General features: G+C 56.8%; 53 protein-coding genes, 1 tRNA gene, 1 pseudogene and 1 riboswitch (1 of these 56 only partly in view). Of the genes and pseudogenes, 32 read left to right on the top strand and 23 right to left on the bottom strand.

Annotation, left to right across the window (positions count from 1 at the left end; all coding sequences use genetic code 11):
* The 3 genes in view from cpdA to nudF are tightly spaced (at most 27 nt apart) and all read right to left on the bottom strand, a layout consistent with a single transcriptional unit that may run on beyond the window.
* Positions 1-679, bottom strand: partial view of a 3',5'-cyclic-AMP phosphodiesterase gene (cpdA, locus tag ACOTX2_RS11500; RefSeq protein ID WP_022649424.1) — the 5' portion only. It extends 149 nt beyond the left edge of the window; the window shows 679 of its 828 coding nt (coding positions 1-679); its start codon is at positions 677-679; its stop codon lies beyond the left edge, outside the window.
* A gap of 27 nt (positions 680-706) precedes the next feature.
* Positions 707-1,129 carry a DUF1249 family protein gene (locus ACOTX2_RS11495; RefSeq protein ID WP_003862516.1) on the bottom strand — a complete coding sequence of 141 codons (423 nt, stop codon included), beginning with the start codon at positions 1,127-1,129 and terminating at the stop codon, positions 707-709.
* Positions 1,126-1,758, bottom strand: coding sequence for an ADP-ribose diphosphatase (gene nudF, locus ACOTX2_RS11490; protein ID WP_063147891.1), 633 nt, complete (start codon positions 1,756-1,758; stop codon positions 1,126-1,128). The genes ACOTX2_RS11495 and nudF overlap by 4 nt, the downstream gene beginning before the upstream one ends.
* Before the next feature lie 203 nt (positions 1,759-1,961).
* Between nudF and tolC the strand changes: the two genes are divergently transcribed.
* The 3 genes from tolC (at position 1,962) to ACOTX2_RS11475 (ending at position 5,459) form a co-directional block, all read left to right on the top strand.
* Complete coding sequence (gene tolC / locus ACOTX2_RS11485; RefSeq protein ID WP_063147892.1) at positions 1,962-3,440, top strand: outer membrane channel protein TolC; 1,479 nt, start codon at positions 1,962-1,964, stop codon at positions 3,438-3,440.
* 190 nt (positions 3,441-3,630) lie between these two features.
* Positions 3,631-4,296 (top strand): DUF1190 family protein, encoded by a 666-nt coding sequence (locus ACOTX2_RS11480; protein WP_045307990.1) that lies wholly within the window; start codon positions 3,631-3,633, stop codon positions 4,294-4,296.
* Positions 4,297-4,298: 2 nt separating this feature from the next.
* Positions 4,299-5,459 carry a glutathionylspermidine synthase family protein gene (locus ACOTX2_RS11475; RefSeq protein ID WP_022649428.1) on the top strand — a complete coding sequence of 387 codons (1,161 nt, stop codon included), beginning with the start codon at positions 4,299-4,301 and terminating at the stop codon, positions 5,457-5,459.
* An 81-nt stretch (positions 5,460-5,540) separates the two neighbouring features.
* On the opposite strand, the gene ygiD is transcribed toward ACOTX2_RS11475, so the two are convergent.
* Positions 5,541-6,329: a 4,5-DOPA dioxygenase extradiol gene (gene ygiD, locus ACOTX2_RS11470; protein ID WP_045307992.1), complete on the bottom strand. Its 789-nt coding sequence runs from the start codon at positions 6,327-6,329 to the stop codon at positions 5,541-5,543.
* 130 nt (positions 6,330-6,459) lie between these two features.
* Between ygiD and zupT the strand changes: the two genes are divergently transcribed.
* The 5 genes from zupT (at position 6,460) to ACOTX2_RS11445 (ending at position 12,397) form a co-directional block, all read left to right on the top strand.
* Positions 6,460-7,233: a zinc transporter ZupT gene (zupT, locus tag ACOTX2_RS11465; protein WP_023306970.1), complete on the top strand. Its 774-nt coding sequence runs from the start codon at positions 6,460-6,462 to the stop codon at positions 7,231-7,233.
* Between the two features lie 266 nt (positions 7,234-7,499).
* Positions 7,500-8,060: a fimbrial protein gene (locus ACOTX2_RS11460; RefSeq protein ID WP_022649431.1), complete on the top strand. Its 561-nt coding sequence runs from the start codon at positions 7,500-7,502 to the stop codon at positions 8,058-8,060.
* 76 nt (positions 8,061-8,136) lie between these two features.
* A complete protein-coding gene (locus ACOTX2_RS11455; protein ID WP_063147893.1) occupies positions 8,137-10,581 on the top strand; it encodes a fimbria/pilus outer membrane usher protein in 2,445 nt (814 codons plus the stop codon).
* A 9-nt stretch (positions 10,582-10,590) separates the two neighbouring features.
* Entirely contained in the window at positions 10,591-11,352 is a 762-nt protein-coding gene (locus tag ACOTX2_RS11450) for a fimbrial biogenesis chaperone (RefSeq protein WP_063147894.1), read from the top strand.
* Positions 11,336-12,397 carry a type 1 fimbrial protein gene (locus ACOTX2_RS11445; RefSeq protein ID WP_063147895.1) on the top strand — a complete coding sequence of 354 codons (1,062 nt, stop codon included), beginning with the start codon at positions 11,336-11,338 and terminating at the stop codon, positions 12,395-12,397. The genes ACOTX2_RS11450 and ACOTX2_RS11445 overlap by 17 nt, the downstream gene beginning before the upstream one ends.
* 44 nt (positions 12,398-12,441) lie before the next feature.
* Here the strand turns inward: ACOTX2_RS11445 and ribB are convergent, their stop codons facing one another.
* Positions 12,442-13,095 carry a 3,4-dihydroxy-2-butanone-4-phosphate synthase gene (gene ribB, locus ACOTX2_RS11440; protein ID WP_003862538.1) on the bottom strand — a complete coding sequence of 218 codons (654 nt, stop codon included), beginning with the start codon at positions 13,093-13,095 and terminating at the stop codon, positions 12,442-12,444.
* A gap of 105 nt (positions 13,096-13,200) precedes the next feature.
* Positions 13,201-13,351, bottom strand: a riboswitch (FMN riboswitch).
* 120 nt (positions 13,352-13,471) lie between these two features.
* Between ribB and ubiK the strand changes: the two genes are divergently transcribed.
* On the top strand, positions 13,472-13,768 hold the full coding sequence (gene ubiK / locus ACOTX2_RS11435) for a ubiquinone biosynthesis accessory factor UbiK (RefSeq protein ID WP_000566823.1): 297 nt from the start codon (positions 13,472-13,474) through the stop codon (positions 13,766-13,768).
* Between the two features lie 114 nt (positions 13,769-13,882).
* On the opposite strand, the gene hldE is transcribed toward ubiK, so the two are convergent.
* Genes hldE through ACOTX2_RS11420 form a run of 3 tightly spaced genes read right to left on the bottom strand, consistent with a single transcriptional unit; the run spans position 13,883 to position 19,532 of the window.
* Positions 13,883-15,313: a bifunctional D-glycero-beta-D-manno-heptose-7-phosphate kinase/D-glycero-beta-D-manno-heptose 1-phosphate adenylyltransferase HldE gene (hldE, locus tag ACOTX2_RS11430; RefSeq protein ID WP_023298624.1), complete on the bottom strand. Its 1,431-nt coding sequence runs from the start codon at positions 15,311-15,313 to the stop codon at positions 13,883-13,885.
* A 40-nt stretch (positions 15,314-15,353) separates the two neighbouring features.
* Positions 15,354-18,209, bottom strand: a complete 2,856-nt coding sequence (glnE, locus tag ACOTX2_RS11425; protein ID WP_022649435.1) for a bifunctional [glutamate--ammonia ligase]-adenylyl-L-tyrosine phosphorylase/[glutamate--ammonia-ligase] adenylyltransferase — start codon at positions 18,207-18,209, stop codon at positions 15,354-15,356.
* Between the two features lie 21 nt (positions 18,210-18,230).
* Positions 18,231-19,532: an inorganic triphosphatase gene (locus ACOTX2_RS11420; RefSeq protein ID WP_063147896.1), complete on the bottom strand. Its 1,302-nt coding sequence runs from the start codon at positions 19,530-19,532 to the stop codon at positions 18,231-18,233.
* A 237-nt stretch (positions 19,533-19,769) separates the two neighbouring features.
* Between ACOTX2_RS11420 and ACOTX2_RS11415 the strand changes: the two genes are divergently transcribed.
* Both ACOTX2_RS11415 and ACOTX2_RS11410 read left to right on the top strand, forming a co-directional pair.
* Positions 19,770-20,390, top strand: a complete 621-nt coding sequence (locus ACOTX2_RS11415; protein WP_001303390.1) for a TIGR04211 family SH3 domain-containing protein — start codon at positions 19,770-19,772, stop codon at positions 20,388-20,390.
* Positions 20,391-20,450: 60 nt separating this feature from the next.
* On the top strand, positions 20,451-21,692 hold the full coding sequence (locus ACOTX2_RS11410) for a multifunctional CCA addition/repair protein (RefSeq protein ID WP_063147897.1): 1,242 nt from the start codon (positions 20,451-20,453) through the stop codon (positions 21,690-21,692).
* Positions 21,693-21,705: 13 nt separating this feature from the next.
* On the opposite strand, the gene bacA is transcribed toward ACOTX2_RS11410, so the two are convergent.
* Positions 21,706-22,527: an undecaprenyl-diphosphate phosphatase gene (gene bacA / locus ACOTX2_RS11405; RefSeq protein ID WP_003862545.1), complete on the bottom strand. Its 822-nt coding sequence runs from the start codon at positions 22,525-22,527 to the stop codon at positions 21,706-21,708.
* 106 nt (positions 22,528-22,633) lie between these two features.
* A complete protein-coding gene (gene folB, locus ACOTX2_RS11400) occupies positions 22,634-23,002 on the bottom strand; it encodes a bifunctional dihydroneopterin aldolase/7,8-dihydroneopterin epimerase (protein ID WP_046620800.1) in 369 nt (122 codons plus the stop codon).
* Between the two features lie 107 nt (positions 23,003-23,109).
* On the opposite strand from folB, the gene plsY reads away from it, so the two are divergent.
* The 10 genes from plsY to ureG all read left to right on the top strand — a co-directional run bounded on the left by plsY (position 23,110) and on the right by ureG (position 30,923).
* Positions 23,110-23,724 carry a glycerol-3-phosphate 1-O-acyltransferase PlsY gene (gene plsY, locus ACOTX2_RS11395; protein WP_022649440.1) on the top strand — a complete coding sequence of 205 codons (615 nt, stop codon included), beginning with the start codon at positions 23,110-23,112 and terminating at the stop codon, positions 23,722-23,724.
* A 91-nt stretch (positions 23,725-23,815) separates the two neighbouring features.
* A complete protein-coding gene (locus tag ACOTX2_RS11390; RefSeq protein ID WP_063841076.1) occupies positions 23,816-25,282 on the top strand; it encodes an MFS transporter in 1,467 nt (488 codons plus the stop codon).
* Positions 25,283-25,437: 155 nt separating this feature from the next.
* Positions 25,438-26,265: an urease accessory protein UreD gene (locus ACOTX2_RS11385; protein ID WP_063147899.1), complete on the top strand. Its 828-nt coding sequence runs from the start codon at positions 25,438-25,440 to the stop codon at positions 26,263-26,265.
* A 10-nt stretch (positions 26,266-26,275) separates the two neighbouring features.
* Entirely contained in the window at positions 26,276-26,578 is a 303-nt protein-coding gene (locus tag ACOTX2_RS11380) for an urease subunit gamma (protein ID WP_003862556.1), read from the top strand.
* A 10-nt stretch (positions 26,579-26,588) separates the two neighbouring features.
* On the top strand, positions 26,589-26,903 hold the full coding sequence (locus tag ACOTX2_RS11375) for an urease subunit beta (RefSeq protein WP_022649443.1): 315 nt from the start codon (positions 26,589-26,591) through the stop codon (positions 26,901-26,903).
* On the top strand, positions 26,896-28,599 hold the full coding sequence (gene ureC / locus ACOTX2_RS11370; RefSeq protein ID WP_023298631.1) for an urease subunit alpha: 1,704 nt from the start codon (positions 26,896-26,898) through the stop codon (positions 28,597-28,599). The genes ACOTX2_RS11375 and ureC overlap by 8 nt, the downstream gene beginning before the upstream one ends.
* Before the next feature lie 9 nt (positions 28,600-28,608).
* Positions 28,609-29,073: an urease accessory protein UreE gene (gene ureE / locus ACOTX2_RS11365; RefSeq protein WP_045308003.1), complete on the top strand. Its 465-nt coding sequence runs from the start codon at positions 28,609-28,611 to the stop codon at positions 29,071-29,073.
* A gap of 9 nt (positions 29,074-29,082) precedes the next feature.
* The gene (locus ACOTX2_RS11360) at positions 29,083-29,622 is read left to right on the top strand and encodes a HupE/UreJ family protein (RefSeq protein ID WP_003862561.1); all 540 of its coding nucleotides are present in this window, start codon (positions 29,083-29,085) and stop codon (positions 29,620-29,622) included.
* Positions 29,622-30,296, top strand: coding sequence for an urease accessory protein UreF (locus ACOTX2_RS11355; RefSeq protein WP_046620811.1), 675 nt, complete (start codon positions 29,622-29,624; stop codon positions 30,294-30,296). The genes ACOTX2_RS11360 and ACOTX2_RS11355 overlap by 1 nt, the downstream gene beginning before the upstream one ends.
* Before the next feature lie 9 nt (positions 30,297-30,305).
* On the top strand, positions 30,306-30,923 hold the full coding sequence (gene ureG / locus ACOTX2_RS11350; RefSeq protein WP_023298635.1) for an urease accessory protein UreG: 618 nt from the start codon (positions 30,306-30,308) through the stop codon (positions 30,921-30,923).
* 87 nt (positions 30,924-31,010) lie between these two features.
* Here ureG and tsaD read toward each other — a convergent pair whose 3' ends face one another.
* Entirely contained in the window at positions 31,011-32,024 is a 1,014-nt protein-coding gene (gene tsaD / locus ACOTX2_RS11345; protein WP_048966111.1) for a tRNA (adenosine(37)-N6)-threonylcarbamoyltransferase complex transferase subunit TsaD, read from the bottom strand.
* 236 nt (positions 32,025-32,260) lie between these two features.
* On the opposite strand from tsaD, the gene rpsU reads away from it, so the two are divergent.
* The 3 genes from rpsU to rpoD all read left to right on the top strand — a co-directional run bounded on the left by rpsU (position 32,261) and on the right by rpoD (position 36,335).
* Positions 32,261-32,476: a 30S ribosomal protein S21 gene (rpsU, locus tag ACOTX2_RS11340; RefSeq protein ID WP_001144069.1), complete on the top strand. Its 216-nt coding sequence runs from the start codon at positions 32,261-32,263 to the stop codon at positions 32,474-32,476.
* A gap of 115 nt (positions 32,477-32,591) precedes the next feature.
* Positions 32,592-34,337 carry a DNA primase gene (gene dnaG / locus ACOTX2_RS11335; RefSeq protein ID WP_003862574.1) on the top strand — a complete coding sequence of 582 codons (1,746 nt, stop codon included), beginning with the start codon at positions 32,592-32,594 and terminating at the stop codon, positions 34,335-34,337.
* A gap of 153 nt (positions 34,338-34,490) precedes the next feature.
* On the top strand, positions 34,491-36,335 hold the full coding sequence (gene rpoD, locus ACOTX2_RS11330; protein WP_006812010.1) for an RNA polymerase sigma factor RpoD: 1,845 nt from the start codon (positions 34,491-34,493) through the stop codon (positions 36,333-36,335).
* 102 nt (positions 36,336-36,437) lie between these two features.
* Here rpoD and mug read toward each other — a convergent pair whose 3' ends face one another.
* The gene (gene mug / locus ACOTX2_RS11325; RefSeq protein WP_023298636.1) at positions 36,438-36,944 is read right to left on the bottom strand and encodes a G/U mismatch-specific DNA glycosylase; all 507 of its coding nucleotides are present in this window, start codon (positions 36,942-36,944) and stop codon (positions 36,438-36,440) included.
* Positions 36,945-37,068: 124 nt separating this feature from the next.
* Here mug and ACOTX2_RS11320 point away from each other — a divergent pair.
* Positions 37,069-37,144: transfer RNA gene (locus tag ACOTX2_RS11320), tRNA-Ile, on the top strand.
* 192 nt (positions 37,145-37,336) lie between these two features.
* Here the strand turns inward: ACOTX2_RS11320 and ACOTX2_RS11315 are convergent.
* On the bottom strand, positions 37,337-37,591 hold the full coding sequence (locus tag ACOTX2_RS11315) for a hypothetical protein (RefSeq protein ID WP_022649451.1): 255 nt from the start codon (positions 37,589-37,591) through the stop codon (positions 37,337-37,339).
* Between the two features lie 71 nt (positions 37,592-37,662).
* Here ACOTX2_RS11315 and ACOTX2_RS11310 point away from each other — a divergent pair, with 71 nt between their 5' ends.
* The gene (locus ACOTX2_RS11310) at positions 37,663-38,373 is read left to right on the top strand and encodes a hypothetical protein (protein ID WP_045308005.1); all 711 of its coding nucleotides are present in this window, start codon (positions 37,663-37,665) and stop codon (positions 38,371-38,373) included.
* A gap of 275 nt (positions 38,374-38,648) precedes the next feature.
* Here the strand turns inward: ACOTX2_RS11310 and ACOTX2_RS11305 are convergent.
* Positions 38,649-38,777 (bottom strand): annotated as a pseudogene (locus ACOTX2_RS11305) (porin family protein); the annotation flags it as partial.
* Between the two features lie 478 nt (positions 38,778-39,255).
* Between ACOTX2_RS11305 and ACOTX2_RS11300 the strand changes: the two are divergent.
* Positions 39,256-40,425, top strand: a complete 1,170-nt coding sequence (locus tag ACOTX2_RS11300; protein ID WP_063147868.1) for a DNA repair protein — start codon at positions 39,256-39,258, stop codon at positions 40,423-40,425.
* Here ACOTX2_RS11300 and ACOTX2_RS11295 read toward each other — a convergent pair whose 3' ends face one another.
* The gene (locus ACOTX2_RS11295) at positions 40,426-41,190 is read right to left on the bottom strand and encodes a siderophore-interacting protein (protein ID WP_032626343.1); all 765 of its coding nucleotides are present in this window, start codon (positions 41,188-41,190) and stop codon (positions 40,426-40,428) included.
* Positions 41,191-41,335: 145 nt separating this feature from the next.
* On the opposite strand from ACOTX2_RS11295, the gene ACOTX2_RS11290 reads away from it, so the two are divergent.
* Complete coding sequence (locus ACOTX2_RS11290) at positions 41,336-41,830, top strand: PadR family transcriptional regulator (RefSeq protein ID WP_017382401.1); 495 nt, start codon at positions 41,336-41,338, stop codon at positions 41,828-41,830.
* Here ACOTX2_RS11290 and ACOTX2_RS11285 read toward each other — a convergent pair.
* A complete protein-coding gene (locus ACOTX2_RS11285; RefSeq protein ID WP_063147867.1) occupies positions 41,827-43,386 on the bottom strand; it encodes a methyl-accepting chemotaxis protein in 1,560 nt (519 codons plus the stop codon). The two genes, ACOTX2_RS11290 and ACOTX2_RS11285, sit on opposite strands and share 4 nt — an antisense overlap.
* A 239-nt stretch (positions 43,387-43,625) precedes the next feature.
* A complete protein-coding gene (locus ACOTX2_RS11280; RefSeq protein WP_063147866.1) occupies positions 43,626-45,146 on the bottom strand; it encodes a methyl-accepting chemotaxis protein in 1,521 nt (506 codons plus the stop codon).
* Between the two features lie 422 nt (positions 45,147-45,568).
* Here ACOTX2_RS11280 and ygjG point away from each other — a divergent pair, with 422 nt between their 5' ends.
* Positions 45,569-46,948, top strand: a complete 1,380-nt coding sequence (ygjG, locus tag ACOTX2_RS11275) for a putrescine aminotransferase (RefSeq protein WP_022649457.1) — start codon at positions 45,569-45,571, stop codon at positions 46,946-46,948.
* Positions 46,949-47,086: 138 nt separating this feature from the next.
* On the opposite strand, the gene lsrG is transcribed toward ygjG, so the two are convergent.
* Genes lsrG through lsrA form a run of 6 tightly spaced genes read right to left on the bottom strand, consistent with a single transcriptional unit; the run spans position 47,087 to position 52,772 of the window.
* Positions 47,087-47,380, bottom strand: a complete 294-nt coding sequence (gene lsrG / locus ACOTX2_RS11270; RefSeq protein ID WP_022649458.1) for a (4S)-4-hydroxy-5-phosphonooxypentane-2,3-dione isomerase — start codon at positions 47,378-47,380, stop codon at positions 47,087-47,089.
* Entirely contained in the window at positions 47,377-48,264 is an 888-nt protein-coding gene (gene lsrF, locus ACOTX2_RS11265; RefSeq protein ID WP_022649459.1) for a 3-hydroxy-5-phosphonooxypentane-2,4-dione thiolase, read from the bottom strand. The genes lsrG and lsrF overlap by 4 nt, the downstream gene beginning before the upstream one ends.
* Before the next feature lie 11 nt (positions 48,265-48,275).
* Complete coding sequence (gene lsrB, locus ACOTX2_RS11260; RefSeq protein WP_045308011.1) at positions 48,276-49,277, bottom strand: autoinducer 2 ABC transporter substrate-binding protein LsrB; 1,002 nt, start codon at positions 49,275-49,277, stop codon at positions 48,276-48,278.
* A gap of 1 nt (position 49,278) precedes the next feature.
* The gene (gene lsrD, locus ACOTX2_RS11255) at positions 49,279-50,256 is read right to left on the bottom strand and encodes an autoinducer 2 ABC transporter permease LsrD (RefSeq protein WP_063843660.1); all 978 of its coding nucleotides are present in this window, start codon (positions 50,254-50,256) and stop codon (positions 49,279-49,281) included.
* A complete protein-coding gene (gene lsrC / locus ACOTX2_RS11250; RefSeq protein WP_063147864.1) occupies positions 50,257-51,288 on the bottom strand; it encodes an autoinducer 2 ABC transporter permease LsrC in 1,032 nt (343 codons plus the stop codon).
* Positions 51,285-52,772: an autoinducer 2 ABC transporter ATP-binding protein LsrA gene (gene lsrA, locus ACOTX2_RS11245; RefSeq protein ID WP_063147863.1), complete on the bottom strand. Its 1,488-nt coding sequence runs from the start codon at positions 52,770-52,772 to the stop codon at positions 51,285-51,287. The genes lsrC and lsrA overlap by 4 nt, the downstream gene beginning before the upstream one ends.
* Positions 52,773-52,987: 215 nt before the next feature.
* Between lsrA and lsrR the strand changes: the two genes are divergently transcribed.
* The 3 genes from lsrR to ACOTX2_RS11230 all read left to right on the top strand — a co-directional run.
* A complete protein-coding gene (lsrR, locus tag ACOTX2_RS11240) occupies positions 52,988-53,959 on the top strand; it encodes a transcriptional regulator LsrR (RefSeq protein ID WP_022649464.1) in 972 nt (323 codons plus the stop codon).
* Positions 53,960-53,992: 33 nt separating this feature from the next.
* Entirely contained in the window at positions 53,993-55,579 is a 1,587-nt protein-coding gene (gene lsrK / locus ACOTX2_RS11235; protein ID WP_063137977.1) for an autoinducer-2 kinase, read from the top strand.
* A gap of 287 nt (positions 55,580-55,866) precedes the next feature.
* Positions 55,867-56,737, top strand: an 871-nt coding sequence (locus ACOTX2_RS11230; protein ID WP_421625918.1) for a 2,4-dienoyl-CoA reductase FMN-binding domain-containing protein, incomplete at its 3' end; no start/stop codon positions are given.

Below are 56,737 nucleotides of genomic sequence, written 5' to 3'. Positions count from 1 at the left end.
ACTGCACGCAGGTGGACGGCGTCGCGAGCAGGCGGCGACCGTTCCAGTCGAGATCCTGTTCCTGGTGAATGTGCCCACACAGCAAATTTTTCACGCGCGGGAATTTCGCCAGCACGCTATCCAGCGCCGCAGAGTTGCGTAAGCTGTGCTGATCAAGCCAGCTACAGCCCGCCGGCAACGGATGATGATGCAGTAACAGCAGCGTATTACGATTCGGTTCGGCGGCCAGTTTTGTCTCCAGCCAGTCAAGCTGATAGTCGCTCAACTCACCGTGCGGAACGCCAAACACCTGACTGTCGAGGAGCAGAATTTGCCACTGGTCCCCCGTAAAGACACATTTTGCCGGCGAAATCCCCGCCTCCTGAAGCGAACTGTACATGGCGGGCTGAAAATCGTGATTGCCCGGTAGCCAGACGCAAGGCACACTAAAGCTCGCAATTCCTTCGGCGAAATGCTGATAGGCTGCGGAGGATTGATCCTGCGCCAGATCGCCTGTCGCGACGATCAGATCGCATGGCCGCTTTTCAGCATGGATCGCGTCAAGAACCGCCTGATAACTCTCCCAGGTGTTCACGCCCAGAAGCGTCTCATGCTTTTCGGCAAAAAGGTGGGTGTCGGTGATTTGTAATATCCTGACTGGCGCCCCACCAGCAACAGTCAGGTTCAACAGGCTTTCCAAATGGTGTCCTTAGGTAGGTTTATGACGCTAACAAACCGGAATCGCCATTGCTCCATGTGCTAAACAATATCTTAGCCAGTCGGCTAAAAACTGGTTAATTTGATGCTTTTCGTCGCGTTGATGCAACTTTTTATTCGGATAATCATACCGCGCTTTGAAGCGAAAGATCTGCTGGCTTGAACACACTTCAGCGACCATCGCATCATGATAAAGACGTACCGTCATTGACGGCAGGCTCCAGTAGCTGATGCTCGGCGCCGTTTGCTCAATCTCCACCAGCGTAGTGTAGCGCGTTGATTCTGTTATCGTTAACCGATACTGCGCGTTGCTCACCTGATAGCTTACCGTTTCGCCGGGCGCGTCGTTTCGCGGCAGCAGGCGGCGCAGCTGGGCGAAATTGGTTTCGCACAGGCGCATCATTTCTGGAAAGTCAGGTGTATAGCGCTTCATTTTTTCCACTCGTTTCGTAAATTCTGATGATGCAGTTGCAGCCATTGCAAGGCGATGACAGACGCTGCGTTGTCGATTAAACCCTCTTCTACCCACTGGTAAGCCTGCTCCCGACTCACCACATGAACCCGAATATCTTCGTTTTCATCTGCCAGACCGTGGATCCCTTTCGCTGTCGTGGCGTCCACTTCGCCCACCATAATAGATGAGCGTTCCGTTGTTCCCCCCGGACTTGCCAGGTAGCTCAACACCGATTTCGTCCGACCGATCGCCAGGCCTGCCTCTTCCAGCGCCTCGCGGCGAGCGACGTCTTCGACCGACTCACCCTCCTCGATCATCCCGGCCACCATCTCCAGCAACCACGGCGTTTCGCTGGTATCATACGCCGCAATACGGACCTGCTCGACCAGCACGACTTCATCACGCACTGGGTCAAAGGGTAGCAAGACTGCCGCATGCCCGCGCTCAAAAATTTCGCGTTTGATTTCACCGCTCATTTCACCGTTAAACAGGCGATGCCTGAAACGGTAAAGTTCCATTGAAAAAAAACCGCTATAAAGCGTTTCTCGTGCAATAATTTCTACATCGTTTTTGGCGAAGGTGACAGGCACGTTTTCTGGTTTTTGCATCGGTCGAGTCCTGGTAGCAATGGTGATGAAATTGTGAATTTCAAGGCTGTTTGGCTGCCGTTTGTATGGCTATATGGTAGATTGGAGCAAATTACCGCCAGATGGCACGTTACGCCAACCTTTTGGTGTGGATGATTCTGTTAGAATCGGCAATTATTTTTAATTAGATCAGCGCTAATACTGCTTCACAACAAGGAATGCAAATGAAGAAATTGCTCCCCATCCTTATCGGCCTGAGCCTGACGGGCTTCAGTGCAATGAGCCAGGCAGAGAACCTGTTACAGGTCTACCAGCAGGCACGTCTGGGCAACCCTGATTTACGTAAATCAGCGGCCGATCGTGATGCTGCGTTTGAAAAGATTAACGAAGCACGTAGTCCACTGCTGCCGCAGTTAGGCTTAGGTGCAGATTATACCTACACTAACGGTTTTCGCGATAACAATGGCATCGACTCGAATGCCACCAGCGCCTCTTTACAGCTTACACAGACCCTGTTCGACATGTCCAAATGGCGTGAACTGAGTTTGCAGGAAAAGAGCGCAGGCATTCAGGATGTCACCTATCAGACCGATCAGCAAACGCTGATCCTGAATACCGCGACCGCCTATTTCCAGGTACTGAGCGCGATTGACGCGCTCTCCTATACCGAAGCGCAGAAACAGGCGATTTACCGCCAGTTAGATCAAACCACCCAGCGTTTTAACGTTGGCCTGGTCGCGATCACGGACGTGCAGAACGCCCGTTCACAGTACGATACCGTACTGGCTAACGAAGTGACCGCACGTAACAACCTCGACAACGCACTGGAAGCACTGCGTCAGGTCACCGGTAACTACTATCCTGAGCTGGCCTCTCTGAACGTGGACAGTTTCAAAACGGACAAACCGCAGGCGGTTAATGCTCTGCTGAAAGAAGCGGAAAACCGCAACCTGACCTTATTGCAGGCGCGCCTGAGCCAGGATCTGGCACGCGAGCAGATCCGCCTTGCACAGGATGGTCACCTGCCAACTCTGAGCCTGAGCGCCTCTACCGGCGTATCGGATACCAGCTACAGCGGGTCTAAAACGACGTCTCAGGCCTATGACGACAGCAACGTTGGCCAGAACAAAGTGGGCCTCAGCTTCTCTCTGCCGCTGTACCAGGGCGGGATGGTTAACTCTCAGGTGAAACAGGCGCAGTACAACTTTGTGGGTGCCAGCGAGCAGCTGGAAAGCGCGCACCGCAACGTGGTGCAGACCGTGCGTTCTTCCTTTAACAACGTCAATGCCTCTATCAGTAGCATCAACGCCTACAAACAGGCCGTTGTCTCTGCGCAAAGCTCTCTGGACGCGATGGAAGCAGGCTACTCCGTCGGTACGCGTACCATCGTTGACGTGTTAGACGCAACGACCACGCTGTATAACGCGAAACAGCAGCTCTCCAGCGCACGTTACCAGTACCTGATTAACCAGCTGAACATCAAGCAGGCGCTGGGTACGCTGAACGAGCAGGATCTGCAAATGCTGAACAGTACGCTGGGTAAACCGGTATCCACGTCGCCTGACAGCGTGGCGCCGGAAAATCCAGAGCAGGATGCCGCGGTTGATAACTTCAACGCTAACGGCAGCGTCCCGGTTGCACAGCCAGCGGCAGCGCGCAGCACCTCACCTGCGAGCAGCGGCACGAATCCGTTCCGTAACTAAGTGTGTCATCAGGCCCAATGCGGCCTGATGCCCTCACCCCAGCCCTCTCCCACAGGGAGAGGGAGCACATTAATCCCCTCCGAACGTAAGCCAACGTAAAGATCCCCCGGATTTCGCCCCTCTTCGCTTCATTTTCAACCACTCATCCTCTATCCTGAGCGTTAATACCCTTGGGTCCTGGAAGACAAATATGAAACGGACAAAAACGATGAATCACGCGTCGTTCCGCAAAAGCTGGAACGCACGCCACCTGACACCTGTCGCGCTGGCGGTCACCGCCGTCTTTATGCTGGCAGGCTGTGAGCAAAGCGACGAAACGGTGTCGCTATATCAAAACGCTGACGATTGTGCGAGCGCAACCGGTAAAGCCGCCGAGTGTACGACGGCCTATAACAACGCCCTGAAAGAGGCAGAACGTACCGCGCCGAAATATGCCTCACGCGAAGACTGTGTAGCCGAATTCGGCGAAGGCCAGTGCCAGCAGGCTCCTGCTCAGGCAGGTATGGCACCGGAAAACCAGGCGCAGGCACAGTCCAGCGGTAGCTTCTGGATGCCTCTGATGGCGGGTTATATGATGGGCCGTCTGATGAGCGGCGGCGCGGGCTACCAGCAGCAACCACTGTTTAGTTCTAAAAACCCAAACAGCCCGGCGTACGGTAAATACACCGATGCCACCGGCAAGGGTTACGGTGCTGCAACGCCTGGCCGTACGATGGCCGTACCGAAAACCGCGATGGCACCGAAACCAGCCACTACCAGCACCATTACCCGTGGCGGCTTCGGTGAGTCTGTGGCGAAACAAACCACCATGCAGCGTAGTGCGACCGGCTCTTCGACTCGCTCAATGGGCGGCTGATCATGGAACGAGTCAGTATTGTCGAGCGCCCGGACTGGCGCGAAAAAGCCACCGAATACGGTTTCAACTTTCACACCATGTACGGTGAGCCGTACTGGTGTGAAGACGCTTACTATAAACTCACGCTCGCGCAGGTCGAAAAGCTTGAAGAGGTGACCGCAGAACTGCACCAGATGTGCCTGAAGGTGGTAGAGAAAGTCATCGACAGCGATGAGCTGATGACCAAATTCCGCATTCCGAAGCACACCTGGAGCTTTGTTCGTCAGTCCTGGAAAACGAACCAGCCTTCGCTCTATTCTCGCCTCGATTTGGCATGGGATGGCGTGGGTGAACCGAAGCTTTTAGAAAACAACGCAGATACGCCAACCTCCCTGTACGAAGCCGCGTTCTTCCAGTGGATCTGGCTGGAAGATCAGGCGAATGCCGGAAACTTGCCGGAAGGCAGCGACCAGTTCAACAGCCTTCAGGAAAAACTAATTGAGCGTTTCGCCGAACTGCGAGAACAGCACGGTTTCAACCTGTTGCACCTCGCCTGCTGTCGCGATACCGAAGAAGATCGCGGTACGGTTCAGTATTTGCAGGACTGCGCAGCCGAAGCGGAAGTGGCGACGGAATTCCTCTATATCGAAGAGATCGGTTTAGGTGAAAAAGGTCAGTTTACGGACACGCAGGATCAGGTGATCAGCAACCTGTTCAAGCTCTACCCGTGGGAATACATGCTGCGCGAAATGTTTTCTACCAAGCTGGAAGACGCCGGTGTGCGCTGGCTGGAACCAGCCTGGAAGAGCATTATCTCCAATAAAGCCCTGCTGCCGATGCTGTGGGAGATGTTCCCGAACCACCCGAACCTGCTGCCTGCTTACTTTGCCGAAGATGATTTCCCGCCAATGGAGAAATACGTCGTTAAGCCAATCTTCTCTCGTGAAGGCGCGAACGTCTCGATTATCGAAAACGGTAAAACGCTGGAAGCGGTTGAAGGGCCGTACGGTGAGGAAGGGATGATCGTCCAGGCGTTTTATCAACTGCCGAAGTTTGGCGACAGCTATACGCTGATCGGCAGCTGGCTTATTAACGATCAGCCTGCCGGGATTGGTATTCGCGAAGATCGCGCGCTGATTACGCAGGATCTGTCGCGTTTCTACCCGCATATTTTTATTGAATAAGACTTGCCGGGTGGCGGCTTCGCCTTACCCGGCCTACATGTTGAGCGCAGGCCCGGTAAGCGCAGCGCCACCGGGCATGTTTTACCCCACCTGCACCGACAGCATACTCAAGCTCCCCATCTCAATACCGTCGACCGGTGTTGTAATAACCTCCTGACCGTCCCATGCGCCTAATACATACAGCAATGGCAAGAAGTGTTCCGGCGTCGGGTTAGAGAGCGAACCGCCGTCGTGATCCAGATAGTTCACCAAAGGGTGCCGTTCGACCGGCCCTTGCCAAGTCAGGTTGTCTTTTACATAGTCATTAAAGGCTGTTGCCCAAGGGTACGGCGTATTTTCACCGTGCCAGCGTACCGTACGCAGATTGTGTACCACGTTGCCACTGGCAATCAGCATGATGCCCTCATCACGAAGCGAAGCCAGCTTACGCCCTATCTCCATATGCCAGGCAGCCGGTTTGGTGCTGTCGATACTCAGTTGCACCATCGGGATATCCGCATCAGGATACATCTTAATCAGCACGCCCCACGAGCCATGGTCAAAGCCCCAGGCCTCTTTATCCAGGGTGACCGGGAAAGGTGCCAGCAAATCCACCAGCGTTTGCGCCAGCTCAGGCGAACCGGGGGCCGGATAATGCGTATCGTACAGCGCCTGCGGAAAACCGCCAAAATCATGGATCGTTTTTGGCGCTTCCATGGCCGTCACGCCGGTACCCCGGGTAAACCAGTGCGCAGAGACCACCACAATTGCCTTCGGACGCGGTAACGTCTTACCCAGTTGACACCAGGCGCGGGTATAGACGTTATCTTCCAGAACGTTCATGGGGCTGCCATGGCCTAAAAACAGTGCTGGCATACGAGAAGGAGACATGGTGATATCCTTAGAGGAAGTGACAAAGTGATGGGCCTACATTACGCGCATTCAGGTGAAGATGAACGTAGATAACCGTGAAGATCATCATCAGGAAATTTGAATGCCAGATATCGCTTAAGGAGAATGCATGTCAGTACCTTTGATTTTGACCTTACTTGCGGGCGCCGCGACCTTTATCGGTGCGTTCCTTGGGGTACTCGGTCAAAAACCCTCTAATCGCCTGCTGGCCTTCTCGCTGGGTTTCGCCGCCGGGATTATGCTGCTTATCTCGCTGATGGAGATGCTGCCCGCCGCGCTTCACGCCGAAGGGATGTCGCCTGTTCTGGGCTATGGCATGTTTATCATTGGCCTGCTGGGTTATTTTGCACTCGACCGTATCCTTCCTCACGCGCACCCGCAGGATCTAATGCAAAAAAGCGTTGCCCCCATCCCTGGCAATATCAAACGCACGGCCATTCTGCTGACGCTGGGTATCAGCCTGCATAACTTTCCGGAAGGTATCGCCACCTATGTCACGGCCAGCAGCAACCTGGAAATGGGTTTTGGTGTCGCGCTGGCCGTTGCTTTGCACAATGTTCCTGAAGGACTTGCCGTTGCCGGGCCCGTTTATGCCGCCACGGGTTCAAAACGTACAGCTGTCTTTTGGGCGGGTATCTCCGGGATGGCTGAAATTCTCGGCGGCGTGCTGGCGTGGCTGATCCTCGGTAGCCTCGTATCCCCGGTTGTAATGGCTGCAATTATGGCTGCCGTGGCCGGGATTATGGTCGCGCTATCTGTCGATGAGCTGATGCCGCTGGCAAAGGAGATCGATCCCAACAATAACCCAAGCTACGGCGTGCTGTGTGGAATGTCAGTGATGGGGATGAGTCTGGTTCTGCTACAAACGGCAGGTATTGGTTAAGAATTAATGCCTCCGTTTCATACGGAGGCATTATACTATTTAAAATAACAATCCTATATATTTATCCTATAATAACTCACCAAATATAAACCCATTAGAATTTCAAAAAAAGACGCCTCTTAAGATAGCCTGGAAATATTAATTAAAAGCACCTACAAATATATTTAAGTCACGTTAATCGCGTATTCCCACCCCAATCCGTATACTTTGCAAGTATTCTGAAATTAATATTCACATTATGAATCACTTTGAAAAAGGATATTTCCATGTATATGGGTAAGAAATTACTGTTAGCAGCGGCTATGGCTGGCATTGTGTCGGGTTCTGCTTTTGCTGAAGATCAAGGCTCTGGCAAAATCAAATTCAAAGGTGTTGTTATTGACGCACCGTGCAGCATCGCACCAGACAGCGTTGATAAAGAAGTCGATCTGGGTGAAGTGACTACGGCCGTTATCAACGCCAACAAAAAATCCACGCCGGTTCCGGTCGATATTAATCTGGAAAACTGCCAGCTTGACGATCCGGCAGACGAAACCGACACGCCAATTACCAAAGTGGATGTCACCTTCACCAGCGCAGCGACAGACGCGACAGACACCAGCCTGATGAGTAACACCTATGCAAGTGGTGCGCAGAACGTGGGTGTACGTCTGCTGGATAATGCGGAGGCTGCTATCACGCTGGGAGAATCCAACGAGGTTGAGTTGCTGGCAGGATCAACCACCCAGACGCTGCATTTCAAAGCGGTTATGGAAGTCCCCACGGGTAAAACTGCGACGGCAGGCCAGGTTGAAGCCACGGCTAACTACGTCCTGTTGTACAAATAATTCTGTTACGTAACAGTATTAGCCGACTGGTAATTCATGCCGGTCGGCATCCTTTATATATTCGAGTAACAGGATGATGACATACAAATTACAATGGATAATCATCATTGCATCCCTGTTAATGACGAGACTTACCTCTGCCACTGAATTTAATATAAATGCCATTGATAAAGATCAGCGCGGCAGCGTCGATTTATCACGTTTTAAAGATCAAATATCGGTTACGCCGGGAAGCTATTTCGTTACCGTTTCAGTTAATGATATTCCGCTGGCAAATGGCTGGCTCCTTCGCTGGAGAGAAATAAATAATGCAGTTCAAGTGTGTATTCCTCCCGAACTGGCCGATACATTTGCGTTACAGGATGAGGTTCGTCACGCTTTGCCAGAAAAAGAGGGATGCGTTGATTTCGCCGCCAGACCAGACATCAGATTTACGTTTGAGCAAGATAGCCAATCCCTGAATGTGACGATCCCCCAGGCGTGGCTGCAATACCGTGCGGTGGACTGGATGCCGCCATCCACCTGGGACAACGGCGTGCCGGGCGTACTGCTGGATTACAATCTTTTTGCCAGCCATTATCAGCCCAATAGCGGCAGCAGCAATAACAACGCCAATACCTATGGCACCGTCGGTGCGAACATGGGCGCGTGGCGCCTGCGAAGCGATTACCAGTACACGCGAAGCGATACTGAAGCAGGCTCAGAGCAGGATGGCCGTTTTTCACGCGTATATATGTTCCGCCCTCTGCCCTCAATCGGAGCGAAACTGACGCTGGGTGAAACGGATTTCCAGTCCGCAATTTTTGACGCCTTTACCTATACCGGCGCATCGCTAATCAGCGAAGAACGTATGCTGCCATGGTCGCTGCGCGGCTATGCCCCGCAGATTACCGGGATAGCGCAAACCAACGCCACGGTGACCGTAAGCCTTGCCGATCGCGTGATTTACCAAAGTAAAGTGCCACCAGGCCCGTTTGTTATTCAGGATCTTAACCAGTCGGTTCAGGGCACGCTGGACGTCAAAGTCACGGAAGAGGACGGCCGCGTCAGCACCTTCCAGGTCTCTGCCGAGTCCGTGCCGTTTTTAACGCGCAAGGGTCAGGTTCGCTACAAGTTCGCGGCGGGTAAAGCGCGCCAGGGTGCCTCCCATGACGTTGAAGATAACGCCTTCATGAGCGGCGAATTTTCCTGGGGCATGCTGTCACACACCTCCCTGTATGGCGGCACGCTGACTGATGGCGACGGTTATCGTTCCGTCGCTGCCGGGATCGGCCAGAATATGGCCTGGCTGGGGGCGCTCTCTTTTGACGTCACGCAGGCCACCAGCCAGCTGCCACACCAGCGCAGTCAGACGGGTTACAGCTATCGCATTAACTACAGCAAGCGTTTCGATACCACCGGCAGTCAGCTTACGCTTGCCAGCTACCGCTACTCAGACCCCCAGTTTTTGAGCTACGCCCGCTACCTTGATTATGACGACGGTGACCGCCAGTCGGAGAAACAAACCCTGAGCGTGACGGCAAGCCAGTACATTTCAGCGTTATCCCTGAACCTGTATGTCAACATGCTGCGTCAGACATGGTGGAATGATTCACCTTCCACGACCGGCAGCATCACGGCGGGCTACAACTTTGATATGGGCCGCTGGAAGAACCTCGGCGTAACCCTGTCCTGGAGTAAAACGCATTACGATGAGGAAGACGAAAGTGACGATACTCAGTTCTATCTCTCGCTCAGCGTACCGCTCGATCCCGATCATCGTCTTAACTATGACCTGCGTAACAGCGAAGCGCTGAGTCATAACGTGTCGTGGTATGACACGTCGGATCGCAATAATACCTGGGGCGTTTCCGCAGGCGCGGAGAGCGGGAAGCCAGATTCCGGCGCGCAGGTCAGCGGGAATTATCAGCATTATTCTACGTACGGCGATCTCAATCTCTCAGGCAGCTATAAAGTTGACGAATATAACTCCCTCAGCGCGAGCTGGAGTGGTTCCTTCACCTCAACGGCGAAAGGCGCCGCGCTGCACCGGCGCAGCTACGGTAATGAACCTCGTGTGATGGTCAGCACCGACGGGGTAGGCAATATCCCGCTGAACATGTCGCGAGATGAGACCAACCGTTTTGGCATCGGCGTTTTACCGTCATTCTCCAGCTATTCCCCCTCCAGCGTGCAGGTCAATCTGAACAACCTCCCTGATGGCGTGGACGTAGACAACCGCGTCGTGACCTCAACCTGGACTGAGGGAGCCATTGGTTATCGTCAGATTGCCACGCGCGCAGGTAAGGACGTGACAGGCGTTCTGAGAATGTCATCAGGAGCGCCACCTCTCGGGGCGATTGTTCGCCTGGAAGCAAGCAATTTGCAGGTTGGGATGGTGGCCGATGAAGGCCGCGTCTGGCTGGCCGCCGTTGAGCCAGAACAGCAGTTTCGCGTGACATGGGGCGACAACCAACAGTGTCGCTTCTCGTTACCTTCTCACTTAGAAAACAGTATGCAGTTGATACTGCCGTGTCAGTAAGAAATCATCATGAAATTAACGCCGTTTAAAAGCCTGTGCCTGATGCTAACCAGCACAGCATTTGCTACCCACGCAGCCATTAATCTGGACCGCACGCGCATTGTTTTTCCAGAAAGCGACAAGGCCAGCAGCCTGAAAGTGGACAACCAGAGCAAGGTGCTGCCTTATCTGGCGCTCTCCTGGATTGAAGATGAAAAGGGACAAAAAGAAGATACGCACTTTATGGCGCTTCCCCCCATTCAACGTATCGAAGCGGGCACCTCGTCGCAGGTAAGAATTGTTAAACAAGCCGCTACCCGCCAGTTGCCAAAAGACAGGGAATCGCTGTTTTATTTCAACCTGCGTGAAGTACCGCCTAAAAGCACCAGCGCCAGCGAGGAGCGCAGCGTGATGCAGGTTGCCATGCAGAGCCGAATTAAGCTCTTCTGGCGTCCGGAAGCGATTCGCAAAAAATCTGGCGAACTGACTGAAATGCGTATGGAAATTAACGCCAACGCGAAAGGGCTCACGGTCCACAACCCTACGCCGTACTACATCACGCTGGCGTGGCTGAGCAAAAATGCTAAAACCATGCTGCCGGGTTTTGACAGTCTGATGATTGCGCCTTTCGCCACGGCAACCGCGTCTACCGGCGATTACCACGGTAGTTATTACAGCATCGGCTATATCGACGATTACGGTGCCCTGAAAAAAGTCGACGTGCAGTGCACCGGAACGGCGCAATGTAAACTTACCGAACGGAAAATCGATAAAGATGCGAAAGCTCGCTAGTGTCCTGCTTACATTGCTGCTTTCAGCGCTGCCTTTGGAAGATGCGATGGCGCTTAACTGTTATCTGGGTGGCTCTGGCGGTTCCGTCGAGGAGACAAAAACGATCTCCCCCTTCGCCATACCCAGCAACGCCCAAATTGGCCAAAAAATATGGGAGTCTGATGACATTAGGATTCCGGTGACGTGTGACAACAACGTCTCGAGCAATTTTAAGCCGGAAGATGTCTTTGCCTGGGTAAATCCTTATCCTGCCGCAACCGATCCCTATTATGAGCTGGGGGTCACCTATGAAGGTATAGATTACGATGCTACAGGTCAGCCCAACGGCGTGGATACCCGCCAGTGTCTGGACAACAATAACATCACTATTTACACCCCTGCTCAAATCCGCCAGATGGGTTGGGAGAATCGCATTTGCTCTGGTAATCCGGATGATATCCATATTTCGCGCACGTTCGTCTCGCGATTACGACTTTTCGTGAGAATAAAGGCTGTGCCGCCGCATGGCTATGTCAGTTCGCTCAGCGATTACATCGTTGTGCAATTTGACGGTAAGGGTGGCGTTAATCAGATGGCCGACGCGAAGAACCTGAAGTATCACATCAACGGGCTGCAAAACATTACGGTCCTTGATTGCGGGGCGACGTTTAGCATTTACCCTGAGAATCAGGAGATCGACTTCGGCACCTTCAGTGCGCGCGACATTGTGAATCAGCAGAAGCGTATTCGCATGTTTTCAATACGAACCACCAAAGTGCAGGATGCCCAGTGCTCGGACGGATTTAAGATGGACTCGTCATTTTACACAACCGAAACGCTCAGCGCAGACGACACCGCGGTACTGATAGGGAATGGGTTAAAGCTGCGTATTCTTAACGGAACGGAGCCTTACACATTCAACCAGTACAAGGAATACGCCGATTTTACGGGCGATATGATGAATCTTGAGCAAAACTACACGGCTGAACTTTCGCGGGATGAAGGAAAAGCGATTCAGTCCGGGCCGTTTGAAACCGTGGTACTGTTCAAAATTAACTACCACTAGAAACAAAAAAGCCGGGTTTCCCCGGCTTTTTCACATCAGCATGTTCAGCTGGCTTTACGCTCATGCGCCCGGCGGTATTCAACCAGGTCTTCAATCGTCACCACTGGCATATTGTGCAGACGCGCAAAGGTGATGCACTCCGGCGCGCGCGCCATGGTGCCATCATCGTTGGTCAGTTCGCACAGCACGCCTGCGGGTTTGAAGCCAGCCAGCGTCACCAGATCGATGGTCGCTTCGGTATGACCACCACGGGTCAGCACGCCGCCCGGCTGCGCGCGCAGCGGGAAGACATGACCAGGGCGGTGCAGATCGGAGGGTTTTGCACCATCAGCAATCGCTGCACGCACGGTAGTCAGGCGGTCAGCCGCCGACACCCCGGTGGTGACGCCATGTGCCGCTTCAATGGTCACGGTGAAGCCGGTACCAAAGGCGCTTGTGTTGTTTTCAACCATCATCGGCAGATCAAGCTGCTGGCGACGGTCTTCGGTGATGCACAGGCATACGATGCCGCTACCGTGACGGATGGTCAGCGCCATCTGCTCAACGGTCATGTTCTCGGCGGCAAAAATCATGTCGCCTTCGTTTTCACGGTTTTCATCGTCAAGCACCATTACACCGCGGCCTTCGCGCAGTGCATCCAGTGCATGTTCAACACGTTGAGTTGAAGTGCCAAAAGAGGAAAGTAGCGTCTGATTCATGGTAAAAAAACCTCATTAACTTTATGGTTACCAGAATCAGGGCAGTCTTAGGAGCGCCGTACAAGCGGCAAAAAAATAACGTGAGCGGGCCTTGCCCGACTGGATCGTTACTCTCTCCCATCCGGACTCTAACCGTCGGCCCCGGAATTACACCGGATCTGCTGACCTTTGAGAATTCACCCAAAGCGCTCGCGGGCTTTCAGCGTTAAGCTGATTTACCGCCGGTGGGGAATTTCGCCCCGCCCTGAGAATAAGCGAGATAACTATAACGCTATTGATTACCCTGGGCAATGCATAAGCTTCAAACAATTTTGTTTAACCCGCGGCATGACGCGCTACAATAGGCACTAACACCTTTTCATCAAGGGAAACGACAATGATTGACCCAAAGAAAATTGAGCAGATCGCGCGTCAGGTTCATGAGTCCATGCCGAAAGGTATTCGTGAGTTTGGTGATGACGTTGAGAAGAAAATTCGCCAGACGTTGCAGGCACAGTTGGTTCGCCTTGATTTAGTCAGCCGCGAAGAGTTTGACGTGCAGACGCAGGTGCTGCTGCGCACCCGCGAGAAGCTGGCGCTGCTGGAACAGCGTCTGAGCGAGCTGGAGAGCCGCAATGCGCCGGAAGAGGTGAAGCCAGCGCCAGCTATTCCACCGGTGGATGACCAGGCATAGTGCGGCCTGTTGTGCCCGGTGGCGGCTACGCCTTACCGGGCCTACATGAACGCGTAGGTCGGGTAAGGCGCAGCCGCCACCCGACATAAAAAAACGGGCCAACTGGCCCGTTTTTTACTGACTGTCTTTCTGGATCTTCTTAATGATGTTAGTGGTTGAACACCCGTCCTCAAAGTTGAGCACCATCACTTCACCGCCATTCGCCCAGACCTCTTCGCTACCTGCGATTTGCTCTGGCTTGTAATCACCGCCCTTCACCAGCAGGTCAGGCAGAATTCCGGCAATCAGGCGCTGCGGGGTGTCTTCTTCAAATGAGACCACCCAGTCCACCGCTTCCAGCGCGCCGAGCACTATCATGCGCTGCTCCAGCGGGTTCACCGGACGCGTTTCACCCTTCAGACGTTTGGTTGAGGCATCGCTGTTGACCGCCACAATCAGGCGGTCGCCCAGCTTGCGCGCATTCGCCAGATACGAGACATGACCCGCATGCAGGATGTCGAACACGCCGTTCGTCATCACCACTTTTTCACCGCGTTTGCGCGCGGCGGCAACGGCCACTTTCAGCTCGTCTTCGGTCATGACGCCAAAGCCGGTATCCGCACGCCCACGCACCGCATTTTCCAGCTCGATTGGCGAAACGGTGGAGGTTCCGAGTTTACCGACGACCACGCCCGCCGCGGCGTTCGCGAAGTAGCACGCTTCTTCCAGGGAGTTCCCCGCCGCCAGCGTCGCTGCCAGCACGCCGATCACCGTATCACCGGCACCGGTCACGTCGTACACTTCCTGCGCCTGAGTTGGCATATGCAGCGGCGCCTTGCCCGGTTGCAGCAGCGTCATGCCCTGTTCGGAACGGGTCACCAGCAGCGCAGACAGCTCGAAATCAGCGATGATATTCATGCCGCGCTCAACCAGCTCTTCTTCAGTTTTGCACTTGCCCGCCACCGCTTCGAACTCAGAGAGGTTGGGCGTCAGCAGGGTTGCGCCGCGATAGCGCTCGAAATCGGTGCCTTTCGGGTCGATCAGCACCGGAACGCTGGCTTTGCGCGCCAGCTGGATCATGGTCTGCACGCTCGCCAGCGCACCTTTGGCATAATCAGACAGCACCAGCGCGCCGATATTGCCCAGCGCCTGGCTAATGCGCTCATGCAGCGGCTCAGGATCAACGCCTTCGAACCCTTCTTCAAAGTCGAGGCGGATCAGCTGCTGGTTACGCGACAGCACGCGCAGCTTGGTGATGGTTGGGTGGGTCGGAACAGAAACGAAGTCGCACTTCACGTTCACGTCCGCCAGCGACTGGCTCAGCGCACGCGCCGCATCGTCAATGCCGGTCAGGCCCACCAGACGCGAATGCGCGCCCAGCGAGGCTATGTTCATCGCCACGTTTGCCGCGCCGCCTGGACGTTCTTCAATGGTGTCGACCTTAACTACCGGCACCGGCGCTTCCGGAGAGATACGGCTGGTCGGCCCATACCAGTAGCGATCCAGCATCACATCCCCGACAACCATAACTCCAGCACGTTCAAACTCTGGCAGTGTTACTTTCATTCCTGACTCCAGAAAGATTCACAATTTGCGCGCGATAATATCACACTTGTTTTGTTACGCACGGTTCCACCAGCCACTTCTGCCAGCTTGCGGTCACCTGCGCGCGTTCATCGGTGAAACCGTCCAGCGCCACATGGCCCGGCTGTTCCTGTAAGGCCAGATGGTGCAGCTCGTCACGCAGCGTGGTGTAGGCGCGGGTTAATGCCTGCGCCTCCTGCTCATCCATAATGTCGTTCTGCGCCAGTAGTTCCAGTATGCGCACGTTATCCGACCAGCGGGTCAGCTTCGGCTTATCGTGCGCGTGCAACAGCACCAGATACTGAGTGATAAACTCAATATCGGTAATCCCGCCCTCATCAGCTTTGATATCAAAGCGATCGCGATGTTTGTTGCCAAGGTGCGCGCGCATTTTCTCACGCATTTCCCGCACTTCGGTTTGCAGCGTACAGCCTTCGCGCGGGGTCGTCATGACCGCCTTGCGGATCGCATCGAACTGCGTTTTGAGCTGCGGATCGCCGTACACCACGCGGGCGCGCACCAGCGCCTGATGCTCCCACGTCCAGGCTTCGTTCTTCTGATAGTCGGCAAAAGCCTCCGTGGAGGTAACCAGCATGCCTGCCGCGCCGGACGGGCGCAGACGCGCATCCACTTCATACAGAATGCCGGATGAGGTGCGAGTGCTGAACAGGTGCATGATGCGCTGGGCCAGGCGCAGGTAGAACTGCCGCCCGTCGATTTCACGCTCACCGTCGGTCATCACGTCAACCGGACAGTCGTGGAGGAAAATCAGATCCAGATCGGAGCTGTAGCCCAGCTCCCAGCCGCCCAGCTTGCCGTAACCCACCACCGCAAAACCGCGGCCTTCACGGTCAGCAAGGTGCTTCGGCTGCCCGTAGCGGGCCACCATCTGCACCCACGCCTGGTGGACCACCGCGTCGATGATCGCTTCCGCCAGCCAGGTTAAGTGATCGCTCACTTTCATTACCGGCAGGGTACCGGCGATATCTGCCGCCGCCACGCGCAACATCTGTGCCTGCTTAAACTGACGCAGCGCCTCAAGCTGTTGCTCTTCGTCCTCTTCCGGCACGCGCAGCAGATACTGACGCAGCTCGTCGCGGTAAGCATCCGTCGCCGTCGGCTGATAGAGCGTATTCGGGTCGAGCAGTTCGTCGAGCAGCAGCGGATAACGCGCCAGCTTGTTCGCCACCATCGGGGAGGCGGCGCAAAGGGAAATCAGATGCTTCAGCGCGCCGGGAAACTCACTTAACAGTTCAAGGTAGGTGGTACGCGTGACGATCCCGCTCAGGAGCGGCATCATGCGCGACAGCGGCACCGGCGCATCCTCGCGGGAGCAGACATCGCTCAGCAGATGCGGCATCAGATGATCCAGCACCTGCCGACCGCGCGGGCCAATGGCGCGTTTGTTCAGTTCGAGACGGAAATCAGCAATCAACGCCACCACGCGATGGCGGGCATCGTCGCTTAAGTGCGCCAGCACCGGCGTGGTGTCATCTTCCTGAAGCGCGTCCTGCCACAGTTCGCGCCAGTGCTCGGAGAGCGCATCGTCCTGCGATTCACTTTCGTCGTCGCCGATCAGATCGTTAAAGATGCGGCGCACGCCCGCCATATGCGCTTCCAGCCGTTCCGTCAGCGCTGCCCAGTCATCCACCCGCATCCCCCAGGCCAGACGTGCCCGGTTCAGCTCATCGCCCGGTAACGTCTGGGTCTGTTCGTCATTGATACTTTGCAGCAGATTTTCCAGACGACGCAGGAAGAGATAAGCGTCACGCAGCGTTTGCGCGTCGCCTTCCGGCAGCAGATGCAGCTGATCGATAGCGCTGAGCGTCGGCAACAGCGAGCGGGATTGCAGAGAAGGTTCGCGCCCGCCGCGTATCAGCTGGAAGACCTGGACGATAAATTCGATCTCACGAATACCGCCCGCGCCGAGCTTGATGTTGTCCTTCAGGCCACGGCGACGCACCTCGCGGGCAATCATCCCTTTCATATTTCGCAGGGACTGGATCACGCTAAAGTCGATGTAGCGGCGGAACACGAACGGGCGCAGCATGGCGCGCAGCTCGTTGGCGTAGGCATCGTCGCTGTCGCCCATGATCCGCGCTTTGACCATCGCGTAACGCTCCCAGTCGCGCCCCTGCTCCTGGTAATAATCTTCCAGCGCGGCAAAGCTCAGCACCAGTGGCCCGCTGTCGCCAAACGGACGCAGACGCATGTCCACGCGGTAGACAAAACCATCCTGGGTGGGCTGATCCAGCGCCTTAATCAGCCGCTGGCCGAGGCGGGTAAAGAACTGGGCGTTGTCCAGCTCGCGACGACCGCCGCGCGTGGTGCCGTTCTCCGGCCAGGCAAAAATCAGGTCGATGTCTGAGGAAAAATTGAGCTCGCAGCCGCCCAGCTTGCCCATCCCCAGAATCAACAGCGGTTGCGGAACCCCGTCTTCGCTGCACGGCGTGCCCCACTCTTTACAGCAGGCGGCGTAGAGCCAGTCCCGCGCGGCGACGATCAGCGTCTGCGCCAGCTCGCTCAACTGCTGCAAGGTGCTCTCTTCACTCACCAGCTCCAGCGCCTGCGCCCAGGCAATGCGTACCATCACCCGGCGGCGGAACTGACGCAGAACGCGCATCAGCGTGGGTTCATCTGCCACCTCTGCCAGCGCGGTTTGCAGCCAGCCAGCATAATGCCGCCACTCGTCAGCCTGCGGCGGCGCGCTTTCCAGCGCTGCCAGCCAGTCCGGGTTAGCGCTGACGCTCTCCTGCACAAAATCACTGAACGTGAGCACGCTTTTCGCCTGCTCGCTTAACGATGACGCGGGTAACGACTCAGGCAGGCGTTCGCAAACGGTCTGCCAGTGCTGCTGTAACTGCGAAGAAAGCGGCATATCAGGGGTTCCTTGCCAGAATTAACGTTTTCCGCTGTGCAGCCAGTACGGATCCTGCGAAATGGCCTCGTTGCGGAAATGCTCGATCTCAATCTGCTGACGGGTCTCGATGGCATGCTTAAGCCCCTGCCAGTTCTCCAGCCAGGCCTGCGCCTTCACGCCCTCATACGCACCTGACAGCAGCAACATGCTGTCGATGTTACGCGCCAGGCGGGGAAGCTGATCGCCATACTGGTCGCCCAGCGGATGCGCGAAGGTGGTTCGCAGCTCGGCCGCGTGACGGGAGAGTTGGATATCCGCAAAACGTTTGAAGTTTTCCGCGATTTTAGTCTGCCCTTTCGCATCGAGGAAAATGCGCCAGCCGCGCGTCACCAGAAATTCGGTCAACGCCAGTTTCGCGCTGGCGTTTTGCGGGCTGTAGATCGCCGTTTGTGCCGACACGTCAGAAAGCATCAGCGTTTCGGTTTGAGTGAGCAGATCACGTAAGTGAGCACTGGCTTTACGCGGTACAATACCGCCGAACAGCGCCAGGGTGTGACGCACCAGCCCCATAGCAGCGAGCACCTGTTTTTTGGCATTTTTGACGTTACGCGCCCACAGCTCCTCGTGGTACTGCCACTGAGAGAGCGCCAGCTCCAGCGCCGCTTCCATGCCCTGCTCAACGGAGGCTTTCGGCACAACGCGCAGAATCGGGGTTTCTCGCAGCACGCGCGGCGCATTCCCGGCGGCCAGGTGATAGCCGCGCGCCGCTTTACTCAGGCTGCCCTGACGCAGGCCAGGCTGGTTTACCAGCTTGCGCGCCAGCTTCAGCACGTCGCTCGCGTCGCCTTCCAGCAGTTCGAGTTCCAATTCGCAGATCGGCTCCTGCTCTTCACCAGCCTTAATTTCACCTCGATCAAACGCAATCTCAATGCGGCTCTTGCCTTCCGTCACCAGCCATTTCTCGCGCCAGAAATCGGTGCTGAACAGCGGTTGCGCCTCTGCCGACAGCGTTGCGGGCAGCGTCCCTTCCGGCCACACTTCCGCCGGAAAACGATCCAGCTCAAGTTCTGGCTTACTGATGTCGATATTGTATTCCGGACGCTGGTGCAAACCGCCCACCACGCGACCGGCGATTTTCATCGTCATCTCGTAGCGCCCGTTCGCACCACGGATGCGCAGGCCCATATCGTGGTTGCGCAGCCAGTTGTCCGGCGTTTCGTAATAGATGTTGAGCAGCTGTACGGGTTCATGGTGCTCGCCGGACAGCGTATTCAGATGCTGGCGGAGCGCGTCAGCGCTGTCTTTTTCGACGATAAACTTTAATTCGATCTCTTGTGCCATAGCCTTGTACTTTTGCGTGCGTCACAGACGCGTCGATGAAGGCGAACTTCCTCGCCATTTGTTTGTCAGTACATAGTATTTTGCGCCAAATTGCCACGCAATGAGCAATTTGACGGGCGTAAAAGTTTAAAGCGGTGGAAATCATGACACAGATGATTCCGATTGATGATGAATCCTTTGCGTAGCGACACTGATACCACTACTATCGTTCCACTTTTTATGAAAATAACGACTGATATGCTTAAATTACGCCTGATTGGACTTACTTTACTCGCTTTTAGCGCCGCAACCGCGGTCCACGCTGAAGAGAAACGTTACGTTTCTGATGAACTGAATACCTGGGTACGCAGCGGCCCTGGAGACAATTATCGCCTCGTGGGTACGGTAAATGCCGGCGAGGAAGTGACTCTGCTGCAAACTAACGCAGACACCAATTACGGTCAGGTTCGTGACAGCTCTGGCCGCACCTCATGGATCCCGCTGAAAGAGCTAAGCACAGTGCCAAGCCTGCGCACCCGCGTGCCGGATCTGGAAAATCAGGTGAAAACCCTGACCGATAAGCTGAACAACATTGACGGTACCTGGAACCAGCGCACCGCAGAGATGCAGCAGAAAGTGGCGCAAAGCGACAGCGTGATCGCCGGCCTGAAAGACGAAAATCAGAAGCTGAAAAATGAGCTGATCGTCGCACAGAAGAAAGTAAACGCCGCTAATCTACAGCTGGATGACAAACAACGCACCATCATCATGCAGTGGTTTATGTATGGCGGCGGCGTACTGGGCGTCGGTCTGGTGCTGGGTCTGGTGCTTCCTCACCTTATCCCAAGCCGTAAACGTAAAGACCGCTGGATGAACTAACTCGTCTTCTCTGCCACACTTACGTATCATCTTGCGAAAAGAGAAAACGGGAGTGTTGGCGTGAAGAGTTATCTGGTCGGTGGTGCGGTACGTGATGCGTTATTAGGTCTGCCGGTCAAAGATAAAGATTGGGTCGTGGTCGGTGCCACGCCCGAAGCGATGATTGACGCGGGCTACCAGCAGGTAGGCCGCGATTTTCCTGTGTTCCTCCATCCGAAAAGCCGCGAAGAGTACGCCCTGGCGCGTACCGAACGGAAATCGGGTTCCGGTTATACCGGCTTCACCTGCTATGCCGCGCCGGATGTCACGCTGGAGCAGGACTTACTGCGCCGCGATCTCACCATTAACGCCCTGGCGCAGGACGAAAGCGGACATATCATCGACGCCTACGGCGGCCAGAACGATCTGCGCGATCGTCTTTTACGCCATATTTCCCCCGCCTTTTCTGAAGATCCGCTTCGCGTACTGCGCGTGGCGCGTTTTGCCGCCCGTTATGCCCATCTGAGCTTCCGTATCGCCGACGAGACGATGGCGCTGATGACGGCCATGACCGACGCGGGCGAGCTGGAACACCTGACGCCAGAACGCGTCTGGAAAGAGACCGAAAACGCCCTGACCACCCGCAACCCACAGGTCTTTTTCCAGGTTCTGCGCGACTGCGGGGCGCTGAAAGTGCTGTTCCCGGAAATAGACGCGCTGTTTGGCGTGCCCGCCCCGGCGAAATGGCACCCGGAAATTGATACCGGCATTCACACCCTGATGACGCTGAGCATGGCCGCTATGCTCAGCCCTGAAGTGGACGTGCGCTTTTCCACCCTCTGCCATGACCTCGGCAAGGGGTTAACGCCAAAGGAGTTGTGGCCACGCCACCACGGGCACGGTCCGGCTGGCGTAAAGCTGGTTGAAGGGCTTTGCCAGCGCCTGCGCGTGCCGAATGACATTCGCGATCTGGCAAAACTGGTCGCCGAGTTCCACGACCTGATCCACACCTTCCCGATCCTGAAACCCGCCACCATCGTCAGGCTGTTCGATAACATCGACGCCTGGCGCAAGCCGCAGCGCGTGGAGCAAATTGCGCTGACCAGCGAAGCGGACGTGCGCGGCCGTACCGGGTTTGAAGCGTCCGATTATCCGCAGGGTCGTTTGCTGCGCGAGGCGTGGGAAATCGCAAAAGCGGTGCCAACGAAAGAGGTGGTGGAGGCAGGGTTTAAAGGCCCGGAGATCCGCGAAGAGCTGACGAAACGGCGGATTGATGCGGTTGCGGCGTGGAAGGAAAAACGTTGCCCTCAGCCGAAAGACTGAGGGCGGTCGGTCATCAGAAGAAGACCACGTACACGGCAGCCGCGACGATAAAGCGGTAGATCGCGAACGGAATAAACGAGATACGCTTAATCAGTTGCAGGAAGGTTTTGATGGCAATCAGCGCCACGATAAAGGCGGTGATAAAGCCCACGGCGAACATCGGAATGTCGCCTACGGTCAGGAAGCCGATGCTTTTGTAGAGATCCAGTGCGGTGGCGCCCATCATCATCGGTACCGCCAGCAGGAACGAGAACTCAGACGCCGCGTAACGGCTCACGCCCATCAGCATCCCGCCGGAAATGGTTGCCCCTGAACGGGAGAAGCCCGGCCACAGCGCCAGACACTGGAAGCAGCCAATCATAAACGCCTGGCGATACGTCATATCGTCCAGACCTTCTGCACGCGGGGTTTTTGGCTTCAGCACTTCGGCGGCAATCAGCAGGAAGCCGCCGACAACCAGCGCGTACATCACGTTAATCGGGTTGAAAAGCGATTTTATGGTGTCGTGGAACACCAGCCCCAGCACCACCGCCGGGATCATCCCCAGCAGAATATGAATCAGCGTCAGGCGCCCCTTGCCCTCTCCTTCACGCTGCGGTAAACGCCCGAAGTGGATGCCGATCAGACCAAACAGACGACGCCAGAACATGACGACCACCGCCAGAATAGAGCCCAGCTGAATCACCACCTCAAACGTCTTTGCGGTATCGCCTTCAAAGCCCAGGAGATGGCCAACGATAATCATATGGCCCGTACTGGACACCGGCAAAAACTCCGTCAATCCTTCGACCACACCCAGAATTGCCGCCACCAGCAGCGAGTGCATATCGCTCATCTATAAACCCCTAAAAAGATATAAAAAAACGGTGTCCCACGCGGACAACCGTGAAAGATACAGCTTTAAGACCGATATAACCTAAAATGGTTTAGCAATTATGACGTTAAATCTTTCCTTTCAGATTTGTGCCACGCTCGATAATCACGCCCACATTGGCGGCGCGCGCCACTGCGCCCGGCTTGCTTAGTTTGATGCGCACCCACGGGGAGTTAAATTTGCTCATTAGCAGGTCCGCTACCTCTTCCGCCACGCGTTCCACCAGCGCAAATCGTTGCCCTTCCACGTGGCCAACTACCGCTTCACTGATGTCGGCGTAGCTCAGACAGTCATTCACATCATCGCTTTTTGCTGACTTGCGGTTATCCCAGCCCATTTCGATATCGAACACCAGTTTCTGCTCGATGGTCTGTTCCCAGTCGTAAACACCAATTGTGGTGATTACCGAAAGTTGCTCTATAAATACAATATCCATCACGACCTGCCTGCTTTTTGGCTAAACCGGATACCACTTCCGGCGAATTATGCGTATTATCCACAGATGCTGAGAATACAGATACATTTTCAAAACGGAACAGCGTTATGAGTGCAATCGCGCCTGGAATGATTATCCTCGCCTACCTTTGCGGCTCAATCTCCAGCGCCATTCTGGTCTGCCGCATCGCCGGGTTGCCTGACCCGCGTGAAAGTGGTTCCGGGAATCCGGGGGCGACCAATGTACTACGAATTGGCGGCAAGGGAGCAGCCGTAGCGGTTTTGATTTTTGATGTTCTGAAAGGAATGCTCCCCGTCTGGGGTGCGTATGCGCTGGGCGTCACACCCTTCTGGCTGGGGCTGATTGCTATCGCCGCCTGCGTCGGCCATATCTGGCCCGTTTTCTTTGGTTTTAAAGGCGGTAAAGGCGTTGCAACCGCGTTTGGCGCGATTGCGCCGATCGGCTGGGATCTCACTGGCGTGATGGCGGGCACCTGGCTGCTGACCATCCTGCTGAGCGGCTATTCATCGCTGGGCGCCATCGTCAGCGCGCTGATCGCTCCGTTCTATGTCTGGTGGTTCAAACCGCAGTTTACCTTCCCGGTATCGATGCTCTCGTGCCTGATCCTGCTGCGTCATCATGACAACATTCAGCGCCTGTGGCGTCGCCAGGAAACCAAAATCTGGACGAAGCTCAAGCGTAAAAAGAAAGACGCTCAGTAAACCGTTCGTTATGCCTTATAACCAAATGTGATTTTTGTCCCCTTCTGCCTGTGGTAACTGTTAGGTACACAACACAACCACATAAAAGAAAATGGCAGAAATCACAGACACAACTCCCCTCCCAACGGCAGGAAACACCCCGGATGGCGACATCAAGTGGGTACGCAGCGCATCGGACGTTTCACGTCTCGTTAATGACGGCTCTCAGGGCCGGGCCAATGCCCGCATCGTGGTCGGTATCGCGCTCGGGGGAATTTTTCTCGATGCCTACGATCTCGGCGCGCTGGCATTCGGCATCAAAGACATCACCCGCGAATTTAACCTGACGCCCGCTGGTACCGGCATGGTGGCTTCAGCCATTACCTTTGGCGCGATTGTCGGGGCGCTGCTTGGCGGCTATCTTACGGATAAAATCGGGCGCTACCGCGTCTTTATGGCCGACATGGTGTTCTTTGTCGTCGCCGCCATCGCCTGTGCGCTGGCTCCGAACGAATATGTGCTGGCGGGCGCGCGCTTTGTGATGGGTCTTGGCGTCGGGATCGACCTTCCCGTGGCGATGGCGTTTCTCAGCGAGTTCGCCAGGCTGAAAGGCCCGGGGAATAAAGCCTCCAGCGTCGCGATGTGGTGCCCCACCTGGTATGCGGCCATCAGCATCTCTTATCTTCTGGTGCTCTTCTTCTACACCGTGCTGCCGGAAGGCCACAGCGACTGGCTCTGGCGTCTGATCCTTGGCTTCGGCGCGGTGCCCGCGCTGGTGATTATCGCCATCCGCAGCCGCTATATGAGCGAATCCCCGGTCTGGGCGGCGAATCAGGGCAATCTGAAAGAGGCGGCGTCCATCCTGCGGCAGTCGTACAACATTAATGCCCACGTGCCGCAGGATGCGCTTGACCAGCCCGCGCCGGTGGTCAATAAGGCAAAATGGTCGAACTACCTGAATCTGTTCCGCGGTATCTACCTGCGGCGTACCACGCTCGCCACGCTGCTGTCGGTTGTCTCCTCGTTCGCCTATAACGCCGTAGCCTTTGGCCTGCCGGTGATCATTTCCAGCTTCTTTGTGCAGTCGATGCTGACCACCATTCTGATCTCGCTGGCGCTTAACCTGCTGTTTGCGTTTGTCGGCGGGCTGCTGGCAGTGCGCTATGTTCCGCGCTTCGGCGCGTGGCGAATGTCACTGGCGGGTTACGCCTGCCAGCTGGTGGCGCTGCTCGGTCTGGCGCTGATTGGCCGCCCTGACGGGGCCACGGAAGGCGTGGTCGCCGTCGCGATGCTGGCGCTGTTCCTGTTTGGCCAGGGTTTTGGTCCGGGTGCGCATACCATGACGTTTGCCTCCTTGAGCTACCCGACCTCGCTGCGCGGCGTGGGCGTGGGGCTTAACCAGACGCTGATGCGCAGCAGTTCAACGCTGTCACTGTTTCTGTTCCCGCTACTGGTCGCGTCGCTGGATACCGCCGTGTTCTGGGTGATTGCGCTGGCGCCGTTTATCGGCCTGGTATCGCTGCTGGCGATCCGCTGGGAGCCGTCGGGGTATGATGTGGATGCAGAGGATTATCGTTAACCTTTCTTGCCGGGTGACGCTGCGCTTACCCGGCCTACATTACTGAAACCGGCTCACATGAGCCGGTTTTTTATCCATAAGCGACTCATATGACAGCCTTCATTTCCGCCAGGGCATACTGAAACGTACCCCGATAGTGTGGAAATGGAAGCACCATGTTAGCAACTCAGGTCACTGATAATTCATACAAAGGCTGGCAGGCCACGCTTGCCCTCCAGTTTTGTTATACCCCTGAGAAAACCCTCCTCCATTCCGCGCGTCACACCGGGCCGCTCACCGTTCAGCGCCCGTTTTACCCTGAAGGCGAGACCTGCCATCTTTACCTGCTGCATCCACCAGGCGGGATTGTGGGCGGGGATACGCTGGATATTTCCGTGCGGCTCGACGCCAAAAGCCATGCCCTCATCACCATGCCCGGCGCCAGCAAGTTCTACCGCAGCAGCGGCCCGCAGGCCTGTCTGAATCAGCATTTTTACCTCGACGAAGAGGCCACGCTGGAGTGGCTGCCGCAGGACACCATAATTTTCCCCGGCGCTAACGCCGCGCTGCGTTCCGTCTTCCACCTTAAGGCCACCAGCATGCTGCTGGCGTGGGAGCTGTACTGTCTGGGCCGTCCGGTGATAAACGAAACCTTCAGCCACGGCACGCTGGAGAGCCGCCTTGAGGTGTGGGTGGATGGCGAGCCGCGTTTGATTGAGCGACTGCATCTTAACGATGGCGATCTGTCGCCCGTCGCAGGCCATCCGTGGGTCGGCACGCTGCTGTTCTACCCGGCCCGGGAAGCTCATCTTGATACAGTGCGCGAGCGGCTCGCCCCGCTGGAAAACTTTGGCGGGGCGACGCTCACCGACGACCTGCTGTCGGTGCGTTTTCTCTCCCACGACAACCTCATTTGCCAGCGGGTGATGCGCGATATCTGGCAGTCGCTTCGCCCGCTTTTAACCCCCAAAACCGCCTGTTCGCCGCGTATCTGGCAGACATAAGAGAAACGCTATGGAACTGACTCCCAGAGAAAAAGACAAGCTGTTGCTGTTCACCGCCGCGCTGGTTGCCGAACGCCGCCTCGCGCGCGGAGTAAAGCTCAACTACCCGGAATCGGTCGCGCTGATCAGCGCCTTTATTATGGAAGGCGCGCGCGATGGCGAAACCGTCGCCTCGCTGATGGAAGCCGGCCGCCACGTCCTGACGCGCGATCAGGTGATGGAGGGCGTGCCGGAGATGATCCCGGATATACAGGTGGAAGCCACCTTCCCGGACGGATCCAAGCTCGTCACCGTCCACAATCCGATCGTGTAAGGAGCGCGTGATGATCCCAGGCGAATACCGGATCCAGTCCGGCAACATTGCGCTCAACGTCGGGCGCGAAACCCGAAGTGTGATCGTGGAAAACCACGGCGACAGGCCGATCCAGGTCGGCTCGCATTACCACTTTTACGAGGTCAACCCGGCGTTGAAATTCGATCGCGAAGCCACTCGAGGCTACCGACTCAACATCCCGGCCGGGACTGCCGTGCGCTTCGAGCCCGGCCAGAAGCGGGAAGTGGCGCTGGTGCAGGTGACGGGCGCGCAGCGCATTTTTGGTTTTCGCGGCGAGGTCATGGGCGAGGTGAAACATGGCTGAGATTTCACGCCAGGCGTATGCCGATATGTTCGGCCCCACTACCGGGGATAAAGTGCGGCTGGCCGACAGCGAGCTGTGGATCGAAGTGGAAGACGATCTCACGATCTACGGCGAAGAGGTTAAATTCGGCGGCGGAAAAGTGATCCGCGACGGCATGGGACAGGGGCAGATGACCGCCGACGACTGCGTGGATCTGGTGCTCACCAACGCGCTGATCGTCGATCACTGGGGGATCGTGAAAGCGGATATCGGCGTAAAAGATGGGCGGATCTTCGCCGTCGGCAAAGCCGGAAACCCGGACATTCAGCCCGGCGTGACGATCCCGATTGGCGCGGCAACGGAAGTGATCGCCGCCGAAGGGAAGATCGTCACCCCTGGCGGGATCGACACCCACATCCACTGGATCTGTCCGCAGCAGGCGGAAGAGGCGCTGGTCTCTGGCGTCACCACCATGATCGGCGGCGGCACCGGCCCTGCGGCAGGTACAAACGCCACCACCTGCACGCCGGGGCCGTGGTATATCGCCCGCATGCTGCAGGCCGCCGATACGCTGCCGGTGAATATTGGCCTGCTGGGCAAAGGGAACGGTTCAAACCCGGACGCGCTGCGCGAGCAGATCGCGGCTGGCGCCATCGGGCTTAAGATCCACGAAGACTGGGGCGCGACGCCTGCGGCAATCAACTGCTCGCTGGAGGTCGCTGAAGAGATGGATATTCAGGTGGCGCTACACAGCGACACGCTGAACGAGTCCGGTTTTGTCGAAGACACGCTGGCCGCCATCGCCGGGCGCACCATCCACACCTTCCACACCGAAGGGGCGGGCGGCGGCCATGCGCCGGATATCATCACCGCCTGCGCGCACCCGAATATTTTGCCCTCCTCCACCAACCCGACGCTGCCCTACACGGTGAATACCATCGACGAGCACCTGGACATGCTGATGGTCTGTCACCATCTCGACCCGGATATCGCCGAGGACGTGGCATTTGCGGAATCCCGTATTCGTCGGGAAACCATCGCCGCCGAAGACGTGCTGCACGATATCGGCGCGTTCTCGCTCACCTCGTCAGATTCACAGGCCATGGGCCGCGTGGGGGAAGTGATTATCCGCACCTGGCAGGTGGCGCACCGCATGAAGGTGCAGCGCGGCGCACTGCCGGAAGAGACAGGCGAGAACGACAACTTCCGCGTGAAGCGCTATGTCGCCAAATACACCATTAATCCGGCTCTTACCCACGGCATCGCCCATGAGGTCGGTTCTATTGAGGCGGGCAAGCTGGCGGATCTGGTGGTCTGGTCCCCCGCTTTCTTTGGCGTCAAACCGGCCACCATCGTCAAAGGCGGGATGATCGCCTGCGCGCCGATGGGCGACATCAACGCCTCGATCCCTACGCCGCAGCCGGTGCATTACCGCCCGATGTTTGGTGCACTTGGTGCCGCACGCCACGCCACGCGACTGACGTTTGTCTCGCAGGCCGCTGATGCCAGCGGCATTCCGCAGCGGCTCGGATTGCAAAGCGCCACCGCGGTGGTGAAAGGCTGCCGGACGGTGAAAAAGGCCGACATGATCCACAACGATTTACAGCCGAATATCACCGTTGACTCGCAAACCTATGAGGTTCGCGTCGACGGCGAATTGATCACCAGCGAACCGGCAGAAGTTTTGCCGATGGCGCAACGCTATTTTCTGTTTTGAGGAGTGATGATGATTTATTTAACCCAACGCCTGGACCACGCGCACCCCGTCACCGCCAGCGTTACGCTGCCGATTGACGTGCGGGTAAAAAGCCGCGCCCGCGTGGCGCTGAACGACGGTCGCGAAGCCGGGCTAATGCTGCCGCGCGGCCTGTTGCTGCGCGGGGGCGACCTGCTGACTACCGACGATGGCAGCGAAGTGATCGAAGTGATCGCCGCCCCGGAGTCGGTTTCCGTGGTGCGCTGTGCCGACCCGTTCCTGCTCGCCCGCGCCTGTTATCACCTGGGCAACCGCCACGTACCGCTGCAAATCATGCCCGGCGAACTGCGCTACCACCACGATCACGTTCTCGACGACATGCTACGTCAGTTCGGGCTGGAGGTGACCTTCGCCAGCCTGCCCTTTGAACCGGAAGCGGGCGCTTACACCAGCGATGCCCACAGCCATGGCCACTCCCACGCTCATTCACATTAAGGACTCATCATGCGTAAGTATTTGCCGTTGTTTCTGCTGGCCTTTTCCGTTCCGGCGCTTGCCCATCCCGGTCACGGGACCGACAGCTTTCAGGCAGGTTTTCTCCATCCGCTGACCGGGCTGGATCACCTGCTGATGCTGACGGGGGCTGGCGTGCTGTCCGCCCTGAGCGGCCGCAAGCTGCTGCTGCCGTTAGCAACGCTCGGCATGATGCTGGCTGGCGCCGTTGCGGGCAGCCTGCTCGGCGGCTTTAGCGGCATGGAGATGCTGATTATCGCCTCGCTGGCGGTCTGCGGCGTGATGATGTTTAAGACTGAAAATCGCCTGCTGCTGGCAGTGCCAGCCCTGGCGATGTTCCACGGCTGGGCGCACGGCGTGGAGATGTCCGGCCACAGCTTCTGGCTCTTTACCAGCGGATTTATGTTAGCCAGTGCCACGGTGCTGTGCGCCAGCTTCGCGGCAGGGCTGCTGCTGCGCCGTCACGACGGCCTGCGTAAAACCTTCGGCGGCGGGCTGATCGTCTCTGCCCTGCTGGCGTTGATGAGCTGATGGAGCACGCCCGCCAGCGGCTGCGCCTGATGCAGCTCTCCAGCAGTAGCCTGCCGGTCGGATCGTTTACCTGGTCACAGGGGCTGGAATGGGCTGTCGAGGCCGGGTGGATCACGGACGCTGAGGCTTTCAGGCGCTGGCAGATCCAGCAGATGGAGCAGAGCTTTTTCTGCGTCGACCTGCCGCTGTTTATCCGCCTGTACTGTGCCTGCGAGCAGCAGGACGTCGCGGCAGCAAAACGCTGGACGGCATACCTGCTCGCCTGTCGGGAAACGCGCGAACTGCGCGAGGAAGAACGCAACCGCGGCGCAGCCTTTACGCGCCTGGTTAAAAGCTGGGAACCCGCCTGCCCGGCAGAATGGCTGCCGCTGTTGATGCAGAGCCAGCTCGGCGGTATGGCGTGGCTCGGCGTGCGCTGGGGCATTAGCGCGCGCGAGCTGGCGCTGAGCCTCGGCTACAGCTGGATTGAGAGCGCGGTGATGGCGGGCGTCAAGCTGGTGCCGTTTGGGCAGCAGGCCGCACAACAGCTGATTATCGACCTGAGCGACCATTTTGCCGCCGGGTTTGAACAGGCATTTTTACGTGGCGACGACGCGCTGGGGGCAGCTACGCCGCTGTCCGCCATCGCCTCCGCACGCCACGAAACCCAATATTCACGACTATTCCGTTCCTGAGGAGTCAATATGGCTGATTACAAACATCCCCTGCGCGTTGGCGTGGGCGGCCCGGTAGGGTCGGGCAAAACCGCCCTGCTGGAAGCGCTCTGCAAGGCGATGCGCGACACCTATCATCTTGCGGTGGTGACTAACGATATCTACACCAAAGAGGATCAGCGCATCCTGACCGAGGCGGGTGCGCTTGAGCCAGAGCGCATCGTAGGGGTGGAAACGGGCGGCTGTCCGCACACCGCCATCCGCGAAGATGCCTCAATGAACCTGGCAGCGGTGGAAGCCTTGAGCGAGAAGTTCGGCAATCTGGATCTGATCTTCGTCGAAAGCGGCGGGGATAACCTGAGCGCGACCTTCAGCCCGGAGCTGGCGGACCTCACCATCTACGTGATCGACGTGGCCGAAGGGGAAAAAATCCCGCGCAAGGGCGGGCCGGGGATCACCAAATCCGATTTTCTGGTGATCAATAAAACCGACCTCGCGCCGTACGTGGGGGCGTCGCTGGAGGTAATGGAGCGCGACACTAATCGCATGCGCGGCGAGCGTCCGTGGACCTTTACCAACCTGAAGGCGGGTGACGGGCTGGCGACGATTATTGCGTTTCTGGAAGAGAAAGGGATGCTGCGGATGTAGTGCGGTTTATTGCCGGGTGGCGGCTTCGCCTGACCCGGCCTACGATTTTTGCAGACCCGGTAAGCGCAGCGCCACCGGGCAAAAGACTTACGCCTCAGGCAGCTCCGCCAGCGGCCAGCGCGGACGCACGGACACGCTCAGGTCAGCCGTGGCGCCAGCGTTCAGGCGCACCATCCCGGCGTAGGCGATCATCGCCCCGTTATCGGTACAAAATTCCGGACGCGCGTAGAACACTTCCCCACGACGCTTTTGCATCATTTCGGCAAGCTTCGCGCGCAGCGTACGGTTGGCGCTCACGCCACCGGCCATCACCAGGCGCTTAAAGCCCGTCTGATCCAGCGCACGCTTGCACTTGATCATCAGCGTATCCACCACCGCATCTTCGAACGCGCGGGCGATGTCGGCACGCGTCTGCTCGCTGTCGTCGTTATTGCGAATGGTGTTCGCCGCGAAGGTTTTCAGACCGGAGAAACTAAAATCCAGCCCCGGACGATCGGTCATCGGACGCGGGAAGACAAAGCGCCCTTCCGTTCCCTGCGCGGCCATTTTCGACAGCATCGGGCCGCCAGGATAATCCAGGCCCAGCAGCTTGGCGGTTTTGTCGAAGGCTTCACCGGCCGCGTCGTCGATCGATTCGCCCAGCAGCTCATACTTGCCAATGCCCGTTACGCTAATCAGCTGCGTATGACCGCCGGAGACCAGCAGCGCCACAAACGGGAACGCTGGCGGATTGGCTTCCAGCATCGGAGCCAGAAGATGTCCTTCCATATGGTGAACCGGAATGGCCGGAACGTCCCACGCGAAGGCCAGCGAACGCCCTACCGTTGCGCCGACCAGCAGCGCGCCAACCAGGCCCGGTCCTGCAGTATAGGCCACGGCATCAATATCTTTTGCACTTAACCCAGCCTCTTTCAGTGCCGCCTTAATCAGGGGAACCGTTTTACGCACGTGGTCACGAGAGGCCAGTTCAGGCACGACGCCGCCGTAGTCAGCGTGCAATTTCACCTGACTATACAGTTGGTTGGCCAGAAGCCCTTTTTCGTCGTCGTAAATCGCGATGCCGGTTTCATCGCAGGATGTTTCAATACCCAGTACACGCATGACTTGTTTTACCTCGTTTCAATACCGCGCAGTGTAGAGCCTGGGCGGGTTGATGTAAAACTTTGTTCGCCCCAGGAAGAAGCCTCGTGTATACTCTTCCCCCTTATAAAAGTCCCTTTCAAAATCGCATCGGTGCTTTACAAAGCAGCAGCATTTGCAGTAAAATTCCGCACCATTTTGAAATAAGCTGGCGTTGATGCCAGCGGCAAACCGAATTTATTAAAGGTGAGAGTTACATGCCGGTAATTAAAGTACGTGAAAACGAGCCGTTCGACGTAGCACTGCGTCGCTTCAAACGTTCATGCGAGAAAGCAGGTGTTCTGGCTGAAGTTCGTCGTCGTGAGTTTTATGAAAAACCAACGACCGAACGTAAGCGCGCTAAAGCTTCCGCTGTGAAACGTCACGCGAAGAAACTGGCTCGCGAAAACGCACGCCGTACTCGTCTGTACTAATCTGTTGAGGGCCACAGCCCTCAATTGACAGACAGAGTTGTAGTCGTAAGGCCGTGCTTCCGGAAGGAATGCGCGGCTTGTTTTCGTTTATAAGTCGCTTAAATTTTTGGGGCATATGGCCGGAAGAATCCCACGCGTTTTCATCAATGACCTGCTTGCCAGAACCGACATCGTCGATCTCATCGACGCGCGGGTGAAGCTAAAAAAGCAGGGCAAGAACTACCATGCGTGCTGTCCGTTCCATAACGAAAAAACCCCCTCTTTCACCGTAAACGGTGAAAAGCAGTTCTACCATTGCTTCGGCTGTGGCGCACACGGTAATGCCGTCGATTTTTTGATGAACTACGATAAGCTCGAGTTCGTTGAAACCGTCGAAGAGCTGGCGGCGATGCATAACCTTGAAGTGCCGTATGAAGCAGGCAGTGGGCCAAGTCAGATCGAGCGCCATCAGCGGCAAACGCTATATCAGTTGATGGATGGCCTGAATTCGTTTTACCAACAGTCTCTTAAGCACTCTGCGGCTGAGCCTGCGCGTCAGTATCTGAACAAGCGCGGACTGAGCGACGATGTGATTGCGCGTTTCGCTATTGGTTACGCCCCGCCCGGCTGGGACAACGTGTTAAAGCGTTTTGGCGGCAATAGCGAAGATCGTAAATCCCTCATCGACGCAGGCATGCTGGTCACCAACGACCAGGGACGAAGCTACGACCGCTTCCGTGAACGGGTGATGTTCCCGATCCGCGACAAGCGTGGCCGGGTGATAGGCTTTGGTGGTCGCGTGCTGGGTGATGCCCTGCCGAAATACCTTAACTCCCCGGAAACCGATATTTTCCATAAGGGCCGCCAGCTTTACGGTCTTTATGAGGCACAGCAGGATAATGCGGAACCTCCGCGTCTTCTGGTCGTCGAAGGCTATATGGATGTTGTTGCGCTGGCGCAGTACGACATTAACTATGCCGTTGCGTCGCTGGGAACGTCCACCACGGCGGACCATATCCAGTTGCTGTTCCGCGTCACCAACAACGTGATTTGCTGTTACGACGGTGACCGCGCAGGACGCGACGCCGCCTGGCGAGCGCTGGAAACCGCGTTGCCGTATATGACCGACGGGCGTCAGCTACGCTTTATGTTCCTGCCCGACGGTGAAGACCCGGATACGCTGGTGCGTAAAGAGGGCAAAGCGGCATTTGAAGCGCGGATGGAGCAGGCTCAGCCGCTCTCCACGTTTCTGTTTAACAGCCTGATGCCGCAGGTTGATTTGAGTACCCCTGACGGGCGCGCGCAGCTCAGCACGCTGGCGCTGCCGTTAATCAGCCAGGTGCCCGGCGAAACGCTGCGCATCTATCTGCGTCAGGAGTTAGGCAACAAGCTCGGCATTCTGGATGACAGCCAGCTTGAACGTTTAATGCCTAAACAGGCTGAAAACGGCACGGTACGCCCCGCGCCTCAGCTAAAACGCACAACCATGCGTATACTGATAGGGTTGCTGGTGCAAAACCCTGAACTTGCTCCGCAAGTGCCGTCACTGGCGGGTTTGAACCACGAAAAATTGCCCGGACTTGGCTTATTTTCAGAATTGGTCAACACTTGTTTGTCGCAGCCAGGTCTGACCACCGGACAACTTTTAGAGCATTATCGCGGCACAAAAGAGGCCGCTACCCTTGAAAAACTGTCGATGTGGGACGATATAGCAGATAAGGATATCGCAGAAAAAACGTTCACCGACTCACTCAACCATATGTTTGATTCGATGCTTGAGTTGCGCCAGGAAGAGTTGATAGCTCGCGAGCGCACCCATGGCTTAAGCAGCGAAGAACGCCGGGAGCTCTGGATGATTAACCAGGAACTGGCGAAGAAATAAAAAATTTAACGGCTTAAGTGCCGAATATCGATCGGGAAGCCCCCGGCAGCCGCACTGAGAGGCAGCGGCAAAAATATAAGTACGCCCTCGCTTTAAAGGTTGGCAGCCCTATCGCCGACACCAATCAAACGAATTAAGTGTGGATACCGTCTTATGGAGCAAAACCCGCAGTCACAGCTGAAACTTCTTGTCCAACGCGGTAAGGAGCAAGGCTATCTGACCTATGCCGAGGTCAATGACCATCTGCCGGAAGATATCGTCGATTCAGATCAGATCGAAGATATCATCCAAATGATCAATGACATGGGCATTCAGGTGATGGAAGAAGCACCGGATGCCGATGATCTGTTGCTGGCTGAAACCTCCAACAACACTGATGAAGATGCGGAAGAAGCTGCTGCACAGGTACTGTCCAGCGTGGAATCTGAAATCGGGCGTACCACTGACCCGGTCCGCATGTACATGCGTGAAATGGGTACCGTTGAACTGTTGACCCGCGAAGGCGAAATTGACATCGCAAAACGCATCGAAGACGGGATCAACCAGGTTCAGTGCTCTGTTGCCGAATACCCGGAAGCGATTACCTATCTGCTGGAGCAGTACGATCGCGTTGAAGCGGAAGAAGCGCGTCTGTCCGATCTGATCACTGGCTTTGTCGACCCGAACGCTGAAGAAGATATGGCGCCAACCGCCACTCACGTCGGTTCTGAGCTGTCTCAGGAAGAGATGGATGACGACGAAGACGAAGATGAAGAAGAAGACGACGACAGCAGCGACGACGACAACAGCATCGACCCTGAACTGGCGCGCGAGAAGTTTGCCGAGCTGCGTACTCAGTACGAAGTGACGCGTGACACCATCAAAGCGAAAGGCCGCAGCCATGCTGCCGCTCAGGAAGAGATCCTGAAGCTGTCGGAAGTGTTCAAACAGTTCCGCCTGGTGCCAAAACAGTTCGACTACCTGGTGAACAGCATGCGCGTGATGATGGATCGCGTACGTACCCAGGAACGTATCATCATGAAGCTGTGTGTTGAACAGTGCAAAATGCCGAAGAAGAATTTCATCACCCTCTTCACCGGCAATGAAACCAGCGAAACCTGGTTCAACGCCGCTATCGCGATGAACAAGCCGTGGTCTGAAAAGCTGCACGACGTGAAAGAAGACGTACAGCGCGGCCTGCAAAAGCTGCATCAGATTGAAGAAGAGACCGGCCTGACCATCGAGCAGGTGAAAGACATCAACCGTCGTATGTCCATCGGTGAAGCGAAAGCCCGCCGTGCGAAGAAAGAGATGGTTGAAGCGAACTTACGTCTGGTTATCTCTATCGCCAAGAAATACACCAACCGTGGCCTGCAGTTCCTGGATCTGATTCAGGAAGGCAACATCGGTCTGATGAAAGCGGTAGATAAGTTTGAATACCGTCGTGGTTACAAGTTCTCCACCTATGCTACCTGGTGGATCCGTCAGGCGATCACCCGCTCTATCGCAGACCAGGCGCGTACCATCCGTATTCCGGTGCATATGATTGAGACCATCAACAAGCTCAACCGTATTTCTCGCCAGATGTTGCAGGAGATGGGTCGCGAGCCGACGCCGGAAGAGCTGGCTGAACGCATGCTGATGCCGGAAGACAAGATCCGTAAAGTGCTGAAAATCGCTAAAGAGCCAATCTCCATGGAAACACCAATCGGTGATGATGAAGATTCGCATCTGGGTGATTTCATCGAGGATACTACCCTCGAGCTGCCGCTGGACTCTGCCACCACCGAGAGCCTGCGTGCCGCTACGCACGACGTGCTGGCTGGCCTGACCGCCCGTGAAGCGAAAGTGCTGCGTATGCGTTTCGGTATCGATATGAACACCGACCACACGCTGGAAGAAGTGGGTAAACAGTTTGACGTGACCCGCGAACGTATCCGTCAGATCGAAGCGAAGGCGCTGCGTAAGCTGCGCCATCCGAGCCGCTCTGAAGTGCTGCGTAGCTTCCTGGACGACTAACCCATGTAAACAGCAAAAAGCTCCCAATCGGGAGCTTTTTTTTTGTTTATTCCCTCTCCCTGTGGGAGAGGACCAGGGTGAGGGCATCAGGCCGCAGAGGAGCTAAAGCCCCCTCACCACCAGCGCCTCATCAAGTTCCCGATACGCCTCCACCAGCTTGTCCAGCGTCGCCCTGTTCAGCCCGCTCGGATTCGGCAACACCCAAACCTGCGTTACGCCAATGGTAATGTTCTGCTTACCCCACTTCGCACCGCGCTGGCTGAACGCCTGCTCGTAGGCCTGCTTGCCGAGGATCGCCAGCGCCGCGGGCTGGTAGTCTTCAATCTTCTTCACCAGTTCCCGCCCGCCAGTACGCAGCTCATGCAGATTTACTTCGCTCGCCTGCACCGTTGGACGCTCGACCAGCATGGTGATGCCACAGCGCGTATCCAGCAGCTGCTGCTCTTCTTCCGGCTTAAGCTGTTTGTCGGTAAAACCGGCCTGGTGGATCACCTTCCAGAAGCGATTTCCCGGATGAGCAAAGTGAAAACCGGTGTGCGCCGAGGACTTGCCCGGGTTGATTCCGCAGAACACCACCCGCAGGCCAGGGGCCAGAATATCGTTGATCATCTCTACTCCTGTCTATGCATCTTAAGATAAGTATAAAGGATTGATTATGCGTTGTTTATAAAAACAGCAGGCAGGTGTGAATGGCTGGATTGATGAGGGGAGTTACTTTATAATTCACCGCCACGGCCCCTTAGCTCAGTGGTTAGAGCAGGCGACTCATAATCGCTTGGTCGCTGGTTCAAGTCCAGCAGGGGCCACCAAATTTTAGCTTTAGAATCATATAATTAAGCCACTCTAACGAGTGGCTTTTTCTATGTAACTGACAGTGTTCCATTATCGTTACATGGCATCTTAACTGAACCCGATCTCGATCCAGACCCCAATTGTATGACGCAGATCAGAACACACTTAACTCCCCCCTCACCTGCCGCCTTGTGGATCAGTTTTGAAGATTAGCTTTTGTATCGAGTGACATGGCGGTAAATTTTTTTCGTTACAAAAATGGCGAGTATGCCCAGCAGAATTGAAGCTAAGCCAAGGAAAATCAATAAAGAAAGGATATGACTAAACAAGCCACCAAAGCTTGTAAAATCACCCAATCGAGCAAACTGCTCCGGAGTGAGTACACGAACGACGATCTCTGGAATAGTTAGAAAGAAAATAATCACCACTAGAACATAAATTGCCACTCTACCGCTTTTTTTCATTTTCTTCCTTGCCCCCTATGACAATGATGATCAATTATTGACAGGGTAATGTTACAACAAGGGAAATTACAATGGCAGACGGCTATGCAAAAATGAAGTTGCAATCAGAAAGGAATCTAGCCCTGGCGCTAACCAAAGCATTGCGAGAAATACAAGCTACCAATATGAGTGCTATCGAAAATCTAAAGCTTGGTACACAACGTATAATTAACTATGGTTCGTGCCTGATACCAGACGATTACTACCGCAATACCTGTCGCGAGCTAATAAATGAAGACCGCCGTCTCACATTAGCACTTGCCGAAATCTATAACCGAAACGATGTTGCTCTTGATATGGTTGAGATTTACTTTCAGAAAACTCTCAAAAGACTGGGAGAGCAAAAAAGTAACAATCTCGCTGCATTTCTTAAAAAGGAATTAGGCGATAAGGCTTATGAGTACGCTGAGAAATCTAGCAAACTAGCGCTGTCCTTAACTATTGCAAAGCTGATAATCAGTAGCGGCGATTTTCACGAGTCGCATATCAGAATGGTTAATTCATTATCATCAATGTATGTTAACGGTGCTATAATCTATTCGAAAGCACAGGTGGCGGCGCTAGCAGCTAATAAGCTCAAATTTCAGGACCCTGCATATTACCAGGCATTGTACCAACAGAATCTGGAGATGCTTTACTTTCTTATTGAACCGCAAATGACAAAAATAATTTATCAAATTGAATCAGGTGGCAACAATGAGGAAATAATCGGCGATGCTTTATATGAGTTATTAAAAAGATGAAACGAGCAATATTATGGTTTTTGCAATCATATATTTATTATATCCCTATAGCGCTCATCGTTGCTGGTGCTTATCTTTTTGCGCGTTTAATCCCTGACTATTTTGGTATTATTACCCTGACATGGATCATCATCGTTACCTATTTTTATGTAAAACATAATCGTTGGTTTTGATGGAAATCAGGAACCCCACATGCCACATGCGCACAAGAAAAAAGCCAGCCCCACACTCCCACGGTGTTGGCCTTGCTTTAAAGCAGTGATATTCACAACAGGTTAAAACACGTAACGCATGCCCAGCGTAAATTCGTTAGAGACAATATGCGCCTTCATCTGCTCATCCTTTAAGCCACGCATGTTCGCATAGTTGTTATATCCACTGTCGATCTTACCCATATCGAAATAGTGCCCCGGTCGACATACAGACGCTCACCGCCTAAGTGCTCTTTCTGTTTGCCGCCAGAACGGTAGCCAGGATCATCGCGATCGGCAGGGCGACTACAATAGCTTTCATCTTCATCAACACTCCTTTGGAAAAGCATTCCGCACGGGGAACCATCGTCTGCCGGTGTCAGGAAAAGTCAGTGACACGAAGCGTAAGCACTCCCGAAAGGGCAAACTATTCGGGGGAATACGCGTTTTACCTGGTAATTTTAAGTAGGGACTGGTCTTGGTTTTAAAGCGATTGCTAGTTATTTCAACGGATTAGCGCTTATCATCAAAAGCAACCTGCTCATTTCATCTGTTACGCGCCCATCTTCACATTCTGCAATTCTAAAGAAATCCCCCATCGCGCCGATCATCATCCGTGTGTATTATTTCCAGTAGCTTTTACAACAACTAACCTTAACTCAAATACTTAAGCGCCAGAGCGAAAGGCATCATGAGCACACCGATCAAACGGCTAGAAATCATTAAAAATGCCATTGAGCTGGAAGATGACGACATCATCCGGAGCCAGTTGAAACGTCTCAAAGAGGAAGCCTTTGACGATAATCTCCTGTCCATCGTCGCGGCGCTTGAGCAGAAAAATTACACCGCAGCCCTTCGCGCTATCACCGCCTGGCTGCAAAGCCAGCGCGCCGTTACCCCGTGGCGTGACCCGCAGCTGGCCGCTAGCAAGCTGGAGCTGAAAGCTCTGGAAGAGCGCTTGCGCGATCTGATTGATCGCCGTAACGCCCGGGTACAGCAGCTTGATGAGTTCAACGATCTCTATTTCTCCCGCCTCGGGCCGTTGATGCAGCAGATCCTCGCCCTACGTAAAACGCTGGCGGAGCTTAACCTGCGTCGTCAGCAGGCGGAGACGCGTCGTCGGGAAGAGGATTACCGCCGCTGCCAGGGCTATATGGCGCAGGCCGTAGAGGTTCTGACAACGCTCACCCGGCGCTGGCGAGATCTGCCTGCGGATTCCGTTCAGGCGGCAGAGGCGCGCAAGCATCTTCAGCAGCAAAGTAATCTGATTGCCAACCTGCTGGCCGAAGCGATGGAGCTGGAGACCGGTTTAACGCGTGAAGAAGAGCCAGCACGTCAGGCGCGCGATGAGGCCAACGAAGAGTACAAAAAGTATCGCGAACAGCATCATGATGCCGAAGTGCGCCTGGGTAAAGGCAAGGCTCTCTCTGAAGAGGATCGGAACGAGCTGAAGCGGCTCTGGCGTCAGGCGAGCAAGCTATGCCACCCGGATCTGGTTGCCGATGATTTAAAAGAGGAAGCCAACAGGATGATGGTGCAACTCAACCAGGCCAAACAGCGCGGCGACGTGAAGGCCATTCGCTCGCTGGTCGCCCGTCTGCAACAAGGGTTTGAACCGATGATGGCGAGCGACAGGCTGAACGACCTGGAACGTATTCGCAAAAAAATGGCGCAGGTGCGTGAGCAAATCGACACCCTGGTGAACGAGCTGGCAGAGCTGGAGAAGGAAGAGTCCTGGCTGCTCGTCTCGTCGCTCAGCAATATGGAAGCCTACTTTGCCCAGCAGGAGAAAGCGCTGAGAGAGGTATGCGCCTCGCTCGAACATCAGGTGAGCGAAGCGCAGCTGGATCCCGCAGCCTGATTATTTGGCGTGCCAGTACGCACTGGCACGTACCAGCTGTGGGTCAATTGCGTCGGTTTCAAACTGACGGCTCAGGCGTTTCACCACCTTCCCCTCTCCGGTCAGCCAGATAAAGTAATCCTCTTCCGGCACGGCCAGCGCTGCAAGATGGTCGGCTACCGCCTGCTCGTTGTGGCCGATAACCCAGGTGATGTTGAACCCGCTCAGGTGCGCCAGATAGTCCTGGTACGCCGCATCGCCCACGGTGACGATGGCGTGGATCGCCGGGGGAACAGGCAGTTTTGCGATGCTTTCTAAACGGCGGCGCAGCGCGGGCATGCCCGACTCGTCGCACACGTACAGCTGCCAGGCGTAATCTTCCGGCACCACCAGCGAACCACGCGGACCGCCGATGGTCAGCTTGTCGCCCACCTTCGCCTCCACCGCCCAGTTGCTGGCAATGCCGCCATCATGCACGAAAAAATCGAGCGCCAGCTCGTGTTTTTCGTCATCGTACAGCGGGGTGTAGTCACGCGCCTGCGGACGCACCCCGTCGCCCCAGTCGATGCCTTCATCGGTCACCACAGGCGGCACGAAAGGGGTGCCCGGTGCCGGGAAAAAGACTTTGGTATGGTCGTCAAAGCCGCGAGAGCTAAAGCCCTCCAGCGCCTCGCCGCCTAGTACAATGCGCTGAAATCCTGCGCTGACTCGCTCAGTGCGCATCACGTTCAGCTCACGAAAACGCAGGTCATTGCGGACACGTTGAGGGTAACGGGTAGATGCCATGTTGATGCCCTTCTCAGGTGAATACGATATATCGGAATGAATTTTTAATGATAATGATTGCTATTAACTCAGAAATCAAGATCTTTTAGATTGCATCTGAATATATCTTAGATATAGTTTAGATATATCAAATTGAGGAAGAAACATGCGACACGAACACGACGGCGGCGGACGCCGGCCACGATTTTTTGGCCATGGTGATTTGCGGCTGGTGATCCTGGATATCCTGACCCGCAACGCGAGCCATGGTTATGAGCTGATTAAAGAGATCGAGAACCTGACGCAGGGACATTACACGCCAAGCCCTGGCGTGATCTACCCGACGCTGGATTACTTGCAGGATCAGGCACTGATCACCATTACCGAAGAAGAGAACGGCCGTAAGCGGATTGCAATTAACGCCGCCGGGCAGCAATGGCTGGATGACAATCGGGAACAGCTGGAGCAGATCCAGACGCGTATCAAGGCGCGCTCCGTCGGGTTCCAGCTGCGCAAAAACCCACAGATGAAGCGGGCGCTGGATAATTTCAAAGCGGTTCTGGATCTGAAGGTTAATCAGGGAGAACTCAGCGACGCGCAGTTAAAACAGATTATCGGCGTGATTGACCGCGCGGCACTGGAGATCTCCCAGCTGGATTAAGCCAGCACGCCGTCGCTCACGCGGAACACGCGAACCAGCTCTTTCAGGTGCATCGCCTGTTCGTTAAGGGATGCCGCCGCCGCAACGGACTCCTCCACCAGCGCGGAGTTCTGCTGGGTGGTGGCGTCTATCAGGCCAATCGCGCTGTTGATCTGCGAGATACCTTCCGTCTGTTCATGGCTGGCCTGGCGAATTTCACGCAGGATGACGTCCATCTCTTCCACGTTGCCGACCATGCCGTTGATAAGCCCGCTGGCTTTCTCCACAAGGTTCATGCCGTCCTGCGTCTGGCTTGTGGAGCTTTCAATCAGCTGGCGGATCTCACTCGCAGATGTTGCACTTTTCTGCGCGAGCTGGCGTACCTCACCCGCCACCACCGCAAAGCCGCGACCATGCTCACCTGCGCGCGCCGCTTCGACCGCCGCGTTCAGCGCCAGGATGTTGGTCTGGAAGGCAATGGCGTCGATCAGGTCGATAATGTCGGACATCCTGTTCGATGTTTCGTTAATCAGGCGCATTTTGCTGGTGACCTGCTTCATCATCTCGCCGTTGTTTTTGACCACGGCAGCCGCATCGGCAGACAGGTTCGTCGCTTCTCCGGTGTGGGACGCGGTGTTCTTCACCGTGGCGGTAATCTGCTCCATCGACGCGGCCGTCTGCTCAACGGAACTGGCCTGCTCCTCCGTGCGGGTAGCCAGATCCTGGTTGCCCGCGACAATCTGCGCGGCGGCGCTGGAGATGTTTTCCGATCCAGTTTGCACCTGCTGCACAATCTCCAGCAGGCGCGTTTTCATCTCCATCAATGCGGTGAGGAGCAGTCCGGTTTCATCTTTACCGTGCGAGGTAATGCTGCCGGTGAGATCGCCATCGGCGATGGCCTCCGCAAAATTCACCGCGTCGTTCAGCGGGCGGGTAATGGATCGCACAATGAACCAGCCAGTCAGGCTGGCTGCCGCGACGCTGAAAAGCGTAATCAGGATCAGCAGCAGACGATTAGTGCGGAAATCGCCTTCCACCTGCTCGCCCGCACTCTGCATTTCATGATCCTGGATCGCAATCAGCGCCTGCACTTTCGCTTTATAAGACTGTTGCAGGTCCAGGGTGTTGGTCATCATCTCGTTTATCGCGCCCGCACGGTCGTTATTCTGCACGGCCTGCAAAATGCGGTAGCGCGAGTCAAGATATTGCTGGCGTACGCCGTGGATGTCCGCCAGCACCTGTTGGGATTTTTTATCCTTGAGAGCGTTGTCCAGCTCGCTCAGGATTGCGGTGATGCGCTCGCTTATCGCCTTCAGACGCTGTTCTGATTGCGTCGTGTACATTCCCTGTTCGTCCAGCAGCATGAGCTGCTGCGTGCTGATAAATTCCTGGAAGTTGTCGATTAACTGGTTCGCTTTTACCGTAGTTGGATAGTCGCTGGTAAGAATGGTTTGCATTCCATTGTTTGCCCGATTCAGGCTCATCAGAGACAAGCTTGCGCTGACGACCATCAGGACAATAAATAATCCAAACGCCAGAAATAATTTCGTGCCGATCTTTACGTCATGTATGAACATATTTACCCCATCGATGTGATTATTTCTCAGACGATCGCTGTTATCGGTAGGAGACGCGCTAACTTTATGACTTTGATCGTTTTTTTATTTCCCACTTTCAATAAATTCGGGGCGTAGCAATTAAAAATCGGGTACTTTTTTTAGTTACTTAATATTTCATTAACAACATAACTTATTCTGAAAAACAAAAAAGCCGTTTACCCCGGAGGAATAAACGGCTTTATCGAAGCATGCATTTCTTAATGCAGCACGGTAACCGCATCTTCAAGACGTCCGGCCCGGTGCTTAACCATCGCGGAAATCTGCGCGCTCTCTTCGACCAGGTCAGCATTTTTCTGCGTAATGCTGTCCAGTTCTGCCACGGCACGGGTCAGCTCTGTCAGGCCTGTAGCCTGCTCGGAGGTGGAGTGGCTGATCTGCGCGATAAGCTGCGTGACGTTTTTCACCTGCTCGACAATATCATCCATGGTACGTCCCGCGGCGTGGACCTGATCGGCGCCCGACTGCACTTTGCTGGCGCTGGCGTCGATCAGCTTGCGAATATCGTTAGCCGCGTTCGCGCTGCGGCTGGCAAGATGACGCACTTCGCCCGCCACCACCGCAAAGCCTTTCCCCTGTTCGCCCGCGCGTGCCGCCTCAACCGCGGCGTTCAGCGCCAGAATATTGGTCTGGAAGGCGATGTCATTGATAAGCGAGGTAATAGAGCCAATGCGCTGGGTACTGTCGGCAATGTCATCCATGGTTTTCACCACGGTCTGCATCACGGTGCCGCCCTGCGTGGCCGCGCTGCTGGCAGCCATCGACAGCTTGTCGACTTCGGCTGCGGTCTCAGAGTTACTCTGCACCGACGCCGCCATCTGGTTCATTGTTGCCACGGTCTGCTGCACGTTAGCCACGGTCTGGCGCGTGCGGTCGTTGAGATCTTCATTACCCTGCGCCAGCCTGTCGCTGCCGTCGCGCACGCTCACCACCTGGCTGGAGACGTCGTTGATAAGCCAGCGGCACATCAGCCCCAGTTGTCCGACGGCCCGCAGCATCAGCCCCAGTTCATCGCTGCGGTTAAGATGCTGCACGCTGTTACGCTCGCCGGTAGCGACCCTGAGCGCCTGCTTTGCGACGTTTTCCACCGGGCGGACAATCTGTTGCTCAAACACCAGGGTGCCAAGCAGCATCACCACGGCTGCCGCCACCAGCGAAGCCCAGCCTGCGGCACTGGCAACCAGCGTTGCGGCCATCACCGCAAAAAGTACCGCCATTACGCTACGCACGCGCCAGCGCAGCGGCATCGCCGGTAATTTGCCGAGCCAGCCTTTGCGCACCACCAGCCCTTTATGAATGCGTTTTTTGCTACGTCCTTCATTGAGCGCCTTATAAAGCGGCTCCACCGCGGCGACCTCGTCCTCGGTGGCGCGGGTACGAATGGACATATAGCCCGTCATCTGGCCGTTACGCACCATTGGTACCGCATTGGCGCGTACCCAATAGTGATCGCCATTTTTACGTCGGTTTTTGACAATCCCGCTCCAGGGCTCGCCCTTTTGCAGCGTGTACCACATGTCGGCAAAAGCCGCTTTCGGCATATCGGGGTGGCGCACAATGTTGTGCGGCTGCCCGAGCAACTCCTGAAGCGTAAAGCCACTCACTTGCACAAAGGTGTCGTTAGTGTGGGTCATGTAGCTGTGGAGGTCGGTGGTCGACATAAGCGTGGTGTCATCGTCCAGCGGATATTCATTCTGGGTGACATAGTCAGGAGAGGACATAGTGAGCATCCCTTGCAGGTTATTTGAATGTTAATTTTGTGGCTTATGTTTTTTCGGCGATAAAAAATTTATCTTTAGTTGTTAAATATGATTGAGATCGCAAATCTCGGTTAAACCGCACTTTTCGTACGCTTTTCTAATTAATTGATTTAAAATACTTTCAACACGAAACCACCTACAAAGCATTATCCCCCGGCGCACACTTAAGGCGCATTTCCTGCCCTGGAGCAGTGCAATTGACGAAACCCCATCCCCGGCTCGTTATCCCTTATCCCGTGCGGCGCGCGATGGCATGATTAAATATTGTGCAACTTTGATTTCACCTGGCGTTTATCCCGATTTTTGTTAAGGCATCTGAGGTGGCGTAATCCCTGCAATACTTAACTCAGTATCATGTGATACGCGATCCCCGGGAGCATATTTTGAACAGGTTACCTTCCAGCGCCTCGGCTCTTGCCTGTACCGCGCACGCACTGAATCTCATTGAAAAGCGAACGCTTGATCATGAGGAGATGAAACAACTTAACCGTGAGGTCATTGATTACTTTAAAGAGCATGTGAATCCTGGTTTTCTGGAGTATCGCAAATCTGTTACCGCCGGCGGGGATTACGGAGCCGTAGAGTGGCAAGCGGGGAGTCTGAATACGCTTGTCGACACCCAGGGACAGGAGTTTATCGATTGCCTGGGTGGTTTTGGTATTTTCAACGTGGGGCACCGTAATCCAGTTGTGGTTTCCGCCGTACAGAATCAACTTGCGAAACAACCTCTCCATAGCCAGGAACTGCTCGATCCGCTTCGCGCCATGCTCGCGAAAACGCTGGCAGCCTTAACGCCCGGTAAGCTGAAATACAGCTTCTTCAGTAACAGCGGCACCGAATCGGTCGAAGCGGCGATTAAACTCGCCAAAGCGTACCAGTCGCCGCGCGGGAAATTCACCTTTATCGCCACCAGCGGCGCGTTCCACGGGAAATCCCTGGGCGCACTGTCGGCGACCGCCAAATCCACCTTCCGCAAACCGTTTATGCCGCTGCTGCCGGGCTTCCGCCACGTACCGTTCGGCGACATCAACGCCATGCGCACCATGCTGAGTGAATGCCGTAAAACCGGCGACGACGTGGCGGCGGTGATCCTGGAGCCGATTCAGGGCGAAGGCGGGGTGATTCTCCCGCCGCAGGGCTATCTGCCCGCCGTGCGTCAGCTGTGCGATGAGTTTGGCGCGCTGCTGATCTTCGACGAAGTGCAGACCGGGATGGGGCGTACCGGCAGGATGTTCGCCTGCGAGCATGAGAACGTTCAGCCAGACATTTTATGCCTGGCGAAAGCGCTCGGCGGCGGCGTGATGCCGATTGGCGCAACGGTCGCCACTGAGGAGGTCTTCTCGGTGCTATTCGACAACCCGTTCTTACATACCACCACCTTTGGCGGTAACCCATTGGCCTGTGCGGCAGCGCTGGCCACCATCAACGTGCTGCTGGAGCAAAACCTGCCTGCGCAGGCGGAGCAAAAAGGCGACATGCTGCTGGACGGCTTCCGTCAGCTGGGCCGGGAATACCCGGATTTGGTACAGGATGCGCGCGGGAAAGGGATGCTGATGGCGATTGAGTTCGTTGATAACGAAACCGGTTATAGCTTCGCAAGCGAGATGTTCCGCCAGCGGGTACTGGTGGCGGGAACGCTCAACAACTCGAAAACCATCCGCATTGAGCCACCGTTGACGCTCACCATTGAGCAGTGTGAGCAGGTGCTGAAGGCGGCGCGTAAGGCGCTGGCGGCGCTGCGGGTGAGCGTGGAAGAGGCGTAAAAAACGCCGGGTGGCGCTACGCTTACCCGGCCTACAACATACTGCAGATGTCGGCCCGGTAAGCGCAGCGCCACCGGGCAAACACCGCACCCTCTCGCCTCCGTAGGCCCGGTAAGCGCAGCGCCACCGGGCAAAACGCTACTCCGGCAACAACCCCACAAAGCAGCGTTTTTTGCGCGGCTCTGACATCAACTCTTCGAGCTTGTCCACGCACGCCAGATAGTGTGGCGTTTGCTTATGCGCCAACACCGCCTCTTCGTCTTTATAGGCCTCATAGATAAAGAACCGGGTTTTCACCCTCGGGTCCTGCAAGACGTCAAAGCGCAGGTTTCCCGGCTCCTGGATCGCTCCCTCGTGGTTGGCGCGAAACACCTCCAGAAACTCATCCACCCGCTCGGGTTTGATGTTGATTTCCACCAGCGTCACGTTCATTTTGCTTCTCCCTGTTTCTCTTCCTGCCAGAACTGGAACGCCTCACGGGCGCTCATGTTCTCGTGAACCACTTTCTTCACCGCCTTCAGCATGGCGAGCGGCGCGCTGGACTGGAAGATGTTGCGCCCCATATCCACGCCGGACGCGCCCTGGTCAATCGCCCGCCAGCACATCTCAAGCGCCTCATGCTCCGGCAGCTTTTTGCCGCCCGCGATAACAATCGGCACCGGACAGCTGGCGGTCACTTTTTCAAAGCCCTCGTCCACGTAGTAGGTTTTGACGAACTGGGCCCCCATTTCGGCAGCGATGCGGCTGGCGAGCGAGAAATAGCGCGCGTCGCGCGCCATCTCTTTACCCACGCCCGTCACCGCCAGCGTCGGCATGCCGTAACGCGCCCCCGCATCCACCAGCTTGATGATGTTGTTGATTGACTGATGTTCAAACGGGCTTCCGATATAGACCTGCGCCGCCACCGCGCAGACGTTCAGGCGCAGCGCGTCTTCCATCGCCACCGCCACGCACTCGTTAGACAGCTCGCCCAGAATCGAGTTACCGCCGGAGGCTCGCAGCACCACCGGTTTGTTCGTCGCGGCAGGTACCTGGCTCCTGAGGATGCCGCGGGTACACATCAGCACGTCGGTTTCGCCAAACAGCGGCGCGATGGAGAGATCGATACGCTCAAGGCCGGTGGTCGGTCCCTGAAAGTAACCGTGGTCAAAGGCCAGCATCACCGTGCGGTTGCTCTGCGGGTTGAAAATGCGCGAAAGCCGGGACTGCATGCCCCAGTCGAGCGAACCGCAGCCCTTCAGGGTGTACGGCACATTCTGCTGCGGCGTACCGATGCCAAAATCCTTGCCGTCTTTGATGTCGTCTAAATCAGCCATTTGCTCCCCCGTCAGAAATCGTATTTGCTGATGTTCTCTTTGGTGAACACCACCCGCTCCGGCAGCAGCACGATGCCGTTGCCCTTCGCCTCATACTGGTAGCCCTGCACGCTGTTCGGCTCGACCTTCAGCGTCCCGATATCTTTCACCTCCACGCTGTCGCCAGGGTTAAGATCGCCCTTTTTCAGCAAACGATCGGCGACATTGACTGCAATTTTGCCCTGCTGCACCACGTCCCACAGGCCGAAGGCTTTCACCGTGCCGCGCTCAACGTACGGACGCATCACGTTTGGCGTGCTGAAGCCGACAATCGCCACCCCTTCCCGCTTCAGGTTTTCCGCCGCCTGTGCCGCCGCCGGCAGGGCGTTGGCGTCCGGGGCGATGATCGCATCCAGATCCGGATAGGCTTTTAAGATCCCCTCGGCGGTTTGCAGGGATTTAGTGGCGTCGTTATAGCCAAACTGCGTGGTGACGACCTGCCACTGGGGATGGTCTTTCTCGATTTTGGCCTTCGCCTCTTTCACCCACTGGTTCTGGTCGGTGACGGTGGGGCTGGAGTAGAAGAACGCCACTTTCGCGTTCGGTTTGGTGACCTGCTTGCCTGCCATCTCCACCAGCAGGCCGCCCAGCTGTTCCGGCGTGCCCTGGTTGATGTAAATGCTGCGGCACTCCGGTTTGGTGTCGGAATCCCAGGTCAGGACCTTCACGCCGCGCTGCATCGCGCGCTTCAGCGCCGGGCAGAGACCGTCCGGCGACACGGCAGAGACGATGATGGCGTTATAGCCCTGGTTGACGAAGTTATTGATCAGCTGCACCTGGCCGGAGACGCTCGGCTCGGTCGGGCCGTCGTAAGTCACGCCCACGCCAAGATCTTTCCCCGCCTCTTTCGCGCCGTTGCCGCCGCTGGTGAAGAATCCCACACCCACCAGTTTCGGGATAAAGGCAATGCGGTCCGCCGCCTGCGCCGAAGCGAAGCTGAGGGCCATTGCCAGGACGAGCAGTTTTGTTTTCATCTTACGCTCCGGATAGTTTTCTGAAGAGAGAACACACCCATTCACGGTGCAGACTCAGCGAACGCCCCATCACCACCACAACCAGCAGCGCCCCTGACAGCGCGCTCGACACCTGGTTGGGGATGCCAACCATCTGTAAACCCTGTTGCAGGTACCCCACCAGCAGCGCCGCCAGCGCCGTACCGACAACCGAACCTGAGCCGCCGTAGATATTCGCTCCGCCGAGCACGGCGGCGGTGAGCGCAGGCATCAGTAAATCGCGCCCCAGATCCGAACGCGCGGAGCCGAAATAGGAGACCATCACCAGCGCGGCAGTCGCCGAGGCCACGCCCACCAGGCCGTACAGCGCATACGGCATACCGTTCACCGACAGCGCCGCATAGCGCGCCGCGCGCGGATTCTGGCCAATTAAAAACAGATGTCGACCAAAGCGCCCGCGATGGGTAATCAGCCAGAAGAAAGCGGTAATCACCGCGAACAGCACCAGCGGGATCGGCAGGCCCAACACCGTGAGGTTAGCGAACGCCGTGAAGCTGTCCGGAAAGCCGCCGATCCCCTCGTAGCCCGTCGCGCCCGCCATGCCGGAGAGCAGCAGCGCCCCGCCGCCGTAGAGGTAGAGCGTGCCGAGGGTGATCACTAAAGGGCTGATGCCGGTGTAGTGGATCAGCGCCGCATTCAACAGTCCGCACAGCAGGCCGAGCAGCAGCGTCAGCGGGATGGCGACCGCCATCGGCCACCCTGCCTGCATCATCACCCCCAGCGCGATAGCGCACAGGCCGATGGTTGAGCCGAGGGAGATGTCGATCCCGCCGCTGATAATCACCAGCGTGAGCGGTAGCGCCACGATACCAATGCAGATAAAGTCGCTGGTGCTGAACAGCAGCATATTGATGTCGAGCATGCGCGGGTTGATGGCGCCGAAGAGCAGGATCTCCAGCACCAGTAAAATCAGCAGCGCGCTTTCCCAGTTAAGCCTCATTTACGCCACCTCTTTGTTGCGTTTGGGAAGCGGGGTGACGTGCTTTCCCCCTCTGTTACCCGGCTGGAAACGGCTGTATTTCAGCGCCCGCTGATGCCGTGAGAGCGCCTGACGCAGCCGCCCGTCGAGCACCAGCACGCCCAGCAGCACCAACCCGGCGATAAAGTCGTTCCACCACGCCGGGAGCCTGAACAGCACCAGCACGGTATCGATTTGGGTGAGGAAGAACGCGCCGAGGAACGCACCGACCAGCGTGCCGGTGCCGCCCAGCAGCGAGATGCCCCCCAGCACGCAGGCAGCGATGGCTTTCATCTCCAGCCCGCTGCCGGTCTGGTTGGGCACAAAGCCTATCTGCGCGGCAAAGACGATCCCGGCGCAGGCCGCCAGCATGCCGTTGAGGGTAAAGGCGATCATGCGGGTGCGGTTCACCGCCACGCCCAGCTGACGCGCGGCGGCGAGGTTATCCCCCACGGCGTAGAAATCACGGCCAAAGGCGGTGCGCGACAATGTCCACGCGCCTGTAACCACGATTATCAACACCACAATGCCGAGCGGAGAAATGCCGACGGCGGCAGGCTCAGAGAGGGATTTCAGCCCCGGCGGCAGCCCTTCAATCCACTTCCCGCCGGTCCACAGCAGCATCGCTCCGCGGTACAGCCCCAGCGTGCCGAGGGTGGCGACAATCGCTGGAATGCGCAGCCCCACCACCAGAAAACCGTTGAACGCCCCCGCCAGCGCGCCAATCGTCAGCGCGAAGAGAATGGAAACGGGCAGACTGTAGCCGCTGTTGAGAGCCACGCCGACGGCAATGGCGGACAGCCCGACGGTGGAGCCGACGGAGACGTCGATATTACGGGTCAGCATCACCAGCGCCGCGCCGATGGCCAGCAAAATCAGGATCTGCGAGCTGGCGAAGATCATCCCCAGCGTCTGTAAGCTCAGGTACGACGGGTTCAGCGCCACCAGCACGGCGAACAGCGCCAGAATGGCGAGAAACGCGCTCAGCTCGCGGTTTTTCAGTAAGATCTTCATGATTGCCCTCCAAACGCCAGCGCCATCATCCGGTCGAGGCTGACGGCGTGGCGCGGCAGCTCGCCGCTGAGCACGCCCTGATGCATTACCAGCACCCGATCCGCGAGGCCGGGAAACTCATCGGGATCGCTTGAGATCATCAGCACCGCCACGTTCTGCGCCGCCACGCTTTTCAGCAGCTGATAAATATCGGCGCGCGCCGAGACGTCCACGCCGCGCGTCGGTTCATCGACGATCAGCAATAAAGGATTAGCCTCCAGGCAGCGCGCCAGCAGCACCTTCTGCTGATTACCACCGGAGAGCGTGCGCACGGTTTGATCCGCATGGTTGAGCTTGATCCCCAGCGCCCGGAGGTAACGCTCCACCACCGCAGACTCCCGCTTTCGCTGCTGCCAGAGCGACGGCTCGTTCAGCGCCACCGTGTTCCAGCGGACAGGCGCGTCGAGAAACAGGCCGGACACCTGCCTGTCTTCCGGCAGATAAACCAGCCCTTTTTCCAGACGGGAACTGACCGGATCGGCGGTGATCTCCTGGTTCTCCAGCCACACCCGCCCGCCGCGTACCGGACGCAGGCCGTAAAGCGTTTCGGCAAACTCGGTACGCCCGGACCCCACCAGCCCGGCCAGACCGACGATCTCCCCGGCGTAAATCTCAAGGCTGAGATCGATAAACCCTTCCCCGGTGAGATCCTCCACCCGCAGCACCGGGAAATCCTGCGCCTGGGTTCGGCGGTTGCCCGGCAGCGCCAGCCACAGCTTTTGCGTATCGCTTAGCGACTTTTCCCGGCTGACCGGCGTCATCGCGGCGATCAGGGCGTTATCGTCAAAGTGCGCGGTTTCGCCGCTCAGCACCACCGCGCCGTCGCGCATCACCGAGACGTGGCTCGAAAGCATGCGAATTTCCGGCAGCTTGTGCGAGATAAAAACAATGCCAACGCCGAGATCCTGCAGCGCGCGGATCTGGCGAAACAGGCGTTCGGTCTCGCCCGGCGTGAGCGATGCCGTGGGTTCGTCGAGGATCAGAATTCTGGCGTTGCGCATCAGCCCGCGCAGGATCTCCACCATCTGCTGATCCGCGACTTCCAGAGTGCTGGCAGCGGCATCAAGATTAAGCTGACATTGCAGCTGCTGGAGTTTCTCCGCCAGCCGCTTTTCCCGATCTCGTTCGCGCGGCAGACGAAACAGGATGTTTTCCCGCACCGTCAGGTTGGGGAAAAGCAGCGGCTCCTGTGGCACCAGATAAATGCCTAACCGGTGCGCCTGCGACGGGGTAAGCCGTGCAAAAGACTCGCCCGCAACCGAAAGCTCACCGCGATCCGGCGTTTCAACCCCGGCGATGATTTTCATCAACGTCGATTTTCCCGCGCCGTTACCGCCCATCAGCGCATGCACCTGCCCAGCAAGCAGCGTGAAATCAATGCCTTTTAACACAGGCACGCCAGAGAACTGTTTGCAGATGTCACGTGCCTCGAGAAGTGGTGTCATCATCGCTCCGCTATTGAACAAATGATTTTTAGATTTAATAATGTTCAAAAGCGTAGACGGTGAACTATATTTACAACCGTGCAGGGATCACAGTTTTATCGATTGAGATACAGATAATCCAGAAAGGATCGAAAAGATCCGTTTTGTCGCGTGGCTCACATTTTCCCTTCGCGCCATTACGAACATATGATCTAAATTTTTATAAGAGTTCAACTATGAGCGATAAACGCACTGCGGAAGAAGGACGGTTTGCCGGGCTGGCGCTGGCGGAAGAGGAGCTGGTGGCCCGCGTGGCCTGGTGCTACTACCACGACGGGCTGACCCAGAACGACATCGGCGAGCGGCTCGGGCTGCCGCGCCTGAAGATCTCCCGCCTGCTGGAGAAGGGCCGTCAGTCGGGGGTGATTCGGGTGCAGATCAACTCCCGCTACGAGGGCTGCCTGGCGCTGGAAACCGAGTTGCAACAACGATTTGGCCTGAAGCTGGTGCGCGTGATGCCCGCCCTGAATACGCCGCCGATGAACGTGCGGTTAGGCATTGGCGCGGCCCAGTCGCTGATGGGCGTGCTGGAGCCCGGCCAGCTGTTAGCGGTGGGCTTCGGTGAAACCACCATGAGCAGCCTGCAACACCTGAGCGGCTTTATTAGCTCACAGCAGATCCGCCTGGTGACGCTCTCCGGCGGTGTGGGGCCGTATATGACCGGTATCGGCCAGCTGGATGCGGCCTGTAGCGTCAGCATGATCCCTGCCCCGCTTCGCGTGTCATCCGCTGAAGTCGCCGGGATCTTAAAGCGCGAAACCAGCGTGCGGGACGTGATCCTCGCCGCCACCGCCGCTGACGTGGCGGTGGTCGGCATTGGCTCGGTGAACCAGCGCCGTGACGCGACGATACTGCGCTCCGGCTATATCAGCGAAGGTGAACAGTTGATGTACGCCCGCAAGGGCGCGGTCGGCGATATCCTTGGCTATTTCCTCAATGCCGAAGGGGAATGCGTCGAGGAGCTGGAGATCCACAAAGAACTACTGGGCGTCACGCTCGATGAACTGGCACAGCTGCCCACCATCGTAGGCGTGGCCGGGGGGGAAGAGAAAGCCGATGCGATTTATGCCGCACTTAAGGGCCGCCGTATTAATGGCCTGGTGACGGAAGAGACGACAGCCCGCGCGGTGCTGGCTCTGGCCATTTAAGAGCCCTCCCTGCGCTAACAATGAGGCATGCTCATGAGTTACCTTTTAGCGTTAGATGCAGGGACAGGCAGCGTTCGCGCCGTTATTTTCGATTTGCAGGGCAACCAGATTGCCGTTGGCCAGGCCGAGTGGAAACACCTGAGCGTCGAGAACGTGCCGGGCTCGATGGAGTTCGACCTCGACACCAACTGGCAGCTGGCCTGCCGGTGTATTCATCAGGCGCTGGAGCGCGCGCGCCTGAGCGCGGCGGATATTCAGTCCGTCGCCTGCTGTTCGATGCGCGAAGGGATTGTGCTGTACGACCGCAACGGCGAGGCTATCTGGGCCTGCGCCAACGTCGACGCCCGCGCCAGCCGAGAGGTAGCTGAACTCAAAGAGATCCACGATTACCGGTTTGAATCCGAAGTGTATGACGTTTCCGGCCAGACGCTTGCCCTCAGCGCCATGCCGCGCCTGCTGTGGCTGGCGCACCATCGTCCGGATATTTATCGTAAAGCCGCCACCATTACTATGATCAGCGACTGGCTGGCGGCGAAGCTCTCCGGCGAGCTGGCGGTGGACCCGTCCAATGCGGGCACGACGGGCATGCTGGATCTCTTCTCCCGCGACTGGCGTCCGGCGCTGCTCGACATGGCCGGGCTGCGCGCCGATATCCTCTCCCCGGTAAAAGAGACCGGCACCGTGCTGGGGGCCATCACCAAAGCAGCCGCACAACAGAGCGGCCTGCGCGAGGGCACCCCGGTGGTGATGGGCGGCGGCGACGTGCAACTGGGCTGTCTGGGGCTGGGCGTGGTGCGCGCCGGACAAACGGCGGTGCTGGGCGGCACCTTCTGGCAACAGGTGGTGAACCTGCCGCAGGTGCGCACCGACCCTGAGATGAACATCCGCGTAAACCCGCACGTTATCCCCGGCATGGCGCAGGCAGAGTCGATCAGCTTCTTTACCGGGCTGACCATGCGCTGGTTCCGCGACGCCTTCTGCGCCGAAGAGAAGCTGATTGCCGAACGCATGGGAATGGACCCCTACTCCCTGCTCGAAGAGATGGCGAGCCGCGTCCCGCCGGGCTCCCACGGGGTGATGCCGATCTTCTCCGACGCGATGCATTTCAAACAGTGGTACCACGCCGCGCCGTCGTTTATTAACCTCTCCATTGACCCGGAAAAGTGCAACAAAGCGACGCTGTTCCGTGCGCTGGAGGAGAACGCGGCGATCGTCTCGGCCTGCAACCTGGCGCAGATTTCGCGCTTCTCCGGCGTGACGTTTGAGAGCCTGGTGTTTGCCGGCGGCGGCGCAAAGGGCGCCCTGTGGAGCCAGATTTTAAGCGACGTCACCGGCCTGCCGGTGCGCGTGCCAGAAGTCAAAGAGGCAACGGCGCTCGGCTGCGCCATTGCCGCAGGAGCTGGCGCGGGGCTGTTCGCGGATATGGCCTCGACGGGCGAGCGGCTGGTGAAGTGGAGCCGCGAGTTCACGCCAAACCCGGCGCACCGGGAGCTGTACGACGGCATGATGCAGAAATGGCAGGCGGTATACGCGGACCAGCTCGGGCTGGTGGACAGCGGGCTGACAACCTCGATGTGGCAGGCGCCGGGCCTAATGCGCGACACACGCCCCTCACCCTAACCCTCTCCCCAGAGGGGAGAGGGGACTGCTCCGCGCGGCCTTTCACCCTCTCCCCTCTGGGGAGATGGGACTGCTCCGTGCGGCCTTTCACCCTCTCCCCTCTGGGGAGATGGGACTGCTCCGTGCGGCCTTTCACCCTCTCCCCTCTGGGGAGAGGGCCGGGGTGAGGGGTGAAGTTCTTTGAGATCTATCACAATCATTCGATCCCGCTTTTACCTTTCTGCCGCCGCTGGCTAAATTAGTAACTCATCCGACCACATAACAATAATTTTACACTGGAAGAGACTATGAGCCGCTACCCGTCGTTATTCGCCCCTCTCGATCTGGGGTTCACTACCCTCAAAAACCGCGTGTTAATGGGCTCAATGCACACCGGGCTGGAGGAGCGTCCGGACGGGGCTGAACGTCTGGCAGCCTTCTATGCCGAGCGCGCGCGCCACGGGGTGGCGCTGATTGTCACTGGCGGCGTAGCCCCTGCCCCTTCCGGGGTGACGATGGAGGGCGGCGCGGTGTTGAATGATGCGTCACAACTGCCGCACCACCGCATGGTGACCGACGCGGTTCACAACGAGGGCGGCAAAATCGCCCTGCAAATTCTGCATACCGGGCGCTACAGCTATCAGCCGAACCTGGTTGCCCCCTCGGCTATTCAGGCACCGATTAACCGCTTTACTCCCCATGCCCTCAGCCATGACGAGATCCTGGCGCTGATCGACGATTTTGCCCGCTGCGCCGCGCTGGCGCGTGAAGCGGGCTATGACGGCGTGGAGGTGATGGGCTCAGAAGGCTACCTGATCAACGAATTCCTCGCCGCACGTACCAACCAGCGCGACGACGAATGGGGTGGAGACTATGCCCGCCGCATGCGTTTTGCCGTGGAGGTGGTGCGCGCGGTGCGTGAACGTGCCGGTGCGGATTTTATTATCATCTTCCGCCTGTCGATGCTCGACCTGGTGGAAGGCGGCGGCACCTTCGACGAAACCGTGCAGCTGGCGCAGGCGATTGAAGCCGCCGGTGCCACCATTATCAACACCGGGATTGGCTGGCACGAAGCGCGCATCCCCACCATCGCCACGCCGGTGCCGCGTGCGGCGTTCAGCTGGGTAACGCGCAAGCTGAAAGGCAAAGTCTCCGTTCCGCTGGTGACCACTAACCGCA

This window comes from Enterobacter cloacae complex sp. IR5412 (assembly GCF_049237385.1).
Classification (GTDB): domain Bacteria; phylum Pseudomonadota; class Gammaproteobacteria; order Enterobacterales; family Enterobacteriaceae; genus Enterobacter; species Enterobacter intestinihominis.
The sequence above is the reverse complement of the archived record's forward strand: the minus strand, read 5'-3'. Positions and strand labels throughout refer to the sequence as shown.

Bases quoted from the DNA above. Each gene is read 5' to 3' on its own strand.
- mug (WP_023298636.1), bottom strand. From the start codon at position 36,944: ATGATCAACGATATTCTGGCCCCTGGCCTGCGGGTGGTGTTCTGCGGA.
- lsrF (WP_022649459.1), bottom strand. From the start codon at position 48,264: ATGGCTGATTTAGACGACATCAAAGACGGCAAGGATTTTGGCATCGGT.
- lsrR (WP_022649464.1), top strand. From the start codon at position 52,988: ATGAGCGATAAACGCACTGCGGAAGAAGGACGGTTTGCCGGGCTGGCG.
- ACOTX2_RS11420 (WP_063147896.1), bottom strand. From the start codon at position 19,532: ATGGCACAAGAGATCGAATTAAAGTTTATCGTCGAAAAAGACAGCGCT.
- ubiK (WP_000566823.1), top strand. From the start codon at position 13,472: ATGATTGACCCAAAGAAAATTGAGCAGATCGCGCGTCAGGTTCATGAG.
- ACOTX2_RS11310 (WP_045308005.1), top strand. From the start codon at position 37,663: ATGGCAGACGGCTATGCAAAAATGAAGTTGCAATCAGAAAGGAATCTA.
- folB (WP_046620800.1), bottom strand. From the start codon at position 23,002: ATGGATATTGTATTTATAGAGCAACTTTCGGTAATCACCACAATTGGT.
- ACOTX2_RS11390 (WP_063841076.1), top strand. From the start codon at position 23,816: ATGGCAGAAATCACAGACACAACTCCCCTCCCAACGGCAGGAAACACC.
- ACOTX2_RS11415 (WP_001303390.1), top strand. From the start codon at position 19,770: ATGCTTAAATTACGCCTGATTGGACTTACTTTACTCGCTTTTAGCGCC.
- ACOTX2_RS11450 (WP_063147894.1), top strand. From the start codon at position 10,591: ATGAAATTAACGCCGTTTAAAAGCCTGTGCCTGATGCTAACCAGCACA.
- ribB (WP_003862538.1), bottom strand. From the start codon at position 13,095: ATGAATCAGACGCTACTTTCCTCTTTTGGCACTTCAACTCAACGTGTT.
- ACOTX2_RS11355 (WP_046620811.1), top strand. From the start codon at position 29,622: ATGGAGCACGCCCGCCAGCGGCTGCGCCTGATGCAGCTCTCCAGCAGT.
- ACOTX2_RS11385 (WP_063147899.1), top strand. From the start codon at position 25,438: ATGTTAGCAACTCAGGTCACTGATAATTCATACAAAGGCTGGCAGGCC.
- hldE (WP_023298624.1), bottom strand. From the start codon at position 15,313: ATGAAAGTAACACTGCCAGAGTTTGAACGTGCTGGAGTTATGGTTGTC.
- lsrK (WP_063137977.1), top strand. From the start codon at position 53,993: ATGAGTTACCTTTTAGCGTTAGATGCAGGGACAGGCAGCGTTCGCGCC.
- ACOTX2_RS11380 (WP_003862556.1), top strand. From the start codon at position 26,276: ATGGAACTGACTCCCAGAGAAAAAGACAAGCTGTTGCTGTTCACCGCC.
- ACOTX2_RS11300 (WP_063147868.1), top strand. From the start codon at position 39,256: ATGAGCACACCGATCAAACGGCTAGAAATCATTAAAAATGCCATTGAG.
- ACOTX2_RS11455 (WP_063147893.1), top strand. From the start codon at position 8,137: ATGACATACAAATTACAATGGATAATCATCATTGCATCCCTGTTAATG.
- ACOTX2_RS11480 (WP_045307990.1), top strand. From the start codon at position 3,631: ATGAAACGGACAAAAACGATGAATCACGCGTCGTTCCGCAAAAGCTGG.
- tsaD (WP_048966111.1), bottom strand. From the start codon at position 32,024: ATGCGTGTACTGGGTATTGAAACATCCTGCGATGAAACCGGCATCGCG.
- ACOTX2_RS11295 (WP_032626343.1), bottom strand. From the start codon at position 41,190: ATGGCATCTACCCGTTACCCTCAACGTGTCCGCAATGACCTGCGTTTT.
- ACOTX2_RS11460 (WP_022649431.1), top strand. From the start codon at position 7,500: ATGTATATGGGTAAGAAATTACTGTTAGCAGCGGCTATGGCTGGCATT.
- dnaG (WP_003862574.1), top strand. From the start codon at position 32,592: ATGGCCGGAAGAATCCCACGCGTTTTCATCAATGACCTGCTTGCCAGA.
- lsrA (WP_063147863.1), bottom strand. From the start codon at position 52,772: ATGACACCACTTCTCGAGGCACGTGACATCTGCAAACAGTTCTCTGGC.
- lsrG (WP_022649458.1), bottom strand. From the start codon at position 47,380: ATGAACGTGACGCTGGTGGAAATCAACATCAAACCCGAGCGGGTGGAT.
- ACOTX2_RS11285 (WP_063147867.1), bottom strand. From the start codon at position 43,386: ATGTTCATACATGACGTAAAGATCGGCACGAAATTATTTCTGGCGTTT.
- ureE (WP_045308003.1), top strand. From the start codon at position 28,609: ATGATTTATTTAACCCAACGCCTGGACCACGCGCACCCCGTCACCGCC.
- ACOTX2_RS11360 (WP_003862561.1), top strand. From the start codon at position 29,083: ATGCGTAAGTATTTGCCGTTGTTTCTGCTGGCCTTTTCCGTTCCGGCG.
- ACOTX2_RS11475 (WP_022649428.1), top strand. From the start codon at position 4,299: ATGGAACGAGTCAGTATTGTCGAGCGCCCGGACTGGCGCGAAAAAGCC.
- plsY (WP_022649440.1), top strand. From the start codon at position 23,110: ATGAGTGCAATCGCGCCTGGAATGATTATCCTCGCCTACCTTTGCGGC.
- tolC (WP_063147892.1), top strand. From the start codon at position 1,962: ATGAAGAAATTGCTCCCCATCCTTATCGGCCTGAGCCTGACGGGCTTC.
- nudF (WP_063147891.1), bottom strand. From the start codon at position 1,758: ATGCAAAAACCAGAAAACGTGCCTGTCACCTTCGCCAAAAACGATGTA.
- ACOTX2_RS11375 (WP_022649443.1), top strand. From the start codon at position 26,589: ATGATCCCAGGCGAATACCGGATCCAGTCCGGCAACATTGCGCTCAAC.
- rpoD (WP_006812010.1), top strand. From the start codon at position 34,491: ATGGAGCAAAACCCGCAGTCACAGCTGAAACTTCTTGTCCAACGCGGT.
- ACOTX2_RS11445 (WP_063147895.1), top strand. From the start codon at position 11,336: ATGCGAAAGCTCGCTAGTGTCCTGCTTACATTGCTGCTTTCAGCGCTG.
- bacA (WP_003862545.1), bottom strand. From the start codon at position 22,527: ATGAGCGATATGCACTCGCTGCTGGTGGCGGCAATTCTGGGTGTGGTC.
- lsrD (WP_063843660.1), bottom strand. From the start codon at position 50,256: ATGAGGCTTAACTGGGAAAGCGCGCTGCTGATTTTACTGGTGCTGGAG.
- zupT (WP_023306970.1), top strand. From the start codon at position 6,460: ATGTCAGTACCTTTGATTTTGACCTTACTTGCGGGCGCCGCGACCTTT.
- ACOTX2_RS11280 (WP_063147866.1), bottom strand. From the start codon at position 45,146: ATGTCCTCTCCTGACTATGTCACCCAGAATGAATATCCGCTGGACGAT.
- rpsU (WP_001144069.1), top strand. From the start codon at position 32,261: ATGCCGGTAATTAAAGTACGTGAAAACGAGCCGTTCGACGTAGCACTG.
- lsrC (WP_063147864.1), bottom strand. From the start codon at position 51,288: ATGAAGATCTTACTGAAAAACCGCGAGCTGAGCGCGTTTCTCGCCATT.
- ACOTX2_RS11315 (WP_022649451.1), bottom strand. From the start codon at position 37,591: ATGAAAAAAAGCGGTAGAGTGGCAATTTATGTTCTAGTGGTGATTATT.
- lsrB (WP_045308011.1), bottom strand. From the start codon at position 49,277: ATGAAAACAAAACTGCTCGTCCTGGCAATGGCCCTCAGCTTCGCTTCG.
- ACOTX2_RS11290 (WP_017382401.1), top strand. From the start codon at position 41,336: ATGCGACACGAACACGACGGCGGCGGACGCCGGCCACGATTTTTTGGC.
- ureC (WP_023298631.1), top strand. From the start codon at position 26,896: ATGGCTGAGATTTCACGCCAGGCGTATGCCGATATGTTCGGCCCCACT.
- glnE (WP_022649435.1), bottom strand. From the start codon at position 18,209: ATGCCGCTTTCTTCGCAGTTACAGCAGCACTGGCAGACCGTTTGCGAA.
- ACOTX2_RS11495 (WP_003862516.1), bottom strand. From the start codon at position 1,129: ATGAAGCGCTATACACCTGACTTTCCAGAAATGATGCGCCTGTGCGAA.
- ygiD (WP_045307992.1), bottom strand. From the start codon at position 6,329: ATGTCTCCTTCTCGTATGCCAGCACTGTTTTTAGGCCATGGCAGCCCC.
- ureG (WP_023298635.1), top strand. From the start codon at position 30,306: ATGGCTGATTACAAACATCCCCTGCGCGTTGGCGTGGGCGGCCCGGTA.